General features: G+C 61.0%; 50 protein-coding genes and 1 pseudogene. 30 read left to right on the top strand and 21 right to left on the bottom strand.

What is annotated here, in order from left to right:
- Both EFD56_RS32990 and EFD56_RS28375 read left to right on the top strand, forming a co-directional pair.
- Nucleotides 1-199 (top strand): hypothetical protein (locus tag EFD56_RS32990; RefSeq protein WP_206513431.1); only part of this gene is annotated, 199 nt, incomplete at its 5' end.
- 199 nt (nt 200-398) lie between these two features.
- A complete protein-coding gene (locus EFD56_RS28375) occupies nt 399-2660 on the top strand; it encodes a bifunctional diguanylate cyclase/phosphodiesterase (protein WP_085742524.1) in 2262 nt (753 codons plus the stop codon).
- Between the two features lie 5 nt (nt 2661-2665).
- On the opposite strand, the gene EFD56_RS28380 is transcribed toward EFD56_RS28375, so the two are convergent.
- The 5 genes from EFD56_RS28380 to speB all read right to left on the bottom strand — a co-directional run bounded on the left by EFD56_RS28380 (nt 2666) and on the right by speB (nt 9196).
- On the bottom strand, nt 2666-4099 hold the full coding sequence (locus tag EFD56_RS28380; protein ID WP_126906893.1) for an NAD-dependent succinate-semialdehyde dehydrogenase: 1434 nt from the start codon (nt 4097-4099) through the stop codon (nt 2666-2668).
- Between the two features lie 17 nt (nt 4100-4116).
- Nucleotides 4117-5709 carry a gamma-glutamyltransferase gene (ggt, locus tag EFD56_RS28385; protein WP_126906894.1) on the bottom strand — a complete coding sequence of 531 codons (1593 nt, stop codon included), beginning with the start codon at nt 5707-5709 and terminating at the stop codon, nt 4117-4119.
- A 17-nt stretch (nt 5710-5726) separates the two neighbouring features.
- Nucleotides 5727-7109, bottom strand: a complete 1383-nt coding sequence (locus EFD56_RS28390) for an aspartate aminotransferase family protein (RefSeq protein WP_085742522.1) — start codon at nt 7107-7109, stop codon at nt 5727-5729.
- A 122-nt stretch (nt 7110-7231) separates the two neighbouring features.
- Nucleotides 7232-8074 carry a transporter substrate-binding domain-containing protein gene (locus tag EFD56_RS28395; protein ID WP_097541127.1) on the bottom strand — a complete coding sequence of 281 codons (843 nt, stop codon included), beginning with the start codon at nt 8072-8074 and terminating at the stop codon, nt 7232-7234.
- A 75-nt stretch (nt 8075-8149) separates the two neighbouring features.
- The gene (gene speB / locus EFD56_RS28400) at nt 8150-9196 is read right to left on the bottom strand and encodes an agmatinase (RefSeq protein WP_085742520.1); all 1047 of its coding nucleotides are present in this window, start codon (nt 9194-9196) and stop codon (nt 8150-8152) included.
- A gap of 151 nt (nt 9197-9347) precedes the next feature.
- On the opposite strand from speB, the gene EFD56_RS28405 reads away from it, so the two are divergent.
- The 6 genes from EFD56_RS28405 (at nt 9348) to EFD56_RS28430 (ending at nt 16525) form a co-directional block, all read left to right on the top strand.
- Complete coding sequence (locus EFD56_RS28405; RefSeq protein ID WP_085742519.1) at nt 9348-10073, top strand: GntR family transcriptional regulator; 726 nt, start codon at nt 9348-9350, stop codon at nt 10071-10073.
- Between the two features lie 34 nt (nt 10074-10107).
- Complete coding sequence (locus EFD56_RS28410; protein WP_085742518.1) at nt 10108-10833, top strand: ABC transporter permease; 726 nt, start codon at nt 10108-10110, stop codon at nt 10831-10833.
- Entirely contained in the window at nt 10833-11531 is a 699-nt protein-coding gene (locus tag EFD56_RS28415) for an ABC transporter permease (protein ID WP_085742517.1), read from the top strand. Before EFD56_RS28410 ends, EFD56_RS28415 begins: the two co-directional genes overlap by 1 nt.
- A gap of 12 nt (nt 11532-11543) precedes the next feature.
- A complete protein-coding gene (locus EFD56_RS28420) occupies nt 11544-12347 on the top strand; it encodes an ABC transporter ATP-binding protein (protein ID WP_085742516.1) in 804 nt (267 codons plus the stop codon).
- A 177-nt stretch (nt 12348-12524) separates the two neighbouring features.
- Complete coding sequence (locus tag EFD56_RS28425; RefSeq protein WP_085742515.1) at nt 12525-15770, top strand: adenylate/guanylate cyclase domain-containing protein; 3246 nt, start codon at nt 12525-12527, stop codon at nt 15768-15770.
- Between the two features lie 74 nt (nt 15771-15844).
- On the top strand, nt 15845-16525 hold the full coding sequence (locus EFD56_RS28430) for a peroxiredoxin-like family protein (protein ID WP_004671720.1): 681 nt from the start codon (nt 15845-15847) through the stop codon (nt 16523-16525).
- 191 nt (nt 16526-16716) lie between these two features.
- Here the strand turns inward: EFD56_RS28430 and EFD56_RS28435 are convergent, their stop codons facing one another.
- Nucleotides 16717-18225 (bottom strand): winged helix-turn-helix domain-containing tetratricopeptide repeat protein, encoded by a 1509-nt coding sequence (locus tag EFD56_RS28435; protein ID WP_085742514.1) that lies wholly within the window; start codon nt 18223-18225, stop codon nt 16717-16719.
- Nucleotides 18226-18369: 144 nt separating this feature from the next.
- Between EFD56_RS28435 and EFD56_RS28440 the strand changes: the two genes are divergently transcribed.
- Entirely contained in the window at nt 18370-19536 is a 1167-nt protein-coding gene (locus EFD56_RS28440) for an MFS transporter (RefSeq protein WP_170965674.1), read from the top strand.
- 62 nt (nt 19537-19598) lie between these two features.
- Here EFD56_RS28440 and EFD56_RS28445 read toward each other — a convergent pair whose 3' ends face one another.
- The 3 genes and pseudogenes from EFD56_RS28445 to EFD56_RS28455 form a co-directional block, all read right to left on the bottom strand.
- Nucleotides 19599-22466: a M16 family metallopeptidase gene (locus EFD56_RS28445; RefSeq protein WP_085743634.1), complete on the bottom strand. Its 2868-nt coding sequence runs from the start codon at nt 22464-22466 to the stop codon at nt 19599-19601.
- Between the two features lie 243 nt (nt 22467-22709).
- Nucleotides 22710-22934, bottom strand: a pseudogene (locus EFD56_RS28450) (metallophosphoesterase family protein); the annotation flags it as partial.
- 183 nt (nt 22935-23117) lie between these two features.
- Nucleotides 23118-23513, bottom strand: coding sequence for a hypothetical protein (locus tag EFD56_RS28455; RefSeq protein ID WP_010005860.1), 396 nt, complete (start codon nt 23511-23513; stop codon nt 23118-23120).
- 209 nt (nt 23514-23722) lie between these two features.
- Between EFD56_RS28455 and EFD56_RS28460 the strand changes: the two genes are divergently transcribed.
- On the top strand, nt 23723-23911 hold the full coding sequence (locus EFD56_RS28460) for a hypothetical protein (RefSeq protein WP_004671942.1): 189 nt from the start codon (nt 23723-23725) through the stop codon (nt 23909-23911).
- Between the two features lie 16 nt (nt 23912-23927).
- Here EFD56_RS28460 and EFD56_RS33525 read toward each other — a convergent pair whose 3' ends face one another.
- Complete coding sequence (locus EFD56_RS33525; protein WP_263973089.1) at nt 23928-24062, bottom strand: hypothetical protein; 135 nt, start codon at nt 24060-24062, stop codon at nt 23928-23930.
- Between the two features lie 251 nt (nt 24063-24313).
- On the opposite strand from EFD56_RS33525, the gene EFD56_RS28465 reads away from it, so the two are divergent.
- Entirely contained in the window at nt 24314-24607 is a 294-nt protein-coding gene (locus tag EFD56_RS28465; protein WP_085742512.1) for a hypothetical protein, read from the top strand.
- Here EFD56_RS28465 and EFD56_RS28470 read toward each other — a convergent pair.
- Together EFD56_RS28470 and EFD56_RS28475 are read right to left on the bottom strand one after the other, a co-directional pair.
- Complete coding sequence (locus tag EFD56_RS28470; protein WP_085742511.1) at nt 24604-26706, bottom strand: sensor histidine kinase; 2103 nt, start codon at nt 26704-26706, stop codon at nt 24604-24606. The genes EFD56_RS28465 and EFD56_RS28470 overlap by 4 nt on opposite strands.
- Nucleotides 26703-27443, bottom strand: coding sequence for a response regulator transcription factor (locus EFD56_RS28475; protein WP_010008897.1), 741 nt, complete (start codon nt 27441-27443; stop codon nt 26703-26705). Before EFD56_RS28475 ends, EFD56_RS28470 begins: the two co-directional genes overlap by 4 nt.
- A 234-nt stretch (nt 27444-27677) precedes the next feature.
- Here EFD56_RS28475 and EFD56_RS28480 point away from each other — a divergent pair, with 234 nt between their 5' ends.
- The 10 genes from EFD56_RS28480 (at nt 27678) to EFD56_RS28525 (ending at nt 38292) form a co-directional block, all read left to right on the top strand.
- Complete coding sequence (locus EFD56_RS28480) at nt 27678-28670, top strand: ABC transporter substrate-binding protein (protein ID WP_064818234.1); 993 nt, start codon at nt 27678-27680, stop codon at nt 28668-28670.
- A 117-nt stretch (nt 28671-28787) separates the two neighbouring features.
- Nucleotides 28788-29813, top strand: a complete 1026-nt coding sequence (locus EFD56_RS28485) for an ABC transporter substrate-binding protein (protein WP_064818233.1) — start codon at nt 28788-28790, stop codon at nt 29811-29813.
- Nucleotides 29814-29901: 88 nt separating this feature from the next.
- Nucleotides 29902-32133 carry an ABC transporter permease gene (locus EFD56_RS28490; RefSeq protein WP_064818232.1) on the top strand — a complete coding sequence of 744 codons (2232 nt, stop codon included), beginning with the start codon at nt 29902-29904 and terminating at the stop codon, nt 32131-32133.
- Nucleotides 32130-33191 carry an ABC transporter ATP-binding protein gene (locus EFD56_RS28495; RefSeq protein WP_085742510.1) on the top strand — a complete coding sequence of 354 codons (1062 nt, stop codon included), beginning with the start codon at nt 32130-32132 and terminating at the stop codon, nt 33189-33191. Before EFD56_RS28490 ends, EFD56_RS28495 begins: the two co-directional genes overlap by 4 nt.
- Nucleotides 33192-33267: 76 nt before the next feature.
- On the top strand, nt 33268-34095 hold the full coding sequence (locus tag EFD56_RS28500; RefSeq protein WP_085742509.1) for an inositol monophosphatase family protein: 828 nt from the start codon (nt 33268-33270) through the stop codon (nt 34093-34095).
- Nucleotides 34096-34226: 131 nt separating this feature from the next.
- Nucleotides 34227-34781 carry an NUDIX hydrolase gene (locus tag EFD56_RS28505; RefSeq protein WP_004671930.1) on the top strand — a complete coding sequence of 185 codons (555 nt, stop codon included), beginning with the start codon at nt 34227-34229 and terminating at the stop codon, nt 34779-34781.
- A 37-nt stretch (nt 34782-34818) separates the two neighbouring features.
- Nucleotides 34819-35325, top strand: a complete 507-nt coding sequence (locus EFD56_RS28510; RefSeq protein ID WP_085742508.1) for a winged helix-turn-helix transcriptional regulator — start codon at nt 34819-34821, stop codon at nt 35323-35325.
- Between the two features lie 13 nt (nt 35326-35338).
- Nucleotides 35339-36604 carry a beta-ketoacyl-ACP synthase II gene (fabF, locus tag EFD56_RS28515; protein ID WP_085742507.1) on the top strand — a complete coding sequence of 422 codons (1266 nt, stop codon included), beginning with the start codon at nt 35339-35341 and terminating at the stop codon, nt 36602-36604.
- A gap of 81 nt (nt 36605-36685) precedes the next feature.
- Nucleotides 36686-37114: a DUF4864 domain-containing protein gene (locus tag EFD56_RS28520; RefSeq protein WP_010017904.1), complete on the top strand. Its 429-nt coding sequence runs from the start codon at nt 36686-36688 to the stop codon at nt 37112-37114.
- Nucleotides 37115-37221: 107 nt separating this feature from the next.
- Complete coding sequence (locus EFD56_RS28525) at nt 37222-38292, top strand: acyltransferase family protein (RefSeq protein WP_126906895.1); 1071 nt, start codon at nt 37222-37224, stop codon at nt 38290-38292.
- Nucleotides 38293-38298: 6 nt separating this feature from the next.
- Here EFD56_RS28525 and tgt read toward each other — a convergent pair whose 3' ends face one another.
- From tgt to coaD, 5 genes are all read right to left on the bottom strand, one after another.
- Entirely contained in the window at nt 38299-39429 is a 1131-nt protein-coding gene (gene tgt, locus EFD56_RS28530; RefSeq protein ID WP_126906896.1) for a tRNA guanosine(34) transglycosylase Tgt, read from the bottom strand.
- Nucleotides 39426-40526 (bottom strand): tRNA preQ1(34) S-adenosylmethionine ribosyltransferase-isomerase QueA, encoded by a 1101-nt coding sequence (queA, locus tag EFD56_RS28535; protein ID WP_126906897.1) that lies wholly within the window; start codon nt 40524-40526, stop codon nt 39426-39428. Before queA ends, tgt begins: the two co-directional genes overlap by 4 nt.
- 72 nt (nt 40527-40598) lie before the next feature.
- Nucleotides 40599-41108, bottom strand: a complete 510-nt coding sequence (locus EFD56_RS28540; RefSeq protein ID WP_004671916.1) for a peptidylprolyl isomerase — start codon at nt 41106-41108, stop codon at nt 40599-40601.
- A 28-nt stretch (nt 41109-41136) separates the two neighbouring features.
- Complete coding sequence (locus EFD56_RS28545; protein WP_126906898.1) at nt 41137-41709, bottom strand: peptidylprolyl isomerase; 573 nt, start codon at nt 41707-41709, stop codon at nt 41137-41139.
- Between the two features lie 58 nt (nt 41710-41767).
- A complete protein-coding gene (coaD, locus tag EFD56_RS28550) occupies nt 41768-42262 on the bottom strand; it encodes a pantetheine-phosphate adenylyltransferase (RefSeq protein ID WP_064818226.1) in 495 nt (164 codons plus the stop codon).
- Between the two features lie 90 nt (nt 42263-42352).
- On the opposite strand from coaD, the gene EFD56_RS28555 reads away from it, so the two are divergent.
- Together EFD56_RS28555 and EFD56_RS32830 are read left to right on the top strand one after the other, a co-directional pair.
- On the top strand, nt 42353-42640 hold the full coding sequence (locus EFD56_RS28555; RefSeq protein WP_126906899.1) for a hypothetical protein: 288 nt from the start codon (nt 42353-42355) through the stop codon (nt 42638-42640).
- 131 nt (nt 42641-42771) lie between these two features.
- Entirely contained in the window at nt 42772-42927 is a 156-nt protein-coding gene (locus EFD56_RS32830) for a hypothetical protein (protein ID WP_164736875.1), read from the top strand.
- 422 nt (nt 42928-43349) lie between these two features.
- Here the strand turns inward: EFD56_RS32830 and gyrA are convergent, their stop codons facing one another.
- Nucleotides 43350-46172 carry a DNA gyrase subunit A gene (gene gyrA, locus EFD56_RS28560; protein WP_085742504.1) on the bottom strand — a complete coding sequence of 941 codons (2823 nt, stop codon included), beginning with the start codon at nt 46170-46172 and terminating at the stop codon, nt 43350-43352.
- A 237-nt stretch (nt 46173-46409) separates the two neighbouring features.
- On the opposite strand from gyrA, the gene EFD56_RS28565 reads away from it, so the two are divergent.
- Nucleotides 46410-47057, top strand: coding sequence for a MarC family protein (locus EFD56_RS28565; protein ID WP_004671901.1), 648 nt, complete (start codon nt 46410-46412; stop codon nt 47055-47057).
- Between the two features lie 102 nt (nt 47058-47159).
- Here EFD56_RS28565 and EFD56_RS28570 read toward each other — a convergent pair whose 3' ends face one another.
- Nucleotides 47160-47675, bottom strand: coding sequence for a single-stranded DNA-binding protein (locus EFD56_RS28570; RefSeq protein ID WP_004671899.1), 516 nt, complete (start codon nt 47673-47675; stop codon nt 47160-47162).
- Nucleotides 47676-47957: 282 nt separating this feature from the next.
- On the opposite strand from EFD56_RS28570, the gene uvrA reads away from it, so the two are divergent.
- Genes uvrA through EFD56_RS28585 form a run of 3 tightly spaced genes read left to right on the top strand, consistent with a single transcriptional unit; the run spans nt 47958 to nt 52145 of the window.
- On the top strand, nt 47958-50879 hold the full coding sequence (gene uvrA, locus EFD56_RS28575; protein ID WP_126906900.1) for an excinuclease ABC subunit UvrA: 2922 nt from the start codon (nt 47958-47960) through the stop codon (nt 50877-50879).
- A 19-nt stretch (nt 50880-50898) separates the two neighbouring features.
- A complete protein-coding gene (locus EFD56_RS28580) occupies nt 50899-51315 on the top strand; it encodes a GNAT family N-acetyltransferase (protein WP_126906901.1) in 417 nt (138 codons plus the stop codon).
- A 23-nt stretch (nt 51316-51338) separates the two neighbouring features.
- Entirely contained in the window at nt 51339-52145 is an 807-nt protein-coding gene (locus EFD56_RS28585; RefSeq protein WP_126906903.1) for a DUF72 domain-containing protein, read from the top strand.
- Between the two features lie 6 nt (nt 52146-52151).
- Here EFD56_RS28585 and EFD56_RS28590 read toward each other — a convergent pair whose 3' ends face one another.
- Nucleotides 52152-53624, bottom strand: coding sequence for an NAD(P)H-hydrate dehydratase (locus tag EFD56_RS28590; protein ID WP_126906902.1), 1473 nt, complete (start codon nt 53622-53624; stop codon nt 52152-52154).
- Nucleotides 53625-53968: 344 nt separating this feature from the next.
- Here EFD56_RS28590 and EFD56_RS28595 point away from each other — a divergent pair, with 344 nt between their 5' ends.
- From EFD56_RS28595 to hspQ, 3 genes are all read left to right on the top strand, one after another.
- Nucleotides 53969-54307, top strand: a complete 339-nt coding sequence (locus tag EFD56_RS28595; RefSeq protein ID WP_003539626.1) for a P-II family nitrogen regulator — start codon at nt 53969-53971, stop codon at nt 54305-54307.
- Between the two features lie 78 nt (nt 54308-54385).
- The gene (gene glnA, locus EFD56_RS28600) at nt 54386-55795 is read left to right on the top strand and encodes a type I glutamate--ammonia ligase (protein ID WP_004671872.1); all 1410 of its coding nucleotides are present in this window, start codon (nt 54386-54388) and stop codon (nt 55793-55795) included.
- A 158-nt stretch (nt 55796-55953) separates the two neighbouring features.
- A complete protein-coding gene (gene hspQ / locus EFD56_RS28605; RefSeq protein WP_004671869.1) occupies nt 55954-56283 on the top strand; it encodes a heat shock protein HspQ in 330 nt (109 codons plus the stop codon).
- A gap of 63 nt (nt 56284-56346) precedes the next feature.
- On the opposite strand, the gene EFD56_RS28610 is transcribed toward hspQ, so the two are convergent.
- Nucleotides 56347-56446 (bottom strand): IS3 family transposase (locus tag EFD56_RS28610; protein ID WP_164736876.1); only part of this gene is annotated, 100 nt, incomplete at its 5' end.

Genomic DNA, 56446 nt, shown 5'->3' on the forward strand with positions numbered 1-56446 from the left:
CCGCCCCGATCTGATCTTGCAACCCGGACCAGCCGCTCAGATCGGGGCTGATCGCCTGCCGGATGCAGACCAAAGTGACATTTCTACTTTGCAAACATCCGGACATTTCAACTTCACCGCCACATTGTGTGTAGCAGGGGTACATTCTATTTCCAAGTGCGACAGGCCACAATGGCTTGGTGCATTCTATTTAGAGTAATGCGACAGTTGGGCCAGTTAGAGATGCGACGGTCTCGCCTCCTCGCCCGCCTCCCGGCTCCGCAAAGATGGACGCAGCCGTTGGCGCCGGCCTGACCACAGTCCCACTCGATTGTCTTTCTGCAACCGGATCGACGGTTTAGCGTTGCCTTAAAGAAACTGTGCAAGGATGCAAGCCTGTCATTCACACTGGCGACCTGATGAAGTTTCGAAGAAATACAAAGGTAATTCGCAGCCTCGCGGGCTCCCTGATGAGCCATGCGAGCGCATTCGCTCCGGCACTATTTGCGGCCATTATCGCAGCCATCGTCGTCTGGGTGGCAACGAACTGGCGGCTTGAGCGGTCGTTGGCCGACGAACGCTCGGTTGTTGCCGGCGAGCTTGCGACGATGTCATCTCGACTGCAAACGAACCTCAATAGCAATGTGAAGCTGTTGCAGGGTTTGGCGGCGGGTATCGCGGTCGACCCGGCGATGGGCCAGAACAGATTTTCCAAACTTGCCGCGCAAATTCTGCAGCCTGAGTCACAATTGCGAAGCTTCGCTGCAGCACCCGACATGGTGGTCCAGTGGGTTTATCCGGAAAAGGGAAACGAAAAGGCCATCGGACTCGACTACCGAAAAAATGACAAGCAACGGGCCGCCGCGATGCTGGCGCGCAACACACACAATATCGTCCTGACAGGCCCGGTGGAGCTTGTCCAAGGCGGAACAGCTTTCGTTGTCAGGTGCCCGGTTTATATCGACGATGGAAACAGCCAGCTCTTTTGGGGTCTGCTTTCCGGTATCATCGATATTCCGAGGCTATACGGCGATAGCGGTCTCAGTTCGACCGACCTGGAGATTGCCATCAGCACGACGCCGGAGCCGAACTCGCCCAAACAGGTCTTTCTTGGCAGCCTGGAAACTTTTGCGAAGAAACCGGTCGTCGCCTCCGTCGATATGACTTACGGTCGATGGTCCCTCGCCGCACTTCCCAGGCACGGATGGGGCCAGAATAACGGCATCGGCACTTTTGAGCTCTATGCCAGTCTGTTGGCTTTGTGCGTCGTCGCACCGATCGTCTGGGTCGGCTTTCTGACCAAATCCCGCCAGAAGACCATCGAAAAACTTCGCCTTCACAAGAACAAGCTCGTCCGAGCACGACAGAGGCTGGAGCACCTGTCACTGCATGACGCCCTCACCGGGCTACCCAATCGGCGGTTTGTCGACCAGATGATCTCGCAGCCGCCGAGGCCCGATCCGCAGGACCGTCTGATCCTCATCCATATCGACCTTGACCGGTTTAAGGAGATCAACGACACGAAGGGGCATGCCGGCGGTGACATGGTCCTGCAGACAACGGCTTCGCGGCTTGCCGATTTGACAGGCCCGAACGATGTCGCGGCCCGCATCGGCGGAGACGAGTTCGTCTTCGCTAGCTGGAGCACCGATCCCGAGCCTAGAGCAACCGAATTGGCCAGACAGATTGTCGACGCGCTGCAGCAGACCATCTTTATCGATGGAGCCGGTTATGTGGTCGGCGCAAGCGTCGGTGTCGCCTGGGAAACTGAAAGCGCCCGCGACCGGGATCTCGGTCAACTGCTTCTGAATGCCGATTTGGCGCTGTACGAGGCGAAGAAAGCCGGCCGCGGCCGGGCGGCCGTGTTCACCGAAGAGCTCCGCAGCGCCGCAATCCATTCAAAAGAATTGGCGGATGACTTCAATCAGGCGCTCGACCGCGACGAACTCGTCGCATTCTTCCAGCCGCAGTTCAATGCGAACACGTTTGATATCGCAGGCGTCGAGGCGCTCGCCCGTTGGAGCCACTCGCGAAAGGGTTTGCTCGGGCCTGACAAGTTCCTTGATGCCGCGGAAAGGCTGGGGCGTACCGGCGACATGGATCGGCTGATCTTGAAAAAGGCGCTGTTCGAGCTGACGAGATGGGACGGTTTGGGAATGCAAATCCCGCGGGTCTCCGTCAATATTTCAGCACGCCGACTGGCGCAGCCAAGCCTGCTTGCGGAACTGTCCGAGCTTCCCGTAGCGAGAGGCCGTCTGTGCTTCGAGCTGCTCGAGACGATCTCCTTCGACGATCTTCAACCTGCTCTCAGTGAGATAATTCCGACGATCAAGGCGCTTGGCGTTGAAATCGAGATTGACGATTTCGGCACCGAACATGCCAGTATCATCAGCCTGCTTCGATTTGAACCGCGACGGCTCAAGATCGATCGAGAGATCATCAAACCGATCATCGCGTCTGCATCTCAACGCCGTCTGGTCTCCTCCATCATCGAAATCGGCCGGTCGCAGAACATCGACATCGTTGCCGAGGGCGTCGAGACAATGGAGCATGCGAAGATCCTGAAAGATCTCGGTTGCCATTTGCTGCAAGGTTACGCCCTGGCCCGACCCATGACCTCGGATCAGTTGATCGAATTTTGCCGGATGAAGGGCAAGGGAGCGGCAAAGGCAAGCCGATAGCCTGCTCAAGCCGCCTCGGTCACGAGCTTCGTATTGAAGTAACTCTCCATTGCTTCAGAGCCGCCTTCCGAGCCGTAGCCGGAATCCTTGATGCCTCCGAAGGGCAGTTCCGGCAGCGCCAGCCCATGATGATTGATCGACAGCATGCCACTTTCGATATCGCGAGCAAGGCCTGCGCTGGTCTTTGCCGAAGTTGTGTAGGCATAGGCCGCCAGGCCGTATGGCAGGCGGTTGGCCTCCGCAATGGCAGAGTCGTAGTCCGAAAATGCACTCACGATCGCCAAGGGGCCAAATGGTTCTTCGCTGAGCACGCGGGCATGCTGTGGAACGTCGGTAAGAACCGTCGGCTGGAAGAAGTTGCCGAGATTGCCGATCCTTTTGCCGCCGGTCGCAATCTTCGCGCCATGCATCACCGCGTCTGCTATTAGCGCCTCCATGGCCCCTACCCTCCTCGCGTTGGCAAGCGGTCCCATGGTCACGCTATCGCTCAATCCATCGCCGACGGTGATCGCCTCGGCCGCCTTTACCAGGCCATCGAGGAATTTATCGAAGACGCGTTGCTGAATGAGAAACCGGGTCGGAGCGACGCAGACTTGTCCGGCATTTCGAAATTTCGCAGCGGCCAATAGCCTGACTGCGAGATCGATATCGGCATCATCGAAAACGAGCGCAGGCGCATGGCCTCCGAGTTCCATGGTCACCCGCTTCATGTGGGCGCCGGCCAGGGATGCCAACTGCTTGCCAACGACGGTCGATCCGGTGAAGGAAATTTTCCGGATAACGGGGTGCGGGATCAGGTGATTGGAAATATCGGCCGGAATTCCGAAAACGAGATTGAGGACGCCCGCCGGCAGCCCCGCATCGGCAAAGGCGCGAACAAGTTCGGCGCAGCTTGCCGGCGTCTCCTCCGGCCCCTTCAATATGATCGAGCAGCCGGCTGCAAGGGCAGCCGCGACCTTGCGCACAGCCTGGTTCAGCGGAAAGTTCCAGGGACTGAAGGCCGCTACCGGGCCGACAGGTTCCTTGACCACCATCTGCCTGACATTGCTCGCTCGCGGTGGGATCAGCCGGCCGTAGGCACGGCGGGATTCCTCGGCAAACCAGTCTATGATGTCGGCGGCCGCGGCTGCCTCTGCCTTGGACTCGGCGAGCGGTTTGCCTTGTTCCAATGTCATTATTCGCGAGATCGCCGCAGAGCGCTGGCGCAGAATCTCGGCCGCCTCATGCATCAGCTTTGCCCGCTCGAACGCACTTATGCGCCGCCACTGCTCAAACCCTGTGGCGGCGGCCGAAAGCGCTTCGTCGAGATCAGCAGCGCCGGCATTGGAAACACGGCCGATGATTTCGCCCGAGGCCGGATTGACGACGGTCAGATCGTCGTTCAAACCCTGCCTCCGGTGGCCATTGATATAAAGTTGGGTATTCGGATACGCCGACATTCAGCTCTCCACCGCCTCTAGTAACCGAGCGCGCAACCATCTTTTCGATGATCTGAGGCGCCCAGCAGCGTGTTGTTTTGATCGTCTATCCAGATCGCCTGGGCGCCGCCGATGGCCCAATTCGGTGCGACGACCTTGAAGCCGCGGGCTTCGAGATCACGCCCGATCGAGGTTCGCAGAAGCGCTTCGGTTTCGATCGATGTCGTGCCGGGAAGCGGAAAGAGCCGGGGCAGATCGATTGCGCTTTGTATGTCCAGATTGAAATCGAACAGCTTGGAAAGGAAGTGGGCATGGCCCATCGCCTGATAGTGTCCACCCATCACGCCGAACGACAAGACGCTTCTGCCATTGCGGGTGACCAGACCCGGGATGATCGTATGCATGGGCCTCTTGCGCGGCCCCATCGCGTTCGGATGCCCCTGCTTCATACTGAAGCTCTGCCCGCGATTGTGGAACAACACGCCGGAGTTCGGCGCCATCAATCCGCTTCCGTAGGAATGGAAGATCGAGTTGATGAAGCTGGCAACATTTCGATCCTTGTCCACAACCGAAATGTAGACGGTGTCGGCATGCTCGACGCCGTCGATAACAGCCCCGGCATCGGCGATGGTGTTCAGGTCGATCCTGGCGGCAAGGCTGTCGGCGAGTTCATCGGATAACAGGAAGTCGACCGGAACGTCTGAGGCGGCCATGTCGGCGACCCATCGATCACGAGCCGCATAAGCCAGCCGCGTGGCCTCGACTTCGATGTGCAGATTGTCCACACCAAGCGGATCGCCTTTGCGTTCGAAACGCTCCAGGATCTTCAGGATCATCAGAGCGACGATGCCCTGCCCGTTCGGCGGGCATTCATGCACCGTCCATCCGCGGTATGTCGCGCTGACAGGCTTCACGTATTCGCCGGCAGCTGAGGCAAAATCGTCAAGTGTATGGAGGCCACCAAGGGAATTCAGCCGGGTCACCATGTCGGCTGCCACCGGACCGCGATAGAAGCCGTCTCGGCCCGACGTTGCGATCGTTTCCAGCGTCTGCGCCAGTTCCGGTTGACGTTGAACCGATCCGACCGGCGGAGCCTGATCGTCGATCAGGAAAAGGCGACGGGTTGATGGATCGCGCAGCAGCAGGTCGCGTTGGTTCGAAATGTCGGCGGCAACCCGTGGCGTGATCGCATAGCCGTCGCGAGCCAGTGCAATTGCCGGCGCAAGAATTTCCGACAGCGGCATCCTGCCGTGATCGGCAACGAGGCGGGTCCAGGCGTCCACCGCCCCAGGAACGGTCACCGCATGCGGCGATGACCGCTCGATCGAAGTGATGCCGTTTTCCTGAAACCAGTCAAAATGCGCCGCCGCCGGCGTCCGTCCCGAGCCGTTATAGGCAAGGACACCATCACTTCCATTCGACGCCAGCACCGCAAAGCAATCGCCGCCTATGCCGGTGGACCCGGCCTCCACGACACATTGGACGGCACAGGCGCCGACTGCGGCGTCGATGGCCTTGCCGCCGGCTTTCAGGATCTCGATCGCTGTTAAAGTCGCCATCGGGTGCGATGTCGCGGCCATGCCATTGCGGCTGACGGCCATCGATCTTCCCGGCAATTCGAAATTTCGCATATCGTCGCTTCCTTCGCTCAATAGAGGCCGGTTGCCCTCGCCCATGTATAGGTATCATCCAATGCGCGCGTGGAGCGATCGAACAATTCGTGGATCTCCGCCTCGGTGATGATAAGCGGCGGGCAAAGCGAATAGTTGTCGCCAAGGGCGCGCGTGATGACGCCATGGACCTGGGCCTGCTTGCCTGCGTGAATGGCAATGCCGTCCGTCGGCTTGAACGGTTCTTTCGTTTCCTTGTTGCGAACCAGTTCAAGGGTGCCGATGAGCCCGCGACCGCGGGCGTTGCCGACGAGCGGATGGTCGCCAAGCTCGTTCAACCGCCGCTGGAATACCGGGGCGATGTTGCGGACGTGGCCAACGATGTCACGTTCCTCATAGATTTTCAGGGTTTCCAGGGCGACGGCCGTCGCAACAGGATGGCCGCTATAGGTGAAACCATGTCCGAATGTTCCGATCTTCTCGCTCTCGGCAACGACAGCGGAATGGATCTTTTCATTGATCATCAGGGCGGAGATCGGCTGATAGGCGGCGGAAAGCTGCTTTGCCATGACGATCATATCCGGCTGAAGCCCGAAGCTTTCGGAGCCGAACATCGTGCCGAGCCTGCCAAAGCCGCAGATGACTTCGTCGGCGATCAGCAGCACGTCGTATTTCCTGAGGATTGCCTGGATCTTCTCGTAATAGGTTGGCGGCGGAACGATACAGCCGCCGGATGCCATCAACGGCTCGGCGAAGAATGCGCCGATGGTTTCCGGTCCTTCGGCAAGGATCATCTGTTCAAGCGAGTTGGCACAGCGCGTCGCGAATTCTTCCTCCGTTTCGCCCGGGCGGCCGTAGCGATAAAACTCCGGGCAGTCCGTATGCAGCACCCGATCAATCGGCAGATCGAAATCGCGGTGATTGTTCGGCAACCCGGTCAGGCTTGCCGAAGCGATGGTCACGCCGTGGTAAGCCCGCATGCGCGAGATGATCTTCTTCTTTTCCGGCATGCCGATGGCATTGTGATAGTACCAGACAAGCTTCATGGCCGTGTCGTTGGCCTCGGAACCCGAATTGGCGAAGAACACTTTCGACATCGGAACCGGTGAAAGCTGAATGAGCCGTTCGGCAAGCTCGACCGCCGTCTCATGCGTTTTGCCGCCGAAGCTGTGATAGAAGGGCAGTTCCTTCATCTGGCGGGTCGCCGCGTCTACCAGACGTTGTTCGCTAAAGCCCAGCGACGCGCAGAACAGCCCGCCAAGACCTTCGATGTATTTGTTGCCTTCGCTGTCGACGATATGGATCCCCTCGCCCCTGGTGATCACCAGCGGGCCGTCCTTCAGATGCTGCGAAGCGTTGGTATAGGGATGCAGAACAAACGCAGCGTCGCGGGATTCGACGGAATTGAGAAGGATGGTCACAGAGGTTCTCCAAATGGGGGTCTATTTCAATGGCGGCTCCTGGCAAAGCTGCGCCGGTCAGCCGGCGCGACCTACTCGGTGCACCGGCTGCCAATTGCTGCCGAGGGAGCTTTGCCGCTCAATCAATCAAGGGATGTCTTGATCCACTTCTGCGCCAACTTGTTGATCGTGCCGTCGGCTTCGGCGGCTTCGATCGCGGCGTCGAACATCGACTTCAACACCGTATCGTCCTTACGGATGCCTGCCGCGATCCCCTGTCCAAAGACCCCGCCTTTGAAGGTCGGGCCGGCAATCTTGTAGTCTTTGAAGTCGTCCTTGCCGAGCGTTGCAGTCAACGAGGTTTTCTGGGCAACGACGGCGTCGATGCGACCGGCCTGGAGGTCCAGATCATGCTGCTCGACGGTCTTGTATTCTCTTGGATCGACAACGCCCTTGAAATAGGTGTCGAGAAAGACTGCGTTCGCCGTTGACACCTGGGCACCCACGGCCTTGCCTTTGAGGGCGTCCCGAAGCGGCTGCAATTCCTGCTCGACCTTCGCCTTGTCTGCGGCGAGGTCGACTGTCGTCCCCGTCCCCGGCAGATCGGCGAGAGGGCCGGTTTTCTCGACCATGAAAGCGGCGGCGGTCGGGGCATAGGGCTTGCTGAAGGAGATGACCGCAAGGCGCTTTTCGGTCACGATCATCGAGGCCATGATGGCGTCGAACTTCTTGGCATTGAGTGATGGAATGAGCCCATCCCAGTCCTGCGCCACGATGGTGCATTTCACCTTCATGCGGGCGCAAAGGTCGTTGGCGAGATCGATCTCGAACCCGGCCAGCTTGCCGTCGGGACCGGTAAAATTCCAGGGCTCGTATGCGCCCTCGGTCGCAATGGTGATTTCGGTTGGTTTCGTCTGCGCGGCGGCAGCGCCGGCCGAGATGACGCCGATGAGGGCGGACGTCAGCAAAAGCTTTGATACTTGCATGTTTTTATTCCCCTTTTTTGTGCGCCCTGCCCTTTTCCCAAGCAAGGCGGTTGCAGACTCCGCGACGTCCATTTGCTAGGGCGCGCGAACCTTGATTGCCTCGGCCGCAAGGCAGAGAAGTTCAAACAAAACCTGAGCGGCAATTTGTGCCGTATTCGACGTCGGGTCGTATTGCGGAGCGATCTCGACAACGTCGCCGCCGACAATGTTCAAGCCGATAAGACCGCGCAGAATGCCAAGCGCCTGGGCCGAGGTCAGGCCACCGACCTCCGGCGTTCCCGTGCCTGGCGCAAATGCCGGATCGAGAGAATCGACGTCGAAGCTGACATAGGTCGGCCCCGCCCCGACGATCTCTCTCGCCTTGGCGATGACGGCGCTGATGCCGAGATCGCCGACGTCCTCCGCATGAATGACGGTCATGCCTGATGCATACGAGAATTCCCATAGATATTCGGAATTGCCACGAATTCCGATCTGGATCGTCCGCCTGGGATCAAGCACACCGTCCAGAACCGCCTGGCGAAAGGGTCCGCCATGGTGGAATTTGCATCCTTCGAACGAACCGCCCGTGTCGCAATGGGCGTCGATGTGGATCATCCCCACAGGACGATCCCTGCCGACGGCTCTGAGAATCGGAAGGCCGACCGAGTGGTCGCCGCCGACGGCCAGGGGCACGACCCCCGCCTCTATCAAGCCGCCGACAAATTGCTCGATATCGTCATGGGATGCCGCCAGATCGAAGCGGCTTTTGAACGGTACATCGCCGACATCGGCAACACGTGCATGGGCAGTTGGGACGGTCCGCAAGACATGATCGTAAGGACCAACCCGGTCGACGTTGCGTACGGCTCTCGGCCCGAACCGCGCACCGGATCGGTTCGTCACCCCGAGATCCATCGGAATGCCGAAAAGCGCGATATCTATATCAGCAAAACTGGGTGCGGCGTCCGGACGATACGGCGCCTTCAGCAATGTCGGGACGCCGCAGTAAGGCGCCTGGCGACGATCGCCCTCGCCGAAGACCAGGTCGGCCACCTTGCGAAACTCCGGATCGAACATCTCACCGCCTGAAGCGTTCGAAAAGCGCTCCCGCAGTTCGTCCAGACTGAGAATCTCCGGCATCGGACCTCCAGGCGTTGCGAGCAGATCGCGGGCGACTTTTGAACGCCGGCGAAAAGACGATTGCTTGTTGTAGTCAACATTGTATACATAATCGTATTCCGCTTGATCGAGCAAGAGGGAAAAAGTTATGGTGTCGTTCACCGAGGGGTGAATGGACCAGAGACGGAAGGGGAATCGATTGGCATCGACCAAAACGGAACAGCGAGGATCGTTGCGTGAGAGCACCTATTCGCAATTGAAGGACCTGATCCTCACCGGCCAACTTCGCCCCTCCGAGCGCCTGTCGGAAGTGACGCTCGCCAAGCGCTTCGGCGTCAGCCGAACACCGCTGCGTGAAGCGCTGATGAAGCTGGAGGAAGAAGGGCTTATCGTCGGGCAGCGGAATTTCGGCTACACGGTGACCGATCTCGACGTCACCAAGTTCTGCAATCTGCTGGTCGTTCGCGAAGCGCTCGACGTTTGCGCGGCGCAACTCGCCTGCGAGGTGGCGAGCGAGGAAGACCTCGACCGGCTCCGGGACGTCATTGCCCAGATGGTTGAACTGAAGGATACGACGAACAAGACGCCGTCTGATGCGGCCCGCAACCTGGATCTTGGACTATACATCCATCGCGTCATCGTGGAATCGACCCGAAACGAGGCCCTCGTGAGGGTGACGGATCAAGTTTATCAGCAGCTTCGCCTGGCCCTTTGGCTCGAAGTACTCTGGGTGGATCTGGAGCACACGGACCTCGACGAACACCGGGCGATCGCGGACGCCATCTGTGCACGCGACCGGGAGGCGGCGGCCGCAGCAGCTCGAGCGCATGTACAAAGCTCGCTCAAAAACATGTCGAAGCTCCAGCGCATCTGGGCGCATCGGCGCGCATCCGACTGACGCGCAACACGATCTTTTACCAAGGGGTCCCCGCATGGCACCTATCGACAGTTACCTGGCTCTCGTCGGCTTCGAGCAGACGGGGTGGGGTTGGCTACTACTGACTGCGGCCGCGATGACAATCGGTGTGTCCGTCTGCGGCTTCCTGACCGGAACGTTGATCGGGACGGTCATTACCTTCATGCAGTTGTCCCGCCACCTGACCATCCGGTGGCTTGCGGATTGCTATACGACCGTTCTGCGCGGCGTGCCCGACCTTCTGGTCATCTATCTTTTCTATTTCGGGGGCAGCGCATTCCTTGGATCCTTGGGCGGCCTGTTCGGCTATCAAGGGTTTATTGGAATGCCGGCATTTCTAACCGGAACCCTGGCGCTTGGCGTGGTTTCGGCGGCCTATCAGGCTGAGGTATTTCGCGGCGCCTACAGGTCCGTCGCACGCGGCGAACTCGAAGCCGCCAGCGCCGTCGGCATGCGGCCATGGCCCAAATTCAGGCGCATCGTCGCCCCCCTCGTCCTGCGCTACGCTATTCCGGGCCTCGGAAACACCTGGCAGCTCGTCTTGAAGGAATCGGCATTGATCTCCGTCACGGGTCTCGTCGAACTCCTGCGCCAATCGCAGATCGCGGCCGGATCGACGCGGCGGCCGTTCGAGTTCTACCTGACGGCGGTCGTGCTTTATCTCGTCATCACTTGGCTCTCATCAATCCTTTTCAGACGCATGGAAGCGCGAACGACCCAGGGCACAAGGAGAGCGTTGTGATGGATCTGGGTTTTATGTGGGATACGTTTCTCACGCTTCTGACCGGCTTGCCGCTGACCCTTGAACTTGCCGTCACGTCGGTCGTGGCGGGCAGCGCGCTGGCGCTGGCGATCTCGCTCCTGGCCGTGACCGGCGGTGAAATAGGCCGAACCATAACACGTGCCTACGTCTTCGTCTTCAGAGGGTCGCCGCTCCTCGTTCAAATGTTCCTGATCTATTATGGCCTCGGCCAATTCAGACACGGCCTGCAGGACCTCGGCGTCTGGGGGTTCTTTCGCGAACCCTACTGGTGTGCGGTGCTCGCCCTCACACTGAATACTGCCGCCTACTGCAGCGAAATTTTCCGTGGAGGACTGCTGGCCGTCTCCGCCCAGGAGATCGAGGCGGCTCGCGCCTGCGGCATGTCGGGCGTTCTGCTGTTCAGGCGGATCATCTTGCCGATCGCCATCAGGCATGCGCTGCCCGCTTACGGCAATGAGATCATCCTGATGATCAAAGCAACAGCGCTCGCGTCTGTCATCACGATCATGGAAGTCACCGGTCTGGCTGGAAAACTGATCGCCGACAGCTTCCGCGCTTTCGAGATCTTCATCGTCGCCGGCGCGATCTACCTCGCGATCATTTTCATCGTCACACGGATGCTCATGGCGGTCGATTTCTGGCTTTCGCCTCATATGCGTATGCGGCTGCAATCTTAGACGGGAGTGTGCATGTCTTACAGGGGAACAGTTTTGGTCAGCGACAACAAGGACAAAAGCGCTGCCGTTTCGGTCAAGGATCTCCGCAAATGCTTCGGCCCGCTGGAAGTGCTGAAGGGAATTTCGCTTGAAGCGCATGAGGGGGACGTGATTTCCATCCTCGGCTCATCCGGCTCCGGCAAATCGACGATGCTGAGATGCCTCAATATGCTCGAAATCCCCGACAGCGGGGAAATTCGCATCGGAGGCGAGATGTACGCTCTGAAGAAATCGGGGCATAGAACGGTGCCGGCTGACCGCAGGCAAGTCGACCGGATGCGCGAACACATCGGCATGGTGTTTCAGAATTTCAATCTTTGGTCGCATATGACCATCCTTGAAAACGTGATCGAGGCACCGGTGCACGTGCAGAAGCGCAACCGCGCGGAATGTATCGCGGAGGCCGAAGCTCTGCTCGAACGGGTCGGCATCGCCGAAAAACGAAATTTCTATCCCGCGCATTTGTCTGGCGGGCAGCAGCAACGCGCTGCGATCGCCCGCGCTCTCGCGCAGCGGCCGAGGGTCATGCTGTTTGACGAACCGACCTCGGCGCTTGATCCCGAACTCGTCGGCGAGGTGCTGAAAGTGATGCGCTCGCTCGCTGAGGAAGGTCGAACCATGCTGGTTGTCACCCATGAAATGGCCTTCGCGCGAGACGTGTCGAGCAAAGTGGTTTTTCTTCACCGGGGCGTCGTCGAAGAGACAGGGGAGCCCATCGAGCTTTTCACGCATCCGAAATCGGAACGGTTCCGCCAGTTTCTGGCAGGGACGAGGTGACGTCGTTTGACCTCCGACGCGGATCTCAAGAAACTCAGGCGTTCAACGGCGATCGTTGTTCTGCCGCCTGTTTGGCGCTTGCGGGCACGGGGCAACAGGTTCATGCTGCTCTTCTGTTGAGGCCCGTTGGTTGCGGCTGATATAGCCGTCGGATACCGGGTTCGTGAGATGCCAGCGATGGACTGCGCCGGCTGCGGTTTCGATATTCAGAGCGGTTTTGCTTTCTGTCCGCGATGCGGCGCAAGGCAGCCTCTCTCTTGCGCCGCCTGCGGTTATGCGTGCCAGCCCGATTTTGCCTTCTGCCCCAAATGCGGCGCATCGATTTCCGGCAAAGCCTCGCCTGCGCCGAAGCCGATTATTGAGGTGGTGCCGACGAAATCCGACAGCGATGCCGACCGGCGGCCGGTGACGGTGCTCTTTGCCGATCTCTGCGGCTTCACCACACTGAGCGAGCAGATCGATCCCGAAACCATGCGGGTGCTGCAGAACGAATTGTTCGAAGAGATGACCCGGGCGGTGGAAACCTATGGCGGCTTCGTCGACAAGTTCGTCGGCGACGCCCTTCTGGCGCTGTTCGGCGCGCCGGTTGCCCATGAGGACGATCCGGTGCGCGCGCTTGGCGCCGCACTTGATATGATCGACCGGGCCGCCGCGGTCGGCACACGCTGGCAGTCGCGTGCCGGCGTGCCGCTGCGCCTGCACATCGGCATCAACAGCGGCCCCGTCGTTACCGGCGGCTTCGGCGCGGTTGGCGCCAAATCCTATTCGGTGACCGGCGATACGGTGAACACTGCCCAACGGCTGCAATCCATGGCCGGCGAAAACGATATTCTCGTCGGTCCGCTGACTTACCGCCTTACCCGCCATGCCTTTGCCTTCGACAGCCTCGGCGCGCAGACCTTGCGGGGCAAAAGCGGGAACGTTCACGTCCATCGGCTGATCGGGCTGCTGGACGCGCCGCATACAGCGCGCGGACTCGAAAGTTTCGGCCTTCAGGCGCCGATGATCGGACGGGATGCGGAATTGTCGCGGCTGCTCGCCTGCCTTGATCTCGCCTGCGACGGCGCCGCGCAGCTCGTCCGGTTGATCGGCGAAGCGGGCATCGGGAAATCGCGTCTGGCCACCGAATTCGTCGGGCTCGCCGCCAATGCGACCCGTTTCCCTGGCCTTGCCATCCGCAAAGCCACCTGCTCTCCCCTTGGCGAACAATCCTACGGCACCCTCGCCGCGGTCGTGCGCAGCGCCTACGGGATCGGCGAGCGCGACGATCGCGACAGGACCCGACAGCTGTTGACGACAGGGTTTCGCGCGCTCGATCTGACGCAGGACGATGTCGATGGGCTCCTGCCGCTTTTTCTGCATGTGCTCGGCCTCGGCGATCCCGATGGCGCGTTGCGGCACATCGAGCCGGAGCAATTGCGGCGACAGATCTTTTACGCGATCCGCACCGTCTTCGAGCGGCGGCTGGCGCAGGGCCCTCTCCTGCTGGTCATCGAGGATCTGCATTGGGCGGATGCGGCTTCGCTGGAAGTGCTTCGCTTCATGATGGACCGGCTGGAGCGCAGCCGGCTGATGCTGCTTGTGATCTACCGGCCGACGCCGCAGACCGACCCGCTGAACTCCAATCGCGTCAACGTCACCGTGCAGCGTCTTGGCCCGCTCTTTGCCGCCGATGGGCAGAGGCTGCTTGCCGCCTTTTTTGGCGACGCGCATGGCAAGCTGCCGGTCGCAATGCGCAAACGCATCCTCGACCGCGCCGGTGGCAATCCGCTGTTCATCGAAGAAATCCTGCGTGGACTGATCGACATGGGCACGTTGCATCATGACGGTCAGCGCTGGCATGTTGCGGCGGACGACACGGATGTCGCCATCCCGGTGAACCTGCAAGCCTTGTTGCTTGCCCGCATCGATCGTCTGCCGCAGGAGATGAGGCGGTTGGCGCAGGAGGCGGCGGTGGTCGGCCCGAGATTTGATACCGCCCTGCTCCGCGCCGTCGCCACCGATCCGGCCGCCATCGATGCCGCATTGGACTATCTCTGCGATGCCAATATCATCGAGGAATTGCGCGGCCCCGATGCCGGCGGGTCGCCGGGCTATCGCTTCAGCCAGACGCTGATGCACGACGTCATCTACCAGAATCTGCTGCTGCAACGGCGCATGGAACTCCATGGCAGGATCGGCCGGGTCCTGGAGCGCCAGTATGGCCTGGCGCCCGAGCGTGCCGAGCATCTGGCGCAACTCGGCCATCACTTCAGCCTGACGACCGACAAAGCCAGGGGCGCCGCCTACCTGATGGCGGCGGGCGATCAGGCGCGCAAGACCTATGCCAATGACGATGCAATGCGCCTCTATCGTCAAGCGCTCGCGGCCTTCGCAGACGAGCCGGAGGTGACGCCCGAGCAATTGGCGCTACTGGAGCGCCTTGCCGATCTCTGCGGCCCTGCCGGCCGCCGCGACGATGCCTTGACCCACTATCAGCAAGCGCTTGCGATCCACCGCGCCAACGACGACCGGATCGCCGCAGCAAGGATATTGCGAAAGATCGGCCGCTTGCATCTCGATGCGGGGCGCCGCGACCAGGCGGAGACGCATTGTGCCGCGGCGGAAGCAATGATCGCGACGATCGATGCACCGGTCGAACATGCCCATCTCTTGCAGGAGCGCGGCCATCTGGCCTTCCGCATGGGTGATCAGGGCGCCGCCGCGGAGTGGGCGACACAGGCGCTGCAATGCCTGCAAACGCTGCCGATCGACGGAACGACCGAGGCCGGCCGCGAGGCAGCCCGGGCGATGGCGGAGGCGTTGAACACCAAGGGTGCAGCGCTCGCGCGGCTCGGACGCCGGCGCGATGCCGTGCAGGAAGTCGAGCGCAGCCTCTCGGTGGCTGAAAAAGCCGATCTGCAGAGTGCCGCCTGCCGCGCCTATTCGAATCTCGGCGTTCTCTACACAATCGTCGACCCGGCCAACGCCATCACGGTCTGCCGCCGTGGACTGGAGGTCGCAACCCGTATCGGCGACCTCGGCTTCCAGGCGCGTCTTCTCGCCAACCTCGCAGTGTCCTGCTGCACCTTCACCGATCGCTGTGCGGCCGAAGGCGTGCCGGCGGCGGAAAAGGCAGTCGAGATCGACCGGGCGCTCGATCAGCGCGATCATCTGTCCGTGCCGCTGATCGTGCTCGGCCAGATTCATCAATGCCATGGGCAACCGAAGCTAGCTCGTAAGTATTACGAAGAAGCTCTTGAGGTTGCTCAGGAAATTGACGAGCCGCAACTGCTCTTTCCGTGTTATGATGGCCTGGCGACGCTGAGCCTCGAACATGACGAAATGGACGAAGCGGAACGGTATTTCACGCTGGCACAGGATGTGTGCGTCCGCCACAACCTCGACCCAGGCACCCTCGTCGTCTTGCCGTTTCTCGACTGAACAATTCGCGTCGCAATGATCGCGCAATATCGAATAGATCAAGCGATTCAAACGCATAAAGGGAGGAACGAACAATGCAGGAGAACCACGCCGATAGACCGTTACAGCCTGGAGATCGCGCGCCCAACGTGGTGCTGGATGCGATCACCCGCCAAGGCAAGATCGCCATCGACGACTTTCGCGGCCAGAAGCCGCTGCTCGTCGGCCTGTTCCGCGGACTGCATTGCCCCTTCTGCCGCAGGCAGATCGCCGCGATGGCCGAACTGACCGAAGCATTGCAGGAGAAGGGCATCGACAGCCTGACCGTCGTCAATACCCCGATCGAGCGAGCGCGCCTTTATTTCCGCTACCACCCGCTTCCCAACCTGCTGGCGGCCTCCGACCCCGAACGGGTATCACATCGCGCCTTCGGCCTGCCGAGCCTTCAATTCACCGAGACCGAAAACGAATGGCCGCACACGGTCAGCATGGACAAGGTGATGTCGATGCGCGTCGACATGCCGGGTGAACTTCCCGAACCGATGAACCCTATCGCAGCGATGGATTTTCTCGACAAGGCTGACGGTTACGAAGTCACCGCGGATGACAAGAGGATGATCGCCACCGGTGAAGGCCAGCTTGTCGGGGAATTCCTGCTCGATCGTGACGGTGTCGTGCGCTGGTGCTTCACGGAAGTCGAAGAGGCCGGCCGCCATCTGTTCGGCGTTCCCGCGCCTCGGGAAGTTATGTCGGCAGCGGCGAATATGGCGGTCTGAAGCGGCGGCCATAATCAGCTGATCCGGAACGCGAAGCCAGCCGGGCACATCCACTCCTACAGGCTGGTGATGACCGCTTCGCCGACCGCGATGGTTGGCGGCGGCCATGCTATCCACCAGACCGCGCCGAGAATTCGGGGGCGGCGGTGCCGCTGTCGAAAATGGAGCGATTGTCGAGCAGGCGGGGCGGATTATTCCGGAAGACCGGCCTTGCGGTAGCCCTCCACGAAATGTTCAAGCGTGCGAGCGTCGCGGAATGGTTCGGTCGCCGCCCAGTGGCGGATGGAAAAGCCAGGGTTGGCGACAAGGAAGAGTTCGGTCTCCGCCTGGGCCTCGTCGAGCCGACCGAGCTGGGCAAGGCTTGCGGCCAGGAAACGGCGCGAGCTTGTGCGATAGGTCTCGTCGCGACGCAACGTCTCGACGGCGGCCGCATATTGCCCCGCCGCATATTGCGCCTGGCCGAGCGTTGAATAATACCAGCTTGCCGGAAAGGGATTCAGCCGGAATGCCTTGCGAATGTGCTCAAGCCCCACCTCGATCCGTCCGGCGAGCACCGTAATGTCGGATAGAGCCGCGAAAGTGTCGGCCTCGTTCGGGTCGAGTTCGATCGCCGTGGTGAACTCCGCCTCCGCCGCGGCGAAATCGCGCTCGTAAGCAAGCAGGTAGGCCAGGACCCAGCGACAGCCGGCATCGTTGGGATCGATCGCAACGGCCTTGCGCGCCAGCTGCAAGGCGATGCTGCGGCTCGGACCTGTCGGCCCGCCGCTATGGACCCATCCCATCCAGTGGTTCATGGCCAGCCAGCGATAGGCCTCGGCGTAATCGGGGTCGAGGGCAACTGCGCGGGTCAGCATCAGATGCGCTTCCTGAGCCGCCTGCGGGGAATCGTCCATCAGTTTGCGCGCCCGCACGCAGAGATCGTAGGCTTCGAGATTCTTAGGCCGATGGCGCGGCGGCGGGGTGCGCAGCCGGCCGAGCAGCGCCTCGACGATCCTCGCCGTCACCTCGTCCTGAACGACGAAAATATCGTCCAGGCTGCGATCGAAGCGTTCCGCCCACAGATGATCACCGCTGACGGCGTCGACCAGCTTGGCATTGACGCGCACGCGTCCCGCGGCGCGTCTCGCGCTGCCTTCCAACAGGTAGCGCACGCCGAGTTCGTCGGCGACCTCGCGCATATCGATCGCCCTGCCCTTATAGGCGAAGACCGAATTGCGGGCGATGACGAACAGGCCGGGCATCCTGGAGAGGTCGGTGATCAGGTCTTCGGTCAACCCGTCCGCGAAAGAATCCTGTTCGGGATCGCTGCCGATATTCAGGAAGGGCAGCACGGCGATCGACGGCTTGTCCGGCAGCGGCAAGGCCTTTCGCTTGACGCCGCCGAGCCGATGCATCGCCCCAGTGAAGCGGTAGCCGATGCGTGGAACCGTAGCAATCCATTCACCGCCGCCGGCGGCCGGGCCGAGCAGCTTGCGCAGTTGGGCGATCTGAACGGTGAGATTGCCTTCCTCGACCGCCAAGCCCGGCCAGGCAGCGTCCATCAGTTCAGACTTGGCAAGGATTTCGCCCGGCCGCCCGACAAGCGCTGCAAGCAGCTTCAGCCCGCGCTGACCAAGGGCAACGGGAGCGTCGTTCCGCAGGAGCGTTCCCGCCTCCGGATCAAGCACGAACGGACCAAAGGCAAAGCGCGCTTCCTGCATAGAGCGGATCTATAGTCCGTTTGGAAGTTTTTGAGAACTTTTTGGCGCGGCTTAATTACGCCGCTTCCCCTATCCCGCAGAATTCCAGCCTCTTTCGGGTCAAGCGTTCGCCCTGCGACAACAGCGACCGACGAGGACATCTGCATGACCGCGGCAAACACGACGTCACCACACGAAGATCGAATCCCATGGGCCGCAATGGCGGCAATCATCGCGACCGTCACCGTGTTTGCCGTGGCGCAGGGACTGACATATCCGCTGCTGAGCTTCATCCTGGAGCGCCAGGGAGTAACATCTGGGATGATCGGCCTCTCGGCCGCGATGACACCGCTGGGTTTCATCCTTTCGGCGCCTGTCATTCCAGCGCTTTCGCGGCGTGTCGGTGCGGCGCGGCTCGCGATCCTCTGTTCGATCCTGGCGGCCCTCACCCTGACGGTGATTGCCTGGCGCCAACAGATCTGGGCCTGGATGCCGCTGCGCTTCTTGCTCGGCTTCTTTGCCAATCCGCTCTACGTGGTCAGCGAAACCTGGCTGATCTCGATCACGCCGGCACCGCGCCGCGGCCGCATCATGGGCCTCTATTCGTCGATCGTCTCGGGTGGCTTCGCGGTCGGCCCGCTATCGCTCGGCCTTGCCGGCACGGAAGGTTGGCCGCCTTTCATGATCGGCGTCACGGCCTTCCTGGTCTGCGGCCTGATCGTGCTTGCCGTTGCCCGACGTCTGCCCGAGATGCCTGGCGAAGGCCAGGCGATCTCGGTCGGCGGCTTCTTCGCGCTGGCGCCGCTGCTGCTGTTTGCCATTTTCACCGCCGCCGCCTTCGAGCAGATCCTGCTTTCGCTGTTTGCGGTCTATGGGGCATCACTTGGCAGCGCCGAGGGACGCATCGCTTCGCTCATCACCTGTTTCGTCGCCGGCAATGCCGTTCTGCAGGTCCTGCTTGGGCGGGCGGCCGAATGGTTCGGCTCGGCGCGGATCATGTCGTACTGCGTCCTGGCATGCCTCACCGGCTGCCTGCTGCTGGCACCAACCTTCACCACCTGGCTGATCTGGCCGCTCGTTTTCGTCTGGGGCGGGGTCTCGTTCGGGCTCTACACCATGTCGCTGATCCAGCTCGGCGAGCGCTTTACCGGCCAGACGCTGATTGCCGGCAATGCGGCCTTCGCCTTCGCATGGGGCGTCGGCGGCATGGCAGGCTCGCCCGCGGCCGGACTGGCGATGCAGTTGGTCGGCCACCACGGGCTGCCATTATCGCTCGGCCTGCTCAGCGGCGTGCTGGCGATGTTTCTCACGGCTGCGAAAATGCGGGGCTGAATTGCGGCGAGCGCGTCCTTTCCCCGCAAAGGACGCTGCTACACTGTAAATCGACCCACCAATTAGCGCACCGCCGCCGGCAGAACTTCGAATTTCCAGAATTTTTCCGGGCTGAAATAAGTCGTGGCGAATTCGCGGATATTTGCGGCCGTAACTTCCTCGTAGCCGCTGAGATTGCCGCGTATGCGGTCCAAACGACGCGGATCCGTCTGGGCGCCGCGCAGATATTCAATCCAGTATTCGTTGCCCTGCCGCTGGTGCTTCAGTCTCTCGATGATGGGTTCGCGGGCGCGTGCGAGCTCGTCTGCGGAGACATCATGCGACCTGAGATCATTGGCGATCTCGTCGACAAGTGCATAGAAGCGCGCGAGCTTGGCCGGATCCGTCTCGACATAGAAATAGGCGTAGCCATAGCCGGGAATTTCCCTCGACAGATTGACGTCGCCGTCCAGCGCGTAGCTTGCCCCTTCTGCAATGCGAAACTGGTCGGTCAGCCTATTCTGGAAAATCTGGGTGACAACATTGGCGGTGAAGGAGCGCGGGAGATCGGAGAGCAAATCGCCGATGGGGACCCCGACGACGGCGGCGGCGCTGTCTGCCCTTCCGTTATGAGTCTGCAGAACAGGCTTCTCGGTGGCCGCCGGGAAGCGCACGTTACCCCAATCATTGCTCGGCGCCGCCTCCGGGCGTGGCGGCAAAGCGCCGAATGTTTCAGCTGTCAGCCGGATGGCGTCGTCCACTGTTACGTCGCCGACAATGGTGACATCGATCGGGCCATTGGCCACCACAGGCTGGAACAGCGCCTCGAAATCGCCCGGCTTGGCGGCGGACAACTGGGCGCGATCAGGAAAGGTCCAGCGCGGATCGCCGGAGTGGACGAGACCTCCAAGGTTACGGCTGATAACGCCGCCAGGGGTCGCCTCATACTGATCGAGGCCGCTCAAGTAGGCCTGCTGAACCCGCTTGAACGCCTCGGGGCGGTACGCGGGTTCGGAGGTATATGCCGTCATGAGTTGCAATTGCGTCGCAAGATCCTCAGGCCGCGTACGACCATCGAACTTCAACGAGCCGTCGCCAACCGAGACGTCGAGGCCGACAATGTTGGCGGTCAGCGCTTTCTGCATATCCTGGTAGTCCATGGCTTTCACGCCGGACAGCGCGACGGCCGGCGATGCCCAGATCGGGAGGGAACGGTCATGCGGCATGTCCAGCCGGCCGCGGCCGATATCCTCGCGCACCAGCACTTCGTTGGCACGCAGCTTGGTTGGCTTGACGGTGAGCCGTACACCGTTGGAAAAGCGCACCATGGTCAGGTCGAGATCATCGACGGCGCGACGTGCGACCACAGCGCCCGGCGCGCCGAAATGGGTGTAGGGCCAGGCGACATCGGCTGCACTGGACGGCGCCGAGACGGCAACGGCGTTGGAAGCGTGATAGACTTGGCCGAGTGCATCGGCTCCGCCCTGCGGCGATTGGGCGGTCTGAAGGACGATCTGAGGACCATTGCCGGAGAATGCACGCTGCAGGGCCTGATTGACCTCGGTCGCGGTAACGCCGTTCGTCACCCTCTCGAAGAGCGACAGGTCGTCGGCAGGCGAGGTGAAGACCTGATTGTCATCGACGCTGCCAGCCAGCGCGGCAGCGATGTCGGTGGTCGTGCGCGTCGCGGCTCCGGCGGCAGCAGCCTTCAGGGCCGAGCGATATTCGAGGATTTCGCGGTCGATCTCAGCCTGGGCAACGCCGAACTGTTGAATACGACGCTGTTCCTGGTCAATGGCCCCAAGTGCCGCCTGCCATTTGTCCGGTTCGGAATTCGCCGTGACCAGGACGACATGAGCGGAATCGAGGAGATCCTGGGAGCCGACGCCCGCGCTGATGAAAGGCGCATCCGCCTTGCTGGCGATGGTGCTGACCCGGCGTTTGAGCACCATCAGGCCAAGATCTTCGATAAGCTGGGTACGGCGCTTGGCCAAGGTGTCTGGGGCGGCGTCATAAGGACGCGTCCAGGCGATCTGGACGCTGGTCATGCCGCCGGGAACGACGACGACGTCCGCGCTTTCGCCCTTCGTCTGCAGCACGCCAGTATCCTGATTTGCAGGCGTCGATCCTGTGGCCTTCCAGTCGCCGAAGCGCTGCCGGATTTCGATCTCCATGGCAGCGGGGTCGATATCGCCCACCACGATCAGCGTCGCCCGATCGGGCCGATAATTGGCCCGGTAGTAATCGCGGACGAGGTCTACAGGCGCCTTGCTGATAATATCGGCTTTCCCGATCGGCGGGCGCATCGTCACGCGCCGTCCGGCGAGCAACGAATTCATGATTGCGAGCCCCGCGCGGTACTGCGGCGTATCGCGCAGCCGCTCTTCCGAGAGGATGACGCCGCGCTCGCGATCGAGGGCGCCGGCATCGAGTGTCAGTTCACTCGCCGTCTCTCGCATCAACATCAGGCCCGTGGAAATGGTGTCTGCATCGACCTCGGGCAAATCGAGCGCATAGACAGTCTCGTCATAAGAGGTATGGGCGTTGGTGTCCGGTCCAAAGGCCAAGCCCTTGCGCTGCAGGATACGAATAATCTCCCCTTCGGCGACATGCGTCGACCCCTTGAAGGCCATATGCTCGAGAACATGCGCCAGCCCCTGCTGGTCGTCGTTTTCCTCAAGTGAGCCGGAGCCGATGCGAAAGCGGATCGCCGCCTGTCCTGATGGCGTGGCGTTGCGCATGATTGCAAAGCGCATGCCATTGGCCAGCACGCCGAAATGGACATTGGAATCGGCTTGGATGTCGCTTTGCGTTTGTGGCCAGGGGGCGGACGGTGTGTCGGCATAGGCCGGCGATGCGAAAATTGCAGCAAGTGAGACCGTCGCGAGAAACCACCGGGCGGCGGTGCATTCCAGTTGTTTGGGAGACATTCTTATCCGGGTGATGAGCATGAAGAGGGGAAATGGCGTTGATCCGACCATTCCATAAGTTGCGTATCGCTTCAACTTCCATGTGTGGATAATTACGGTTGGAACTTCGCGTAAGCTCCATATAAATCTTAGAATTATCGCATAAATATTGATACATATATTTTATAAGCTCGCGCTTGTGGTTTCCGTTGTCACTCCTGATGAACTCTCCACATCCGTCAACTGTCAGATCGCTGTCACCGAGCCCGACTAAAGGCTCGGTCGGTTTCCGCCGGGAGCGATCAGCATCGGGATCAACACCTGGCGCATCAGATCCATCGAGAAGGTAATATCTTCGTCCTTGTCGGCGCCGTCGACAGTGAGATCACGGGTATGGACGATCAGGTCGGCGCCGGTCGCTTCGATCCAGCTCAGAAGCGGCGCCCAGTTGCCGTTGAAATGCGGCTTGCTCGGGCTGAAATGCGTGTCGGTGATCTGAATGATTTTCATGAGGGCGCGTCTCCGAGACCTGGAAGCGCGTCATGGACGCTCCCTTCTCGGGCCCTCTCTAGAAGGCTCGCATGTCAATCAGACATCCGCGGTTTTCAGCTGTTTTTCAGTTTTGACATCAATCCGTCATGCAGGCTCGGCCGCCCCCGAGAATGGGGCGGCTATCGGCAGGGTTCGCGGAGATCAGTGCCGCGGCGCGTTGGCGGGAATGGACGAGACGGTTGCCGAAACGGGGTCGCTTGCCGGAAAGCTGTCTTCGAGGCCTTCGTTCAGCTCCTCTTCCAGCGTTTCACGGTCATGGGTCGAACGGGCGCTCGGCTGGCCGACCAAACCCTTGCTGCCTTCGTCGAAGTTGCCGTTGCTCAAAGCGTCATAACGGTTGATGCTGCCGTCGGCGTTGCGGCCGGGAAAGGCAGTCAGCTGAACCATCATCACCTTGGCGTGGTCGAGCGCCGTCGAGCTGTCGAGCTCGCCACGGGAATTATCGATTTTGACGGAAACCGATTCTCCTCCCTCGCCCAAGAATTCGACGGTGAAGAAGTCGCCGGACTGTGTCACGCGTGTATCGATCAACTGCATGGAAACCTCCTGTGTTCATGCCAGATCAACGGCGAGCAACATCAGGAGTTCCAGCGACAATACCATTTCAATCGGAGTGCATGTTGCGCCGGAAGTGCAGCGCCTCACCCTCGGCCGGCATTTATGGTTAATTTATTAATAATTTGGCCTTTATGATTGGAACCACGCGGCCTTTCCGCGTGTTGATGCTGCGCCGTGGAGGAACCCCGATGATCCTGAAAATCTTTGCTCCTGAGATCGACGCCGATTGCCCTGATACCGGCACCTATGCCGATGGAATCTTCGCCGAAAACCGTATCGACCTTTCCTCGCGCGGCAGCGGCCGCCGCCGCTCGCCACATGAGCGCGATTACGGCGCCGACAGGAAGCTGGAAAACCTGCCGCTCGGCTTTGCCTGACCGCTCCCGCCTCCCATCAAAGCCTGCCGAAGACCAGCACGCCTGACGCAGCCAATACGGCGTTCAGCGCTTCTGCTGTGGCTCTGATCTTCTCGCCGCGATTGCCGATGTTCCAGCCGCCATATTGGCCGGCGTAAAGACCTCCTGCCAAGACCATCCCCCACCCGTTCGCTGTGCAGCCAGTAGCCGTCATAGAGCATCGTTCAATGCACGACGAGAAACTCTTCGCCGTCGCTCCAGCGATGAAAGGCGATGACCCGATTTTCGTCGTGAACCAGGGGGATATTGCGCGAACGAGTAGCGGCGGGCGGACGCACCACGCGCTTTTCCAGGCTCCTCTTGCCGGCATCACATTGCCGGCCACATTCTCCGTTGACGCCACTCGCAACAGCGGAGAAGCCCTTGCCTTGGATTGCCTATATCGCCCATTTCATTGCAGCCGCCTTTCTGACCAACGGCATCCCGCATTTCGTCAACGGCGTCAGCGGCCGGCGCTTCCGCACTCCATTTGCGATGCCCAGTTCGCCGACGGCGAATGTCGTCTGGGGCTGGGCGAATTTCCTCGTCGCCTTCCTGCTCTTTGCCAATATCGGGCCGCTCTATATCGGCACGCCGGGCGATACGATCTTCGTGGCGGCCGGCATGCTCGTCACCGGCATTCTGCTCGCACGGATTTTCGGCGGCGATGCGAACTAGCGCAAATCTGTGGGGAAGCCCAGCTTGACGGTCGTTCCTTGCCCGGGAGAGGAACAGATAGATGCCTCTCCGCCGCTCTGACGGACGAAGCCGTAAACCATGGCCAGACCAAGCCCTGCTCCACCATGTCCGCCTCGTGTGGTGAAATAGGGTTCGAAAGCTTTGTCTACGACCTCTGGGCTCATGCCTATGCCGCTGTCGGTCACCGAGATCAGCAATGTGTCTTCCTTTGCCGTTGCACCGATAGCGATGACGCCTCCCGTCGGCATCGCTGCCGCAGCGTTGAGACAGAGGTTCAGAACGGACTGCTCCAAAAGGGCCGCATCGAGCGATACGACCGGCAGGCCGGCATCCAGGTCCAGCTTGATATGGCACTTTGCGCCGACAGCGATCTCCAGGATATCGGCCATTCCGCGAAGGAGGCTCGCGACATCCACCCGGCTTGGATGGAATGGCTGCTGGCTGCCGATCGACAGCATGCTGCCGGCCAGCGACCGTCCTCGCTCGGCAGCCTTGCGAATTCGCGCAATGTTGCGTTTCTGCCGATCGTTGAAGCCGGTTTCACGCTCGAGAAGGCCGAGGCTGCCGGTGATGATCCCGATCATGTTGCCGACTTCGTGGCTCACCTGATGCGTCATGCGCATGATGCCGTCTAGTCGCTGAACCTTTGCCGCTTCCGCCTCCTGTCGATCCATCAACGTGACGTCGCGTGCCAGAAGAACGATGCCGCCCTCCGGCTGTCGTGACATGGAGATCTCGATCACCCGCTGGTCGCTGGTGCGATGGCGGACGACTGCACGTTCCAGCAGGGCGCCGCGCTCCGGATCGGAGGGCAGCAAAGCGGGATCAATCTCCGGCACCGGCTCGACAAACCGGCGCAGCGGCAATTTGCGCGCGGAACCCGAATGGCCGAACAGTTCGATGATCCGCCTGTTCATGGTGATCGGTCGCCCCATCCTGTCGAAAAGCGCAATCCCCTCGTTCATATTGCGAAAGGTTGAACGGATGGTGCGAGCGGCGGCTTCTGCCGTGCGTCTCAATCGAGACACGCGATCCACGCTGTCCTTGAAGGCGCGGAAGGCGTCCAGCAGACGCACAAGCTCGGTTTCATTTCCACGGTAGGCTGGCGGACCCACTTCGTTTTCGCCCTTGGCGAGCGCATTCATGCCGTTCGACAGCGCCACGATGCCCCGTGACACACGCATGACCGACCGGACGGAAAAAATTGCCATTACGAGCACGAGCAGGAAAGCCAAGGCCACGGTTACCAGCAGTCGGCTCAAGGCATCGGAGGTCGAAAGCAGATCGTCGTTCAGCTGGCGTGCAACTGCATCGCTTTGCGTCTCCGTTGCATGGGAGAGGTCGCGTGAGACAGCATGCAGCTTTGCGACCGCCGCCCGGATCGCGAACATGTTCAAGAGGTATCGTGTCTGAGCTTCGAATACACGCTCATACGGCTGGAGCTCGGCAGGCGAAATCCTCAAATCGGCCGCGGTTTTCCCCTGCGCGGCCGTCGTATCCGCCACGTATCGTCTGCGAAGTTCACCGAGCTGGAAAAGACTGTCGGAGGTGGAAGCCGCTTGCACGATTCCATTCACTTGACGGCGCAGCTCGTGATCGACGATGCCTTTGCCGGTCGCCACCTCCCCCAGCGCCGCGGCCGCTTCAGCCTTGTGATTTTGTGCAGCGTCGGCGTCCCTGGCAAGCACAAGCGTCTGTGTCCTGATAAGATCGAGAAGCTCAAGCATCCTCGGGCTCGCAAAGCCGCGGGCAGCCTGGTCTGCTCCGTGAGGCGCGGCCGTCTTCAGCAGGCTGTCGACCTGCAGCACGACAGCGCGGCTCTCGCTCGCCACCCGGTATGGCGAGGTCGAGTTCATCAGGAAGGGCGCGCTCGACACCAGATCGGAGACTTGCCGGGAAACGAGCGAGGCCTTGGCGAGGCTTGTGAAGGCCTGCAGGCCGTAAGCTGCCATCTCGTCACGGGCGCGCTGCAGACCGTAGATCGCGATCGCCGACAGGCTGAACACCAGGAAGCAGATGAAGGCGATCGCGAACGGCAAGCGAAAGGCAATCGACGACAGAAAGGAGCGGCTGATCACGCGGACGGCTCGCCATCGCCGGTGTGCAGGACATAGCCCTTTCCGCGTCGTGTCTTGATATGGCGCGGGAGGTCGGGATTGCGTTCGATTTTCCGCCGGAGCCGCAGAACCAGGACGTCGACGTTGCGGTCGATGTAGCGATCGCTTTCCGAGCCAAGCCGATCGAGGATCTGCGCCCGGCTCACCGGCTGGTTGGGAGTCTGCGCAAGGATTTCAAGCAGGGCGAATTCGGCCGTCGTCAGCGTTTTGCTGCGGTCGGCGAGGCAGACGGCTTGCCGGCCCATCAGGTCGATGGCCCAATCGCCAAGCAGCAGAGAGGGGCGTTCGTGCTCCCGCTCACTCTCCTTTTCCTGTTTCAGCGACGGCACGGTTCGCCGCAAGACAGCTTTGATGCGGGCCGTCAGTTCGATCGGTTCGAATGGCTTGACGACATAATCGTCCGCAGCGGTTTCCAGGCCGAGGACACGATCGGCGGCACTGCCGGCGGCCGTCACCATGACGATGCCGATATTGGCCTCCGACCGCAGTTTTTGGGCGAACGCTCGGCCGGATGTCCGTGGCAGGTTATGGTCGACAAGCACCAGATGTATCTGCTCTCGCGCCAGGATATCGGTCGCCTCCTCGGCGGATCCCGCGCAGGTCGGAATCCACCCCTCGGCCTCGACGAGATCGGAGATAAGTTCCGCCATATCCGGATCGTCCTCGACGATCAGAATTCGAACCTTCTGATTCAGCACCGCTTGATCCTCCCGGCGCCATCATAGGCATGCTGCCGCCAATGTTCAAAGACACTCTGATGATGAGGTTTGTCACATTTGTAATGAATGTAACGTCGCTCCGCCCGGCGATGAAAAATCGGTAACCATTCTTCGATTGCGGTGACGCGAAGATCTGACATGCTGGCTGTGGAGATTGGAACGGGAGGTTCCAGGGAGGCTTGCGTGAGAATATTGACCGCTTTTGCTGCGGGCATGGCTTTCTGGCTGTGCGGCGCAAGCCAAGGCATGAGCGAGGCGCGATTGAACGTCCTGTGCGGCGTCGACGAAGCCTGGTGCATGGCCATGGAAAAAGCGTTCGAAGCCCGCGCGGGTATCGATATCTCGATGGTTCGCAAGAGCACCGGCGACATACTCGATCAGATCCGGGCCGAAAAATCCCATCCGACAGTGGATGTCTGGTGGGGTGGAACCGGTGATGCCCATCTGCAGGCTGCCTCAGAGGATCTGCTCGATCGATACCAGCCCGACCATGAACACGATATGCTGCCTTGGGCGCAGAACTTTTTTGCTATGTCCGGCTCCCGGTCGGCCGCCATATATGCGGGAGCTTTGGGTTTCGCCTATAATTCCGATCTCCTCGCAGCGCTGAAGCTTCCGGCTCCGACCTGCTGGCAGGACCTGACGAAAGAGGTCTATCGCGGCCATATCCAGTCCGGCAATCCGAATTCCTCCGGAACCGCTTTCACAATGCTGGCCACCCTCGTGCAGCTCCTCGGCGAAGAGGAGGCGTTCCGGTACATGGCCGCCCTCAACCGTAATATCGTCGAGTATACTAGGTCCGGCGCGGCGCCGGTAAAGGCTGCCGCCCGCGGTGAAGTCCTGATCGGCATCTCGTTCATGCATGACGCGGTAACCCTGAAGGAAGCGGGCGCGCCGCTGGTCATCGTCGCTCCCTGCGAAGGAACGGGTTACGAAATCGGCGCGGTCAGCATCGTCAAGGGTAGCCGCAATGCCAGGGCCGCCCAGGCATTTGTCGATTTCGCCCTCAGTCCCGAAGGTCAGGCGACAGGCGCTGCGGCCGGCCAGAACCAGGTTCCGTCGAACGCCAAAGCGGCTCTGCCGCCGGCCGCGCCCGACATCACCATGATCAAGATGGTGGATTATGACTTTGCAACATTCGGCTTGTCCGATGAGCGAAGTCGGCTGTTGACCCGCTTCGACACCGAGATCTCCCCGACCCAATAGGCCGGGATCCGACTTTCATCCGAACTCGACAACACGGTGCGATCGACGCGCCGCGACGGGCAGCGCTTGTGCCGCTGACCCAACACCCTCTCAGACGCAAGCAACAGGAGGATACCCATGCGACTGATAGTTCTTTCCACGCTTCTTTTTGCCGGAACGGCGCTGGCTGCCGGTTCGGTCCAGGCCGCCGGCGAGCTTAACCTCATCTGCTCGGCCGATGTCGTCATCTGCGAGCAGATGCAGGGCGACTTCGAAAAGGCTCACGACATCAAGGTCAATATGGTGCGCCTGTCGTCGGGCGAGACCTATGCCAAGATACGCGCCGAGGCCCGCAACCCGAAGACCGACATCTGGTGGGCCGGCACGGGAGATCCGCATGTCCAGGCAGCATCGGAAAACCTGACGCTGGAATACAAGTCGCCGATGCTCGACCAGTTGCAGGATTGGGCCAAAAAGCAGGCGGAGAGCACCGGCTTCAAGACGGTCGGTGTCTACGCCGGTGCACTCGGCTGGGGTTACAACACCGAGATCTTCAAGACCAAGGGTTACAAGGAGCCCCGCTGCTGGGCCGATCTCCTGGCGCCGGAATTGAAGGGCGAAATCCAGATCGCCAATCCGAACTCCTCGGGCACTGCCTATACGGCTCTCGCTTCGCTGGTGCAGATCATGGGTGAAGACCAGGCCATCGACTATCTGAAAAAACTGAACGCCAACGTCTCGCAATACACCAAGTCCGGATCGGCTCCGGTGAAGGCGGCGGCACGGGGCGAAACGGCCCTCGGCATCGTCTTCATGCATGACGCCGTCGCCCAGACCGCCGAAGGCTTTCCGGTCAAATCGGTCGCGCCATGCGAGGGCACCGGCTATGAAATCGGCTCCATGTCGATCATCAAAGGCGCCCGCAATCTCGACAACGCCAAGGTCTGGTACGATTGGGCGCTGCGGCCCGAAGTGCAATCGCGCATGAAGGATGCCAAGTCCTTCCAGCTGCCGTCGAACAAATCGGCGGAGGTGCCGAAGGAGGCGCCGAAGTTCGAGGACATCAAGCTGATCGACTACGACTTCAAGACCTATGGCGATCCGGCAAAGCGCAAGGCCCTGCTGGAGCGCTGGGACCGGGAAGTCGGCGCCGTTGCCAACTGAAGATCCACGAGTGGCGCGGCATCCCGGACGGATCCGGGGTGCCGCTCGATTCTCCCATTTCATCAACGTGAAATAAGCGAGGTATGCCATGAGACGTGGCAATCGCCGATTGGACATCGTCCTTGGCCTGGGGGCATCTGCCCTGATCCTGGTCCCGTGGTATCGCATCGAGGGCGGCTTTTTCGGATTCAAGTGGCTGTCTGCCTTCCCGTTCTCCGCCGATACGGCGCCAGGGCTGCTGCAAATCCTGCAGCATGGACGAACCTGGCTTGCCGGTGTGGTCCTGCTATATTTGCTCGGCTGTTTGGCGCGCCTGGTGCGCGATCCGATGCGGCGCGGAACCTTGCTCGCCTCGCTCGGCGCCGTCGGCTTCGTCTTCCTGTCTCTGCAGGGGTTGGCGATCGGCTTTTCCGGCTGGACCTGGGCAATCAGTGAAAACCTGTTCGGCATATTGTCCGAGGGACAGCCGTCGATGGGTGCCGGCGCGGTCCTCCTGGCGCTCGTCTTCGTTCTCCTCTTTGCGTTCGGACTGGCCGAACGCGGGGTGATGAGGGGAGATGCCTTCATCGTCGGCTCGATTTGCATTCTCGCGTTTCTGGTCACCGTCTTCGTTTTCTACCCGATCGGCAGCATGTTCATCGCTTCGGTGCAGGACTTCGATGGCTCCTTCAATCCAGATGGCCTTATACGCAACATTCAGGACCCCGGCATTTGGAGCCTCGGCTGCATAGCGGGCGAAGAACGTTGCGGCGTTGCCTGGCGCACGCTCCTTCTCGCCGTCATGACCGCTTCCGGCTCGACCCTGCTCGGCCTTGGCTTTGCGCTGGTGGCGACGCGCACGCGCTTTCCGTTCAAAAAGGGATTGCGCCTGCTGACGGTGCTGCCGATCATCACACCGCCCTTCGTCATCGGCTTGGCGCTGACGCTGCTGTTCGGCCGCGCCGGGGTCATTACCGAGGCCTTGTCCAGTCTGTTGGGTATCGAGCCAGGCCGCTGGCTCTATGGGCTCACCGGCATCTGGATCGCCCAGGTGCTCTCCTTTACGCCGATCGCCTTCCTCGTCCTTATCGGCGTCGTCGAAGGCGTCAGCCCCTCGATGGAAGAGGCATCGCAGACCCTGCGTGCCGGCCGCTGGCGCACGTTCTGGCGCGTCTCCCTGCCGCTGATGAAGCCGGGTCTCGCCAACGCCTTCCTGATCGGCTTCATCGAGAGCATGGCCGATTTCGGCAATCCGCTCGTGCTTGGCGGCACGCATGGCGTACTTTCGACGGAAATCTTTTTTGCGGTCGTCGGATCGCAGAACGATCCGTCGCGCGCGGCCGTTCTTGCCATTGTGCTCCTCTGCTTCACGCTCTCGGCATTCCTCGCTCAGCGTCTCTGGCTATCGGGCAAAAGCTTTGCCACGGTCACCGGCAAGGGCGACAGCGGCGCTCACATCGCGTTGCCGCGCGGCCTCTCCATTGCCGTGCATGCGGTGGTCGTTCCGTGGATGATTTTCACCGTCATCGTTTATGGAATGATCCTGGTCGGCGGCTTCGTGAAAACCTGGGGCCTCGACAACTCGCTGACGCTCGACCATTACGCTCGCGCCTTCTCGATCGGTCTCGACAATGGCGGGGTCGCGTGGACCGGCGTGGCGTGGAACTCCTTCTGGACGACGATGGAAATCGCGCTCGTCTCCGCGCCCCTGACCGCTGCGGTGGGCCTGCTCACGGCCTATATCATCGTACGGCAGAAATTCGTCGGGCGGAACATCTTCGAATTCGCGCTGATGATGAGCTTCGCCATTCCCGGAACGGTCATCGGCGTCAGCTACATCATGGCTTTCAACCTGCCTCCGATCGAGATGACCGGCTCGGCGCTGATCCTCATCCTCTGCTTCGTCTTCCGCAACATGCCGGTCGGCGTACGCGGCGGGATCGCGGCGATGAGCCAGCTCGACAAGAGCCTGGACGAGGCGTCGCTCACTTTGCGTGCGGACAGTTTCCGGACGATCCGCAAGGTGATCCTGCCGCTGCTGCGGCCAGCCATCACCGCTGCCCTAGTCTACTCTTTCGTGCGCGCCATAACCTCGATCAGCGCCGTCATTTTCCTCGTCAGCGCGGAATACAACATGGCCACGTCCTATATCGTCGGCCTCGTCGAGAATGGCGAATACGGCGTGGCGATCGCCTATTCATCCATGCTGATCGTGGTGATGAGCATTGTCATCGCCGGCTTCCAGCTCGTCGTCGGCGAGCGCCGCCTACGCCGCGAAAATCGCGTCGCCGGCACCAGCTCAGCTCCCTCTATTCCTCTCGGTCAGGAGAAAACAGCATGATCACCGTCAAACCCGGTTCCGTCATCTTCCAGAATGTCCGCAAGTCTTTCGGTGCATTCACGGCCATTCCCGACCTTTCCCTCTCGATCGAGCCGGGCACGCTCGTGACCTTGCTCGGCCCATCCGGCTGCGGCAAAACTACCACGCTGCGCATGCTGGCCGGGCTCGAGCATCCGACATCCGGACGTATTCTGATCGGCGGCGCCGACGTTACCATGCTGCCCGCCAATGAGCGCGACGTGTCGATGGTGTTTCAGTCCTATGCCCTGTTTCCGCATATGACTTCGCTGGATAATGTCGCTTATGGTCTGCAGTCGTCGGGCCTCGGCAAGAAGGAAGCGCGGGAAAAGGCCGAGGAAGGATTGAATCTCGTCGGCCTTGCGGGCATGGGCCATCGCCTGCCGGCCGAGCTTTCCGGCGGCCAGCAGCAACGCGTCGCGGTTGCCCGCGCGCTTGTGCTCGAGCCGCAGGTGCTGCTGCTCGACGAACCGCTCTCCAACCTCGATGCCCGCCTGCGCCGCCGGGTGCGCACGGAAATCCGCGAACTGCAGCAGCGGCTCGGCTTCACCGCCGTTTACGTTACCCATGACCAGGATGAGGCCCTGGCGGTGTCAGACCGCATCATCGTCATGAAGGATGGCGAGATTGCCCAGTCCGGGACGCCGCGTGAGCTCTATGAAGCGCCGGCATCGTCCTTCATCGCCGATTTCATGGGCGAGGCCAATGTCATCCCTTGCGAGGTGATCGGCGTCGAAGGGACGGAGGCGCTTATCCGCGTGGCCGGTGTGGATCATCGTTTGCCAAGCCGCAGCGCAAAGCCCGGCATGGCAAAACTCGCTGTCAGGCCCGGATCGATCACCATAGCGGCAGCCGGCCAGCGCGGGCTGTCGGGACGCGTACTCCACAGTGCCTATCTCGGCGGACATGTCGAATATGAGATCGAAACCGATGTCGGAACGCTCTTCATCATCGACCATGCCGTCGACAGAAACCTACCGCCTGCGAGCGATGTCACACTCGGGTTCGAGAACCGCGGCATTGCGCTGATCAATGCCTGAAACATTTGGGCCTGAAACATTTGGGCCTGAAACATTTGGGCCTGAAACATTTGGAATGCGAATAAAGGATAGCAATATGACGATGCATGACAGCGACCTGGAGCGACGCTTCACCCTGGCCAAATCCCTTGCTGCGGAAGCTGGTGCTTTGGCGCTCGACTATTTCAATAGGCGCGAGACTCTCGTAATCGAGACAAAGCGCGATCTTCAGGATGTCGTCTCGATCGCGGATCGCAACGTCGAGACCTTCCTGCGCGAGCAGGTTGCAGCAGCAATTCCCGAGGACGGTTTCCTCGGCGAGGAGTTCGGCCATCAAGCCGGACGTTCCGGCTACACCTGGGTTGTCGATCCAATCGACGGCACCGCGCCCTTCGTCAATGGCATGCCCACCTGGTGCGTTTCGATCGCTGTCCTGCACCAGGGCATCCCGGTCGTCGGCGTGATCCAGGTGCCTTGCGCGAACGAGCTTTATGCCGCCGCCCTTGGCCTTGGCGCGAGCTTGAATGACGAGACGCTTTTGCTCGATCCCTCCCGCACGATACAGAACGCCATGACGGGCATTGGCTGCAATACGCATGTCGCTCCGGACGTTGTCGGCTCCATCATAACGGCTTTGCTCGCCCGCGGCGGCACGTTCATTCGGAACGGTTCCGGAGCGCTGATGCTTGCCTACGTGGCGGCAGGGCGTCTTGTCGGCTATTATGAACCTCACATGCGGGCTTGGGACTGCATGGCGGGCTATTGCCTGGTCAAAGAAGCTGGGGGCGGGTACCTGCCCTTCCCGACCGAAGGCGAAGATTTGTTCAAGGGGCATCCCGTCCTTGCCAGCAACGTTTCCGCCTATCCGGAGCTGTTGGCGATTCACAATTCAATTCTACGCGACGGTAATAGCACCGCATTGTAGAGGCAGGCTACGTGGCGGCGAGCGTACGGCCGACAACGGCGGATGGTTGCGCATACAAGCGATTGTCATAATCTGCCATGAACACGCTCAGGCGGGTGAAGAATCAGCAATTTCAACAATCCCCAATCGCCATGAAGACTCCGAGAAAACGCAGCAAGCCTCGACCAGACAAGTCTCAGCCATTGCTGCGGCAACTCGCCGCCGTGCCTGCCAAGCTGTTTTCGGGGGCATTCCGCCAACAATACGGCGCGATTTGCTTCCGCTACGCCAATGATGGACCGGGGATCGAAATCCTGGTGATCACATCGCGCGAGAGTGCGCGCTGGGTCATTCCGAAAGGGTGGCCGATGAAAGGGAAGAAACCGTTTGAAGCGGCGGCGATCGAAGCCTGGGAGGAAGCCGGCGTGCGCGGGGCGGTGAGGAAAAAGCCGGTCGGCCGCTACACCTATCTGAAAGAACTCGACGATGGTGACGTAGCCCCCTGCATCGTCGATTTGTTTCAGGTTGAAGTCACCGAGATCAGCGACGATTTCAAGGAGCAAGGCCAGCGCATTCTCGAATGGGTCAGCCCCGATGAAGCGGCACGACGCGTTCGGGAGGTCGAGCTCAAGTCGCTGCTCGTTGAGTTTGAAGTCCGTGGGCGCACAAAGCGCGATCCTCGCCGAAGGCCGTCACCTCTCAAGTAACTTGCATCATGAAAGTCACTGCTGTAATGACATTTCCATGCAGCGGACGAGCTTCAGTCAATTCAAATGCCCGGCGGCGCGCGCGCTCGACAGCGTCGGTGACTGGTGGAGCATTCTGATCCTGCGTGATGCCTTCCAGGGGTTGTCGCGCTTCGATGAATTCCAGAAAAGCCTCGGCGTGGCGCCGAACATCCTGACGCGGCGGCTCAAACATCTGACCGATCAGGGGCTGTTCGAACGACGGCTCTACCAGCAGCGCCCTGCCCGCTACGAATATCGGCTGACGGACAAGGGCCGCGATTTCTTTCCGGTGCTGATGACGCTGTTTTCCTGGGGAAACCGCCACATGCCGGAGGAAGATCTCTCCTTTCTGCTCAGTGACGCCGCCTCCGGCAGAGAGCGCCAAACCATGCTGGTCGACGCACGGACCGGCGAAGAAGTGACACCCGAAAACACCAGCCTGCTTGCAGGCCCTGCAGCCGATGACGAGGTACGTGCGCGGATCGCCCGCATGCGTGCCTGGTATCTCGGCATCGACGCATAGAGAGGAAAATATCATGGACCGCATTGTTGTCACCGGCATGGGACTTGTCTCGCCGCTCGCGACCGGCGTCGAACCCGCCTGGAAACGCCTTGTCGGCGGCGCCTCGGGTCTGAGGGTGCTGTCGGAGGATGTCGTCGGCGAACTCTCGGCCAAGGTCGGCGGTATCGTTCTCGGTATCACCGAGGATGTCGAGGCGGGCTTCGACCCCGACCGCTACATCACACCCAAGGACCAGAAGAAGATGGACCGCTTCATCCATTTCGCCATGGCGGCGACGGAAGAAGCGGTGAAGCAGGCCGGCTGGATGCCGACCGAGGAAGGGGAACGTGAACGCACCGCAACGATCATCGCCTCGGGCGTCGGCGGCTTTCCTGCCATTGCTGAAGCGGTGCGGATCGGCGAGACGCGCGGCGTGCGGCGGCTGTCTCCCTTCACCGTGCCTTCCTTCCTCGTCAATCTCGCCGCCGGCCAGGTCAGCATCCGCTACGGCTTCAAGGGCCCGCTCGGCGCTCCGGTGACGGCCTGCGCGGCCAGTGTCCAGGCGATCGGCGATGCGGCGCGGCTGATCCGTTCCGGCGAGGCTGATGTGGTGATCTGCGGCGGCGCCGAGGCCTGCATCGACAAGGTGAGTCTTGGTGGCTTTGCCGCTGCGCGCGCCCTTTCCACCGGTTTCAACGAGACGCCGGAGCTCGCCTCACGCCCCTTCGACACGGCCCGCGACGGTTTTGTCATGGGCGAAGGCGCCGGCATCCTGGTGATCGAGACGCTGGAGCATGCGCTTGCCCGCGGGGCGACGCCGCTTGCCGAACTCGTCGGCTACGGCACGGCAGCGGACGCCTACCACATGACATCAGGCCCCGAGGATGGCGACGGCGCACGCCGGGCGATGGAGGCAGCGCTCCGGCAGGCCAAGATCCCGGCGTCCGAGGTCAAACACCTGAACGCGCATGCCACCTCGACACCGGTCGGTGACAAAGGCGAGATCGCTGCGATCGGCACCGTCTTCGGCCGCGATGGCGCCATTGCCGTCAGCGCGACGAAATCGGCGACCGGCCATCTGCTCGGGGCCGCCGGCGGGCTGGAGGCGATCTTCACCATCCTGGCGCTGCGCGACCAGATCGCGCCACCGACCCGCAACCTGGAAAAGGTCGATCCTGATGCCGAAGGCATCGATATCGTCGGCAAGACGGCGCGCCCCGTGGCGATGGACTATGCCATCACCAACGGTTTCGGCTTCGGCGGGGTGAATGCCAGCGCCCTCTTCCGGCGCTGGTCATAAAGTTCGCTTTCCTTGCGCTGGAAATGGCCTACACTTCCGCTCTATCGGGGATCATTCCCCGATAGAGCTGGAGACAAACCCATGCGCGCCTTCTTCGCAGTTGTCTTTCTGTGTGCCGCGTCCCTCCTCTCCACCGTCTCGGCCCGCGCCGAAGATCCGATCGACACGACGCGGACGATCATCGAGGAACAGATCAAAGCCTTCCTCAAGGACGATGCCGAGACAGCCTATTACTACGCCGCTCCCGGCATCAAGGCGATGTACCCCGACAAGAACCTGTTCTTCGCCATGGTCAAGAAGAGCTACGAGCCGGTCTATCACCCCGGCAATTACGCCTTCGGCCGCAGCCGATCGATCGACAACGGCGCGCTGATCTACCACGAGGTGCTGATATCAGGTCGAGACGGCAGGGACTGGACGGCGATCTACCAGATGACCCGACAGCCGGACGGCAGCTACCGGATCAACGGCGTGCAGATCATGCCGGATGCCGACAGCAAGGGCATCTAGGCGCGCTGTTCTTGGCTGGATGAAACACTGCCCAGCATCTGGATTCGTCGCACTAACTATTTTGAAATTGTGCTGGAGTAAAAATCCGCCAGCGGGGGATTGGCAGGTTGAATACGGGCAAGCGATTTTTCACGGCTCTTGAAGCGTTGCGGGGAATCGCGGCCATCATGGTCATGTTCCTACACACTGGCGGCACCCTTGGTCCGATACCTGTCAATATCAGCTATCTTGCCGTTGACCTTTTCTTTCTTTTGAGCGGCGTCGTGCTTGCAAGTTCATACGAAAGGCAACTGGCAACGGGACAGATTACGCCTGCCGGATTTCTGCTGCAGCGCATCATTCGGCTTTATCCTGTCTATCTGCTTTCTCTGCCTGTCGGTCTTGTCAGCTATGCAATTCAATTCGGCTTCGATTACCTTACCCTCGCCGGCCTTCTGCTGAGGGCAATTCTGTTCATTCCAAACGCGGGCACGGGCGGCGCCTTTCCGTTAAACGGGCCGAGTTGGTCGCTCTTCTTTGAGCTCTGGGCTGGAGTGCTGTTTTCCGTTCTTCTGGTACGACTATCGTCCAGAATCTTGCTCGCCATCGCCATCGGGACAGCAGGTATCACCTTGTACGGAGCCCTTGGAGGCAATTTCGACATTGGCCATCAGGCGGGCTACTTCGGATTTGGCTTCTCGAGAATTTTGTTCTCGTTCTCGCTCGGGATCTGCCTTTACAGGTCGTACGAGGTTCGAACGCCGAATGCGGTCCATAGAGGCAATACCATCGGCGTTTTCCTTTGTGGTTGCCTGATTGTGATCACGAATATACCCGCCAGCACATTCTACGGTTTTCCTTATTTTGATCTTTTCATGTGCTTGGTGATTTTCCCGGCCATTGTCTGGGTCGCAATGCGCACCAGGCAGACCGGCCTTGTCGAGTTGGCATTCCGTTGGCTGGGGATCGTTTCCTATCCGATTTATGTCCTGCACGCGCCCTTCTTCGAGTTGCTGCATCTGCTGCGGCAAAAGGGCTTTGACCTTCCGGCCTCCCTGGCATCAGGCATGGTCGTGGTGATAGCGATTTTCATCATGGCCGGCATCGTCGCCATTCACTTCGACGCGCCAGTGCGCAGAAAGCTCAAGATTATGGTTGCGCCAAGACCAGCATCTGAGCTTCCCGCGGGATCGAGCTAGCATTACTCAGACCGGGTCGAGATCGCCCCTCGCCCATTCCTCCATCGTCTCCGCCATGAAATCGGCGAAGCGGCCTTCGGCGATCGCCTTGCGGATGCCCTGCATCAGTTCCTGGTAATAGGCGAGATTGTGCCAGGAGAGCAACATGCCGCCGAGCGCCTCGTTGGCGCGGACGAGATGGTGCAGATAGGCGCGGGAATAATCGCGCGAGGCCGGGCAGTTCGACTGTTCGTCGAGCGGACGCATATCCTCGGCATGACGGGCATTGCGGATATTGACCTTGCCGCGGCGGGTGAAAGCCAGACCGTGCCGGCCGGAGCGGGTCGGCATGACGCAGTCGAACATATCGATGCCGCGGGCGACCGATTTAAGGATGTCGTCTGGCGTCCCGACACCCATGAGGTAACGCGGCTTTTCCACAGGAAGCACGGGCAGCGTCGTTTCCAGCATCCGCAGCATGACATCCTGCGGCTCGCCGACGGCAAGGCCGCCGACGGCATAACCCTTGAGGTCGAGCTGGCTCAGCGCCTCGGCCGAGCGGATGCGCAGCGCCGGAATGTCGCCGCCCTGGACGATGCCGAACATCGCCTTGCCCGGCTGCTCGCCGAAGGCGACCCGGCAACGCTCCGCCCAGCGCAGCGACATTTCCATGGCGCGCTCGATCTCCTTCGGCTCGGCCGGCAGCGCCACGCATTCGTCGAGCTGCATCTGGATGTCGGAGCCGAGCAGCCCTTGGATTTCGATGGAGCGTTCCGGCGACATGTGGTGCAGGCTGCCGTCGACATGCGATTTGAAGGTGACACCCTGCTCGTCGAGCTTGCGCAGGCCGGACAGCGACATGACCTGGAAGCCGCCGGAATCCGTCAGGATCGGATGTTCCCAGCGAATGAGCTTGTGCAGGCCGCCAAGCCGGGCGACGCGCTCGGCAGTCGGGCGCAGCATCAGGTGATAGGTATTGCCGAGGATGATGTCGGCGCCGGTCTCGCGCACCTGGTCGAGATACATGGCCTTGACAGTGCCGACCGTGCCGACGGGCATGAAGGCCGGCGTGCGGATTTCGCCGCGCGGCATGGAGATTTCGCCGAGGCGGGCGCCGGCATCGGTCTTGTCAAGAGTGAATTGGAAGTTCTCGGTCATTTGTCTTTCCGGAAAAGAAGGCTCGCGTCGCCGTAGGAGTAGAAGCGGTAGCCTGTCGAAATGGCGTGTTCATAGGCCGCGTGCATGGTTTCGAAGCCTGAGAAGGCCGAGACCAGCATGAACAGGGTCGAGCGCGGCAGGTGGAAATTGGTCATCAGCATGTCGACAGCTTTGAATCGATAGCCGGGTGTGATGAAGATACCGGTAGCGCCGGCCCAGGGCTTGATCTCTCCGCTTTCCCTGGCCGCACTTTCGATCAGCCGCAGCGAGGTCGTGCCGACGCAGACGATGCGCCCGCCCCTCGCCTTGACGGCATTCAGCCGGGCGGCGATCTCGGCGCTGACATAACCGCTTTCGAGATGCATCTTGTGATCGTCGGTATCGTCGGCCTTCACGGGCAGGAAGGTGCCGGCGCCGACATGCAGCGTGACGAAATGGCGTTCGATGCCGGCCTTATCCAGCGCAGCAAACAGATCAGGCGTGAAATGCAGGCCGGCGGTGGGGGCGGCGACGGCGCCCTCCTCGCGGGCATAGATCGTCTGGTAGTCGGCGCGGTCGCGCTCATCCTCCGGCCGTTTGGCGGCGATATAGGGCGGCAGCGGAATATGGCCGACGGCGGCAATCGCCTCGTCGAGCGCCGGGCCTGTGAGATCGAAGGCGAGCGTCACTTCGCCAGCCTCGCCCTTTTCCTCGACGGTGGCATCGAGCGCGCCGAGGAAGCAGCTTTCAGCCGAATGGCCGAAGGCGATGCGGTCGCCCTCCTTGATGCGTTTGCCGGGCTTGGCAAAGGCCTTCCAGCGGCTGGGACCGACGCGCATGTGCAGCGTTGCCGACACCTGCTGGCCGCCGGCGCCGTCGCGATGGCGGATGCCTTCGAGCTGGGCAGGAATGACCTTGGTGTCGTTGAAGACGAGTGCGTCGCCGGCGCGCAGAAACGACGGCAGATCGTAAACGTGATGATCCGAGAGCGCGCTTTCCGCATGCACGCTTTCAGCATGCGGATTGACGACGAGCAGGCGCGCGCTGTCGCGCGGTTCGGCGGGCCGCAGCGCAATGCGTTCATCCGGCAGGTCGAAATCGAAAAGGTCTACGCGCATCGAGGTACTTCCAGGCAAAGCGAAACCCGCCCAGCGCTTTCGCGCGAGGGCGGGTTCCAGCAGAAATCACAATCAGACGTCGGCGGCAACCCGCATCGAGACGATCGAATCCGGATCGGAAACCGGCTCGCCGCGCTTGATCTTGTCGACATTGTCCATGCCTTCGATCACCTGACCCCAGACGGAATACTGCTTGTTCAGCCAGGGTGCGTCGGTGAAGCAGATGAAGAACTGCGAGTTGGCCGAGTTCGGGTTCTGCGAACGGGCCATCGAGCAGGTGCCGCGCACATGCGGCGTGGCCGAGAATTCGGCCTTCAGGTCCGGCTTGGAGGAGCCGCCCATGCCGGCCCGGCCGGGATTGAAGGTTTCCGAACCCTTCTTACCATATTCGACATCGCCCGTCTGAGCCATGAAATCCTGAATGACGCGGTGAAAGACGACGCCGTCATAGGCCTTCTCGCGGGCGAGTTCCTTGACGCGGGCGACGTGCTCAGGGGCGACCTGCGGCAGCAGCTGAATGACAACCTTGCCCTTGGTGGTTTCCAGAATGATGGTGTTTTCGGGATCCTTGATCTCGGCCATTGTCTTCTCCTCTCGTTTCTCTCGTAACTTACTTCTTGCCCAGGGTGACCTTGATCATCCGGTCGGGATTTGTGACTTCGCCGTTCTGGCCTTCGCCGCGCTTGATCTTGTCGACGTTTTCCATGCCGGAAACGACCTTGCCGACGACAGTATACAGGCCGTTCAGGAAAGAACCGTCGGCGAACATGATGAAGAACTGCGAATTGGCGGAATTCGGATCCTGCGAGCGGGCCATGCCGACCGTGCCGCGCACGAACGGGGTCTTGGAGAACTCGGCCGGAATGTCGGGCATGTCGGAGGAACCGGTGCCGGCAAGGCTGGCATCAAAACCCTTTTCCATGTTGCCGTATTTAACGTCGCCGGTCTGGGCCATGAAGCCCTCGATGACGCGATGGAAGGCGACGTTGTCGTATTCGCCCTTCTTGGCCAAAGCCTCGATCTGGGCGACGTGCTTCGGCGCCACCTCAGGCATCAACTGGATGACGACAGGGCCGTTCTTCAGCTGGATGGTGAGATAGTGATCGGCCGCCTGGGCGAAGGCGTCCCCCGCGAAGGAGGCCAGGTACAGCACGCCGGCGAATGCGAGATAAAAGAGTTTCATATGGGCTCCGTTGCGGCGGGTTCCGCCTGCTCTTTGCGCTTGTTAGACTTCTTGCTTGCTAGTTTGGGCGCTTGGATGTGAGGGCTTGCAAGACGGCGGACGGCACGAAAGCGCTGACATCGCCGCCCATGGCGGCGATCTGGCGGACCAATGTGGCGGTTATGGGCCGCGAAGCCGTGCCCGCCGGCAAAAAGATGGTCTGGATGTCGGGCGCCATCGCCCTATTCATGCCGGCCATCTGCATCTCGTAATCGAGGTCGGTGCCGTCGCGAAGGCCGCGGATCAGAAGCGTTGCCCCATGGGCACGGGCGGCATCGACGACCAGATTGTCGAAGGCGACGACGGTGATCTCTCCGGTCTTGCCGGGCAGCGCTTCAGCCAGCGAAAGGCGGATCAGCTCGGCCCGCTCGTCGAACGAAAAGAGCGGCGCCTTGCCAGGATGGATGCCGATCGCGACGATCACCTTTTCGGCGACGTTCAGGGCCTGGACGAGAACATCCACATGTCCGTTGGTGATCGGGTCGAAGGACCCAGGATAAAAAGCTGTCGTCATCTGGCTCGGCCGTTCGTTTGACGCCTTTTGTCACGGATGCTGCCTTGCCGCAAGTGATTTGCCCGGCAGTTTCCCGCCGCTGAACGGCGAATGAACATGCCATTCAAGGCTGTTTCAGACAGGACCTGCTTAACTCGGATCGTCAAGGCAGCCGATGCCATTCCGGCATCCGGCGTTCCCCGAAAGACCATGTCCATGCTGATCCTGCTCGTTGCACTTGCCGTCTCTTTCTCTCTCGCCGCCGAAATGGCCTATGGCTTTTTCGCCGATCGCTACGAGGTGAGCTGGGTGCGGCCGGAGCTTGCCGAACATGCAGCCATCGTGCGCGCCCAAGGCCGGCTGCGCGAACAAAGGGCCTCGAATCTGAACGCCAGATGAACGAGACATTCAAGGAGGCTTCAGATCGGCATTGCTAAACACCGCCTCAACATCCGGCGGAACCATTTTAAAACGGATGCGTTCATTCAACCGACACATAGATGCGATTATCGCGGCAGGAAGGACTAAAGATGCCCGGCAAGATTACGATGATTAACGTGCTCTGGATGGTAATGGTCACGGGCATGTTGACCGCAACTGTCGCTCTTTATGATCAGAAGGTTGAAACGTCCAAGGTTTATGGTCCCTATGCTTCGGCCCGCACGGCCGTACTGGGCCAGTACTGAGGGGCGAGAACGCAACTCCCCAGGAAAGGAATGCCTATGTTCACGATCTTGACAGTGCTCACCGCCCTTATCAGCGTCATGTTCATAGTGTCTGTAGCCTCGACGATTTCAGCGCTTCGGCGCGAAGGTGAAGAGGTAAAGGCGCTGAACGAAAAACATAGCGCATTCTGACATTCCTCCCTTCCCCACCCAAGAGCGGCACCCTTCCGCCGCCTCGGGTCATTCAAAGCCGGACGCGCCCAAGCGTCCGGCTTTTTTCTTGCGGATAAACCAGGCTAAAGCGCGTCGCACCAAACTTCATTCATGCGCCGCGCTTTAGCCCTTTGTTTTTATGCATGTCGCCCGGAACCGCTGCACACTTCCGGGCAACATGCTTTAAGCCCAAAAAGAAAAGGGCGGTCCGAAGCCGCCCTTTCACTTGATCATTCCTCGGCAGGCCCGGCCGGATCGCCATCGGCAACCGGTGTTTCGCCGGCTGAACCTTCCTCAGCAGCAGGCGCACCTTCGGCGGTCTCGACGGCTTCTTCCGTCTCGTCCTCTTCCGGCTCGCTGATGCGCTCGACCGAAACGACCTTCTCGTCCTTGGCCGTCGAGAAGATGGTGACGCCCTTGGTGGCGCGGCTGGCGATGCGGATGCCGCCGACCGGCACACGGATCAGCTGGCCGCCATCCGAAACCAGCATGATCTGATCGCCGTCATCAACAGGGAAGGCCGCAACCAGCTCGCCGATTTCGCCGGTCTTCGACGTGTCGGTGGCGCGGATGCCCTTGCCGCCGCGACCGGAGATGCGGAAATCGTAAGACGACGAGCGCTTGCCGAAGCCCTTCTCGGAGACGGTGAGCACGAACTGCTCGCGTGCCTTCAGTTCTTCATAACGCTCGTCGGAAAGCTGTCCCTCCTCGGTGACTTCCTCGCCGACGAGAGCGATATCCTCTTCATCGACACCCGTCGCGCGCCGTTCGGCGGCGGAACGCTTCAGATAGGCGGCACGCTCCCACGGCTCGGCATCGACATGCCCGACGATGGTCATCGAAATGATGCGATCGCCCTCGCCGAGATTGATGCCGCGTACGCCGATCGAGTTGCGGCCGGCGAAGACGCGGACGTCGTCGACAGAGAAGCGGATGCACTGGCCAAGCGCGGTCGTCAGCAGGACGTCGTCATGTTCCGTGCAGGTCTCGACGGAGAGGATTTCGTCGCCCTCCTCCTCGAGCTTCATGGCGATCTTGCCGTTGCGGTTGACCTGGACGAAATCCGACAGCTTGTTGCGGCGAACCGTGCCGCGGGTCGTCGAGAACATGACGTCGAGATTGTCCCAGCTCGCCTCATCCTCTGGCAAGGGCAGGATGGTGGTGATGCGCTCGCCGGGTTCGAGCGGCAGCATGTTGATCAGCGCCTTGCCGCGCGACGTCGGCGTGCCAATCGGCAGGCGCCAGACCTTCTCCTTGTAGACGATGCCGCGCGACGAGAAGAACAGAACCGGCGTGTGGGTGTTGACCACAAATAGCCGGCTAACGAAATCCTCGTCACGGGTGGTCATGCCGGAGCGGCCCTTGCCGCCGCGGCGTTGGGCGCGGTAGGTGGTGAGCGGCACGCGCTTGATATAGCCGAGATGCGAGACGGTGACGACCATGTCCTCGCGGGCGATGAGATCCTCATCGTCCATTTCGAGGCCGCCATCGACGATCTCGGTGCGGCGCGGTGTGCCGAACTCGTCGCGCACGGCGGTGAGTTCATCCTTGACGATGGTCTGGATGCGGACGCGCGAGGAAAGAATATCGAGATAATCCCGGATTTCCTCGCCTATCTTATTGAGTTCATCGCCGATTTCGTCACGGCCAAGGGCCGTGAGGCGGGCAAGACGCAGCTCGAGGATGGCGCGAGCCTGCTCCTCCGACAGGTTGTAGGTCATGTCCTCGTTGATGCGATGGCGCGGATCGTCGATCAGACGGATCAGGCTTTCGACATCTTCCGCCGGCCAGCGACGGGTCATCAGCTCTTCGCGGGCCGACTGCGGATCCGGCGCTTGGCGGATGACGCGGATGACTTCGTCGATATTGGCGACCGCAATCGCGAGACCGACCAACACATGCGCACGCTCGCGCGCCTTGCGCAGGAGGAATTTCGTTCTCCGGCTAACGACTTCCTCGCGGAAAGAAACGAAGGCGCGCAGCATGTCGAGCAGCGTCAGCTGCTCCGGCTTGCCGCCGTTCAGCGCCACCATGTTGCAGCCGAATGAGGTCTGCAGCGGCGTATAACGATAGAGCTGGTTGAGGATGACCTCGGCATTGGCGTCGCGCTTCAACTCGATGACGACGCGATAGCCCTGGCGGTCGGATTCGTCGCGCAGGTCGGAGATGCCCTCGATGCGCTTTTCGCGCACCAGTTCGGCCATCTTTTCGATCATCGTCGCCTTGTTCACCTGATACGGGATTTCGGTGATGATGATCTGCTCGCGGTCGCCGCGCATCGGCTCGATTGCTGCGACGCCGCGCATGATGACCGAGCCGCGGCCGGTCTCGTAAGCCGAGCGGATGCCGGCGCGGCCGAGAATCTTAGCGCCCGTCGGAAAATCCGGGCCGGGAATGATCTGCATCAGTTCCGGCAGCTCGATCGCCGGATCGTTGATCAGCGCGATGCAGCCGTCGATCACTTCCGACAGGTTATGCGGCGGAATATTGGTCGCCATGCCGACGGCGATGCCGCCTGCGCCGTTGACGAGCAGGTTCGGGAATTTGGCGGGAACCACCACCGGCTCGGACAGCGTGCCGTCGTAGTTGTCGCGGAAGTCGACAGTTTCCTTGTCGAGATCGTCGAGCAGCGAATGGGCGGCCTTTTCGAGCCGGCATTCGGTGTAACGTTCGGCCGCCGGCGGATCGCCGTCGACGGAGCCGAAATTGCCCTGACCGTCGATCAGCGGCAGCCGCAGCGACCAGGGCTGCGCCATGCGGGCGAGCGCATCATAGATCGCGGCATTGCCGTGCGGATGATATTTACCCATCACGTCGCCAGTGACGCGGGCGCATTTGACGTATTTTTTGTTCCAGTCGATGCCGAGCTCGGACATGCCGTAGAGGATGCGCCGGTGCACGGGCTTCAGGCCGTCGCGCACGTCGGGCAGCGCGCGGCTGACGATGACGCTCATGGCGTAATCGAGATACGACCGCTGCATTTCCTCCATGATGGAGATGGGCTCGATGCCTGGCGGGAGCTTCCCGCCGCCGGGGGGTGTTTGCTCAGTCAAAACAGATCACGATCTCTTCTAGAATCACTTGAAGATTTATAGCGGAAAGCCTGTTCCCACGCCAATTTCCGAGCGCGTTTTGAACAGGCTTTTGCGGCCGAAAAAGGGTAAAGCACAGGACTTGTGCGGCTGGACCGGACAAATCCGCCGCGGGCCGCAGCGGCATATTTGCCAAATCCAAATCCCCGCTTCACAATCGCAGAAAATCACGCACCCATATGGGCTTTCGGAGAGACGATGGCAAGCGCCGACCAATTGATCAACGCCTTCACGACGCTTCTCGTCACCATCGATCCGCCGGGCCTCGCACCCATCTTCCTGGGGCTGACCACCGGCATGAGCAGAGCCCAGCGCACCCAGGTGGCGCTGCGCGGCTCGACCATCGCCTTCATCATCCTCGCCGTCTTCGCGCTGTTCGGGGCCGGCGTGCTCGGCGTGCTCGGCATTTCGATCGGCGCCTTCCGCATCGCCGGCGGCCTGCTGCTCTTCTGGATCGCCTTCGAGATGGTGTTCGAGCGGCGCCAAGAGCGCAAGGAGAAGGCGAGCGAGGCTGCCGTCACCAAGGATCATATCGAGAATATCGCTGTCTTTCCCCTCGCTTTGCCGCTGATCGCCGGCCCGGGTGCGATCTCGGCGACGATCCTGCTTGCCGGCACGCTGCCGACCTCCGTCGAAAAAGCCCAACTGATCGCCGTCATCGCCGCCAATCTGCTGCTGACCTTCCTCATGCTGCTGATTGCCGAAAGGCTCGACCGCTTCCTCGGGGTCACCGGCCGGGCGATCCTGACACGCCTCCTTGGCGTCATCCTCGCCGCCCTTGCGGTGCAGTTCGTCGTCGACGGCGCGAAAGCGGCGCTCAATCTGATCAGCGCGACGCCGCACTAACAACGGCGCCGGCGGTAACATCTTAGCTGGAAAACAGAGAGAGCATGGTGCCGTTCAGGACACCATGCTCTCAGCTGCTTATAAAGTCAGAACCATGATCGATCAGAACGGGATGTCGTCGTCGAGATCGCGCGAGAAGTTGCCGCCGCCACCGCCGCGGCTCGGCGATGAAGAGGGAGCCGGGGCGCCGTAATCGTCGCCGTAATCATTGTTGCTGCTGCCGCCGCGGCCGCCGCCGAAGCCGGAGCTTGCGCCGCCGCCATCGCCGCGGCCGTCGAGCATCGTCAGCGTCGAGCTGAAGCCCTGCAGCACCACTTCCGTCGAGTAGCGGTCCTGGCCCTGCTGGTCCTGCCACTTGCGGGTCTGCAACTGGCCTTCGATATAGAGCTTGGCGCCCTTCTTCACATATTGCTCGACGACCTTGCACAGGCCTTCGTTGAAGACGACGACGGTGTGCCATTCGGTCTTTTCGCGGCGTTCGCCGGAATTGCGGTCACGCCAGGTCTCCGAGGTCGCGATACGAAGATTGGCGATCGGCCGGCCATCCTGAGTACGGCGGATTTCGGGATCTGCACCCACGTTTCCAACCAGAATTACCTTGTTCACGCTACCAGCCATGCTTCTCACCCTGCCTGCCGCCCTGCCCGGCGGCGTTAATCGATCAGCGCACCTTAAACCATCGCGGACCGCCAATGCGCGGAAACGGTCGTTCATCCACATGTTTCTCCATCAGAAAGCCGCATGCATTCATCAGGAATTTTGTTCTTTATTTGTTCTAGTTTATCCGTATGATCCTGTCAACAGAATCGAAAACCTTGAAGCTTCCAGGATATTCAGCCTCGACTCGCCCGCCGGCATCACTAAATAAGGGCTGTTATCCAGAAAACCAAAGCAGAGACGATGAGCGAACTGAAGACGATCTCCATCCGCGGCGCGCGCGAGCACAATCTGAAGAGCATCGATCTCGATCTGCCGCGCAACAAGCTGATCGTCATGACCGGTCTTTCGGGCTCGGGCAAATCCTCGCTCGCCTTCGACACGATCTACGCCGAAGGCCAGCGGCGCTATGTCGAGAGCCTGTCGGCCTATGCCCGGCAGTTCCTCGAAATGATGCAGAAGCCCGATGTCGACCAGATCGACGGCCTGTCGCCTGCCATTTCGATCGAGCAGAAGACCACCTCGCGCAACCCGCGCTCGACGGTCGGCACCGTCACCGAGATCTACGACTATATGCGCCTGCTCTTTGCCCGCGTCGGCGTTCCCTATTCGCCGGCGACCGGCCTGCCGATCGAGAGCCAGACTGTCAGCCAGATGGTCGACCGTATCCTCGCTTTCGGCGAAGGCACCCGTCTTTATATTCTCGCGCCGCTCGTGCGCGGGCGCAAGGGCGAATACAAGAAGGAACTGGCGGAGCTGATGAAGAAGGGCTTCCAGCGCGTCAAGGTGGACGGCCAATTCTACGAGATCGCCGAGGCGCCTGTTCTCGACAAGAAATACAAGCACGACATCGACGTCGTCGTCGACCGCATCGTTGTGCGCTCCGATGTCGCGGCGCGCCTGGCCGACAGCCTGGAGACCTGCCTGAAGCTCGCCGACGGGCTGGCGGTCGCCGAATTCGCCGACAAGCCGCTTCCGCCGGAAGAGACCGCTGCCGGCGGTTCGGCCAACAAGTCGCTTAACGAAACGCATGAGCGCGTGCTGTTTTCGGAGAAGTTCGCCTGCCCGGTTTCGGGTTTCACCATCCCGGAGATCGAACCCCGGCTCTTCTCGTTCAACAATCCCTTCGGCGCCTGCCCGACCTGCGACGGTCTCGGCGCCCAGCAGAAGATCGACCCTGACCTGATCGTGCCCGAACCCGAGCGGACGCTGCGCGACGGGGCGATCGCACCCTGGGCCAAATCGACTTCGCCCTATTACAATCAGACGCTGGAAGCGCTCGGCAAACATTACGGCTTCAAGCTCGGCACCCGCTGGAACGATCTTTCCGACGAGGCCAAGGATGTGATCCTCAACGGCACCGACGACAAGATCGAATTCCATTACGCCGACGGCGCGCGCTCCTACACGACCCACAAGAACTTCGAGGGCATCATCACCAATCTCGAGCGCCGCTGGAAGGAGACGGATTCCGCCTGGGCGCGCGAGGACATCGAGCGTTTCATGTCGGCCGCTCCCTGCCCTTCCTGCAACGGCTATCGCCTGAAACCCGAGGCGCTGGCGGTGAAGATCAACAGGCTGCATATCGGCGAAGTGACCGAGATGTCGATCCGCGTTGCGCGCGACTGGTTCGAGACGCTGCCGGCCAGCTTTAACGCCAAGCAGAACGAGATCGCCGTGCGTATCCTTAAAGAGATCCGCGACCGGCTGCGCTTCCTCAACGATGTCGGCCTGGAGTATCTGAGCCTATCGCGCAATTCCGGCACGCTGTCGGGCGGCGAAAGCCAGCGCATCCGCCTCGCCTCGCAGATCGGCTCGGGCTTGACCGGCGTGCTTTACGTGCTCGACGAGCCGTCGATCGGCCTGCATCAGCGCGACAATGCCCGATTGCTCGACACGCTGAAGCACCTGCGCGATATCGGCAATACGGTCATCGTCGTCGAGCATGACGAGGATGCGATCCTGACGGCGGACGACGTCGTCGACATCGGCCCGGCGGCAGGCATCCATGGCGGCCAGGTCATCGCCCATGGCACGCCGCAGGATATCATGGACAATCCGAAGTCGCTGACCGGCAAATATCTCTCGGGCGAACTCGGCGTGCCGGTTCCAGACGAGCGCCGCAAGCCGAAGACGGGTCGGGAGATCAAGGTCGTCGGCGCGCGCGGCAACAATTTGAAGAATGTCACCGCCTCGATCCCGCTCGGCGTCTTCACAGCGGTGACCGGCGTTTCCGGCGGCGGCAAGTCCACCTTCCTGATCGAGACGCTGTATAAATCGGCGGCGCGCCGCGTCATGGGTGCGCGCGAAATCCCCGCCGATCATGACCGGATTGACGGTTTCGAGCATATCGACAAGGTGATCGACATCGACCAGTCGCCGATCGGCCGCACGCCGCGCTCGAACCCGGCGACCTATACCGGCGCCTTCACGCCGATCCGCGACTGGTTCGCCGGCCTGCCGGAAGCCAAGGCGCGCGGCTATCAGCCGGGCCGCTTCTCCTTCAACGTCAAGGGCGGACGCTGCGAAGCCTGCCAGGGCGACGGCGTCATCAAGATCGAGATGCACTTCCTGCCCGATGTCTACGTCACCTGCGACGTCTGCCACGGCAAGCGCTATAACAGAGAGACGCTCGACGTCACCTTCAAGCAGAAATCGATCGCCGACGTGCTCGATATGACGGTGGAGGAAGGCGTCGATTTCTTCGCGGCGGTACCGGCCGTGCGTGACAAGCTGCAATCGCTGAAGGATGTCGGCCTCGGCTATATCAAGGTCGGCCAGCAGGCCAATACGCTTTCGGGTGGCGAGGCGCAGCGCGTCAAGCTCGCCAAGGAGCTGTCGAAGCGCTCGACCGGGCGCACGCTTTATATTCTCGACGAACCGACGACGGGACTGCATTTCCACGATGTTGCCAAGTTGCTCGAAATGCTGCACGAGCTGGTCAATCAGGGCAATTCGGTTGTGGTGATCGAGCACAATCTCGAAGTCATCAAGACGGCCGACTGGGTGCTCGATTTCGGCCCCGAGGGCGGCGATGGCGGCGGCGAGATCGTCGCTACCGGCACGCCCGAGGCAATCGTCAAGGAGAAGCGGTCCTATACCGGACAGTTCCTCAAGGAATTGCTGGAACGGCGACCAGCCAAGAGGGCGGCTGCGGCGGAATGACAATGAGGCTGGGGTCACGATGCTGACGGCAGCCGCCTATCGCCCCTATACCGAACTCTTCGGCTCGCCACCGATCCCGGTGACGGAAGACTACACGCCACGGATCGAACGCGGCGAGGTGTGGCTGCGTGACATCGACGGCGAAATCGCCGGCCTCACGGTGGTCGAACGGCATTCGGATCACCTCATGCTGTTCAGCATCGCGGTCCCGCCGGCCTTTCAAGGCGCCGGCCACGGGCTGGCGATGCTCGAATGGCTGGAGGCCAAGGCGCGCGAATGGGTGCTGCCTGAGATCCGGCTCTATACCAATGCCAGGATGGAGCGGAACATCGCGCTTTATCGCGCCTTCGGATTTCAGGAAACGGGTCGCCGACCGAACCTGTATCCGCCAGGATGGACCCTCGTCGACATGACGAAAGAGATAGATGCGGCCTGATGGCTGCCAACTGGGAGGACGACATGACGAAATCCGGCACTATCCGCACCGGCATCGGCGGCTGGACCTTCGAGCCGTGGCGCGGGCATTTCTTTCCCGATGACCTCAAACAGAAGGACGAGCTGCATTATGCCAGCCGCCAGCTGAAGGTCATCGAGGTCAATGGCACCTATTACAGCACCCAGAAGCCGGCCGTCTTTGCCAAATGGGCGGCCGATGTGCCCGAAGGTTTCATCTTTTCGCTGAAGGCGACGCGGTTCGTCACCAACCGGCGGGTGCTCGCCGAAGCCGGGGAATCGATGGAGCGGTTCCTGTCATCTGGAATTAGCGAGCTCGGCGATCATCTCGGGCCGCTGCTCTGGCAGTTCGCGCCGACGAAGAAGTTCGATCCGGACGATTTCGAGGCCTTCCTGAAGCTGCTGCCGGCAAAACAGGACGGGCTGGCGCTTCGCCACGTCGTCGAGGTCCGCCACGATTCCTTCAAGGTGCCGGAATTCGTCGCCCTGCTTGCCAAATATGGCGTGGCGCCGGTTTGCGCCGAACATTTCGAATATCCGATGATCGCCGACGTCACGGCCGATTTCGTCTATGCCCGGCTGCAGAAAGGATCGGACGACATTGCGACCTGCTATCCCGACAAGGACTTGAAGGCCTGGGCGGAGCGGCTCGAGACTTGGGCGGAAGGCAAGGTCCCCGATGATCTGCCGCTGATCGATAAAGGGCGCGAGGTCAAGGTCGAGCCGCGCGACGTCTTCGCCTTCATGATCCATGAGGGCAAGGTGAATGCACCGCATGGGGCAATCGCCCTGCAGAAACTGCTGACGAAATAAATCGAACTACAACGGCAGTACCGCCGCTGCGAGATCTTCCGCCGTCAGGCCTTTGCCGGCGCGGCGGGCGGCCTCTCCATGCAGCCAGACGCCGGCGGCCGCCGCCTCGAAGGCCGGCAGTCCCTGGGCGAGCAATCCGCCGATGATGCCGGCGAGCACATCGCCGGAACCGGCGGTCGCAAGCCAGGCAGGCGCATTGGTATTGATCAATGCGCGGCCGTCCGGCGAGGCGATGACGCTATCGGCGCCTTTATAGACGATCGCGGCATTGGCCCGGCGGGCGGCGGCCAGGGCCTTGTCGACCTTGCCCAGCGCATCGTCGCCACCGATGTCGGGAAACAGCCGCGAAAATTCGCCTTCGTGCGGTGTCAGCACCAGGCGCGGCTCGCCTCGGAAAAGATCGAAAAGCTGTTGCGGATCGTCCTTGAACGAGGAGATGCCGTCAGCGTCGAGCACCAGCCGGCGATCGGCAAGAGCCGCGACATAGGCGCACGCCCTGGCACCGATACCGAAACCGGGGCCGAGGACGAAGGTCTGCAGCCGGGAGTCCGACAGCCATTTTTCGAGTTCGGCGGCATCGTCGATCGCATGCAGCATGACGGCTGTGAGATGCGCGGCACTGGCGGCCACCGCCGCATGGGGCGCTGCAATCGTCACCAGGCCGGCACCGGCCTTCAGGCCGGAGGCCGCCGACATCCGCGCGGCACCCGTCTTGTCGGCCTCGCCCGAGAAGACGACCAGATGGCCGCGCTTGTATTTGTGGGTCTCCAACTGCTCGGGCGGCAGCACGGCCTTCCAGGCATCCGGTTTGTTCTCGGCGATGATACCGCCCGCCTCGGCCCTGACGATGCGGGCGGGAATGCCGATATCGAACACCGCCAGTTCACCGCAAAGCTCCCTGCCCGGCATCAGCAGATGGCCGGGCTTGCGTGTCATGAAGGTGATGGTGTTGCGCGCCCGGAAGGCCGCGCCCAGCACCTTGCCGGTGCGGCCGTCGAGACCGGAGGGCAGGTCGATCGAAAGCACGGGGATGTCGGCCACGGCAACCTGCTCGACCACGGTGCGGACAGCGGCCGGTACCGGGCGTGCGAGCCCCGCGCCGAACAGACCGTCGACGACGACATCGCCGCTTTCGGGCCGGTAGAGCTCAAGCCCCTGCCCCTGAAGCGCGCAGCCGGCCCGGGCGCGGGCGGCGTCACCCTTCAGCGTCGCCGGATCGCCCAGATGAAACAACGCGACGTTCGCCCCGCTCTCCTGCAGATGTCGTGCCGCCACATAGGCGTCGCCGCCATTGTTGCCGGGTCCGCAGAACACGGCCAAACGCAGGGCGCCGGGATAAAGTCGCAACGCGGCGGCCGCAGTCGCGGCCCCTGCTTTTTCCATCAGCCCGAAACTATCGATTCCGGATTTCGCCGCTGCAGCGTCGACGGCAGCCATCTCGGCGGGTGTGAGGAGAAGGTCGGACAGATGTTCGCTCATCAGCCTATTCAATTCAAAAAACGCCCAAAAAACAACCGTCTGCAGCAGCAATGAAAAGCACGCTTTTATGCATTTGCCTATCTTTTCATCACCACTAGGGACGCTCCCGGATTCGCGGAGAAAGCGGACTTTTTCGGTTTCCGGCACGATTTTTGACGGGAACCCATGTTTTTCCACCTCTTCGGTCGCCAAATCGACATGGAATTCCCGGCAAACGCGCCGGTTTTGACAAAATCGACGTCTTTTTTCATCAAGATGGATTTCAAACTGGCACGATATCTGCATCATATCCGGCGAGCGGGAAACATCCTGCCATAACAGGAGAAGCGGAGAGACATTTTCTCATGAAAAAGATCGAAGCGATCATTAAGCCCTTCAAGCTGGACGAAGTGAAGGAAGCCCTTCAGGAAGTCGGCCTGCAGGGTATCACAGTCACGGAAGCCAAGGGCTTCGGTCGTCAGAAAGGCCACACGGAACTCTACCGCGGCGCCGAATACGTCGTCGACTTCCTGCCAAAGGTGAAGGTCGAGGTCGTACTGGCCGACGAAAACGCGGAGGCCGTCATCGACGCGATCCGCAAGGCGGCGCAGACCGGCCGCATCGGCGACGGAAAGATCTTCGTCTCCAATGTCGAAGAGGTTATCCGCATCCGCACCGGCGAGACCGGCATCGATGCCATCTGACCACTTTGCCTACCGCGCAAAGTCCGATACCGTCATCGCGCCCACCTATTGTCATTGCAAATTGGAGGAAGGTATTTAATGGCGACCGCAAGCGAAATTCTGAAGCAGATCCAGGAAAACGACGTGAAGTTCGTTGATCTGCGTTTCACCGACCCGAAGGGCAAGTTGCAGCATGTGACGATGGACGTTGCCTGCGTTGACGAAGACATGTTCGCTGACGGCGTGATGTTCGACGGCTCCTCGATCGGTGGCTGGAAGGCCATCAACGAGTCCGACATGGTGCTGATGCCCGATACCGAAACGGTGCATATGGACCCGTTCTTCGCTCAGTCGACCATGGTCATCGTCTGCGACATCCTCGATCCGGTCTCCGGCGAGGCCTATAACCGCGACCCGCGCGGCACCGCCAAGAAGGCCGAAGCCTATCTCAAGGCCTCCGGCATCGGCGACACGATCTTCGTCGGCCCGGAAGCCGAATTCTTCGTTTTCGACGACGTCAAGTATAAGGCAGATCCGTACAATACGGGCTTCAAGCTGGATTCGACCGAACTGCCGTCGAACGACGACACCGATTACGAAACCGGCAACCTCGGCCATCGTCCGCGGGTCAAGGGCGGCTATTTCCCGGTTCCGCCGGTCGACAGCGCCCAGGATATGCGTTCGGAAATGCTGACGGTTCTCTCCGAAATGGGCGTCGTCGTCGAAAAGCATCACCATGAAGTGGCAGCCGCCCAGCACGAACTCGGCATCAAGTTCGACACGCTGGTGCGCAACGCCGACAAGATGCAGATCTACAAATACGTCGTGCACCAGGTGGCGAACGCCTATGGCAAGACGGCGACCTTCATGCCGAAGCCGATCTTCGGCGACAACGGCTCGGGCATGCACGTGCACCAGTCGATCTGGAAGGGCGGCAAGCCGACCTTCGCCGGCGACGAATATGCCGGTCTTTCCGAGAGCTGCCTGTACTATATTGGCGGCATCATCAAGCATGCCAAGGCGATCAACGCCTTCACCAACCCGTCGACGAACTCCTACAAGCGTCTCGTTCCGGGTTATGAAGCGCCGGTGCTGCTTGCCTATTCGGCCCGCAACCGCTCGGCCTCCTGCCGCATTCCATTCGGCTCCAACCCGAAGGCCAAGCGCGTCGAAGTCCGCTTCCCGGATCCGACCGCCAACCCCTACCTCGCCTTCGCCGCCATGCTGATGGCCGGCCTCGATGGCATCAAGAACAAGATCCATCCCGGCAAGGCCATGGACAAGGATCTCTACGATCTGCCGCCGAAGGAATTGAAGAAGATCCCGACCGTCTGCGGTAGCTTGCGCGAAGCGCTCGAAAGCCTCGACAAGGACCGCAAGTTCCTGACCGCCGGCGGCGTCTTCGACGATGATCAGATCGATGCCTTCATCGAGCTGAAGATGGCAGAGGTGATGCGTTTCGAAATGACGCCGCACCCGGTCGAATACGACATGTACTATTCGGCCTGATCCAGCGAAGATTGAAAGCCCTGGCTTGCCGGGGCTTTCACCTCCCACGTCACGGACGCAAATGGCGAGGATATGACGTTCATGTGACGGACTGCGCTCAAAAATCTTGATTTATGAGCCACCAATCACCAAATTCGGTGATGAAAGGAAGTCGTACCATGAAAGAAAGACTAGCAAAGTTCAGTATCGGCGAAGTGGTCCGGCACAAGGTTTTTCCGTTTCGCGGCGTGATCTTCGACGTGGATCCGGAGTTTGCCAATACGGAGGAATGGTGGAATTCCATTCCCGCCGAGGTGCGCCCGAGCAAGGATCAGCCCTTCTACCACCTGCTCGCCGAAAATGACGAGAGCGAATATGTCGCTTATGTCTCCGAGCAGAATCTGGTGAACGACGAGAGCGGGACACCGCTTCGCAATCCGCAGATCTATCAGATTTTTGATCAGGCCCCGTCAGGGCAGTTCAGACCCAAGATGAGCTTCGCCCACTAGATCAGACGCGCCGACGTTCAAACAAGGCCTCGCCTCTGAACTGACCCCCAAAAGTTGGAAGGTCTAAAGGCTGGGGAGATTTAGGGGCTGGGTCCTGTATTGTACAGGGCTCAGCCCTTTGAGTTTCAGTTTGATACGCTGATGATTATAGTAGTTGATGTAG

It is taken from the genome of Rhizobium phaseoli, from assembly GCF_003985125.1.
Lineage (GTDB): Bacteria > Pseudomonadota > Alphaproteobacteria > Rhizobiales > Rhizobiaceae > Rhizobium > Rhizobium phaseoli.

Excerpts from the sequence above, each read along its gene's own strand:
- EFD56_RS28375 (WP_085742524.1), top strand. The coding sequence starts at position 399 with ATGAAGTTTCGAAGAAATACAAAGGTAATTCGCAGCCTCGCGGGCTCC.
- EFD56_RS28380 (WP_126906893.1), bottom strand. The coding sequence starts at position 4,099 with ATGTCGGCGTATCCGAATACCCAACTTTATATCAATGGCCACCGGAGG.
- ggt (WP_126906894.1), bottom strand. The coding sequence starts at position 5,709 with ATGCGAAATTTCGAATTGCCGGGAAGATCGATGGCCGTCAGCCGCAAT.
- EFD56_RS28395 (WP_097541127.1), bottom strand. The coding sequence starts at position 8,074 with ATGCAAGTATCAAAGCTTTTGCTGACGTCCGCCCTCATCGGCGTCATC.
- speB (WP_085742520.1), bottom strand. The coding sequence starts at position 9,196 with ATGCCGGAGATTCTCAGTCTGGACGAACTGCGGGAGCGCTTTTCGAAC.
- EFD56_RS28405 (WP_085742519.1), top strand. The coding sequence starts at position 9,348 with ATGGACCAGAGACGGAAGGGGAATCGATTGGCATCGACCAAAACGGAA.
- EFD56_RS28410 (WP_085742518.1), top strand. The coding sequence starts at position 10,108 with ATGGCACCTATCGACAGTTACCTGGCTCTCGTCGGCTTCGAGCAGACG.
- EFD56_RS28415 (WP_085742517.1), top strand. The coding sequence starts at position 10,833 with ATGGATCTGGGTTTTATGTGGGATACGTTTCTCACGCTTCTGACCGGC.
- EFD56_RS28420 (WP_085742516.1), top strand. The coding sequence starts at position 11,544 with ATGTCTTACAGGGGAACAGTTTTGGTCAGCGACAACAAGGACAAAAGC.
- EFD56_RS28425 (WP_085742515.1), top strand. The coding sequence starts at position 12,525 with ATGGACTGCGCCGGCTGCGGTTTCGATATTCAGAGCGGTTTTGCTTTC.
- EFD56_RS28430 (WP_004671720.1), top strand. The coding sequence starts at position 15,845 with ATGCAGGAGAACCACGCCGATAGACCGTTACAGCCTGGAGATCGCGCG.
- EFD56_RS28435 (WP_085742514.1), bottom strand. The coding sequence starts at position 18,225 with ATGCAGGAAGCGCGCTTTGCCTTTGGTCCGTTCGTGCTTGATCCGGAG.
- EFD56_RS28440 (WP_170965674.1), top strand. The coding sequence starts at position 18,370 with ATGACCGCGGCAAACACGACGTCACCACACGAAGATCGAATCCCATGG.
- EFD56_RS28445 (WP_085743634.1), bottom strand. The coding sequence starts at position 22,466 with ATGCTCATCACCCGGATAAGAATGTCTCCCAAACAACTGGAATGCACC.
- EFD56_RS28455 (WP_010005860.1), bottom strand. The coding sequence starts at position 23,513 with ATGCAGTTGATCGATACACGCGTGACACAGTCCGGCGACTTCTTCACC.
- EFD56_RS28460 (WP_004671942.1), top strand. The coding sequence starts at position 23,723 with ATGATCCTGAAAATCTTTGCTCCTGAGATCGACGCCGATTGCCCTGAT.
- EFD56_RS28480 (WP_064818234.1), top strand. The coding sequence starts at position 27,678 with ATGGCTTTCTGGCTGTGCGGCGCAAGCCAAGGCATGAGCGAGGCGCGA.
- EFD56_RS28485 (WP_064818233.1), top strand. The coding sequence starts at position 28,788 with ATGCGACTGATAGTTCTTTCCACGCTTCTTTTTGCCGGAACGGCGCTG.
- EFD56_RS28490 (WP_064818232.1), top strand. The coding sequence starts at position 29,902 with ATGAGACGTGGCAATCGCCGATTGGACATCGTCCTTGGCCTGGGGGCA.
- EFD56_RS28495 (WP_085742510.1), top strand. The coding sequence starts at position 32,130 with ATGATCACCGTCAAACCCGGTTCCGTCATCTTCCAGAATGTCCGCAAG.
- EFD56_RS28500 (WP_085742509.1), top strand. The coding sequence starts at position 33,268 with ATGACGATGCATGACAGCGACCTGGAGCGACGCTTCACCCTGGCCAAA.
- EFD56_RS28505 (WP_004671930.1), top strand. The coding sequence starts at position 34,227 with ATGAAGACTCCGAGAAAACGCAGCAAGCCTCGACCAGACAAGTCTCAG.
- EFD56_RS28510 (WP_085742508.1), top strand. The coding sequence starts at position 34,819 with ATGCAGCGGACGAGCTTCAGTCAATTCAAATGCCCGGCGGCGCGCGCG.
- fabF (WP_085742507.1), top strand. The coding sequence starts at position 35,339 with ATGGACCGCATTGTTGTCACCGGCATGGGACTTGTCTCGCCGCTCGCG.
- EFD56_RS28520 (WP_010017904.1), top strand. The coding sequence starts at position 36,686 with ATGCGCGCCTTCTTCGCAGTTGTCTTTCTGTGTGCCGCGTCCCTCCTC.
- tgt (WP_126906896.1), bottom strand. The coding sequence starts at position 39,429 with ATGACCGAGAACTTCCAATTCACTCTTGACAAGACCGATGCCGGCGCC.
- queA (WP_126906897.1), bottom strand. The coding sequence starts at position 40,526 with ATGCGCGTAGACCTTTTCGATTTCGACCTGCCGGATGAACGCATTGCG.
- EFD56_RS28540 (WP_004671916.1), bottom strand. The coding sequence starts at position 41,108 with ATGGCCGAGATCAAGGATCCCGAAAACACCATCATTCTGGAAACCACC.
- EFD56_RS28545 (WP_126906898.1), bottom strand. The coding sequence starts at position 41,709 with ATGAAACTCTTTTATCTCGCATTCGCCGGCGTGCTGTACCTGGCCTCC.
- coaD (WP_064818226.1), bottom strand. The coding sequence starts at position 42,262 with ATGACGACAGCTTTTTATCCTGGGTCCTTCGACCCGATCACCAACGGA.
- EFD56_RS28555 (WP_126906899.1), top strand. The coding sequence starts at position 42,353 with ATGAACATGCCATTCAAGGCTGTTTCAGACAGGACCTGCTTAACTCGG.
- EFD56_RS32830 (WP_164736875.1), top strand. The coding sequence starts at position 42,772 with ATGCCCGGCAAGATTACGATGATTAACGTGCTCTGGATGGTAATGGTC.
- EFD56_RS28565 (WP_004671901.1), top strand. The coding sequence starts at position 46,410 with ATGGCAAGCGCCGACCAATTGATCAACGCCTTCACGACGCTTCTCGTC.
- EFD56_RS28570 (WP_004671899.1), bottom strand. The coding sequence starts at position 47,675 with ATGGCTGGTAGCGTGAACAAGGTAATTCTGGTTGGAAACGTGGGTGCA.
- uvrA (WP_126906900.1), top strand. The coding sequence starts at position 47,958 with ATGAGCGAACTGAAGACGATCTCCATCCGCGGCGCGCGCGAGCACAAT.
- EFD56_RS28580 (WP_126906901.1), top strand. The coding sequence starts at position 50,899 with ATGCTGACGGCAGCCGCCTATCGCCCCTATACCGAACTCTTCGGCTCG.
- EFD56_RS28585 (WP_126906903.1), top strand. The coding sequence starts at position 51,339 with ATGACGAAATCCGGCACTATCCGCACCGGCATCGGCGGCTGGACCTTC.
- EFD56_RS28590 (WP_126906902.1), bottom strand. The coding sequence starts at position 53,624 with ATGAGCGAACATCTGTCCGACCTTCTCCTCACACCCGCCGAGATGGCT.
- EFD56_RS28595 (WP_003539626.1), top strand. The coding sequence starts at position 53,969 with ATGAAAAAGATCGAAGCGATCATTAAGCCCTTCAAGCTGGACGAAGTG.
- glnA (WP_004671872.1), top strand. The coding sequence starts at position 54,386 with ATGGCGACCGCAAGCGAAATTCTGAAGCAGATCCAGGAAAACGACGTG.
- hspQ (WP_004671869.1), top strand. The coding sequence starts at position 55,954 with ATGAAAGAAAGACTAGCAAAGTTCAGTATCGGCGAAGTGGTCCGGCAC.